Genomic DNA, 57,671 nt, shown 5'->3' with positions numbered 1-57,671 from the left:
ATACAATTGATAGCGTTAAATCTAAAGCTGATTTAGTGGGTTTAATGGCTAAAATTCAAAAACAAGGTGGTACTTTACCGTTTGGTTGGTTTGTAAATAACGATGCTAAAAATTCAAGCGAGTATGCATTGTATTTATCTCAGTCGGGTCTTGGTTTACCAGATCGTGATTATTACTCAAACGATGACGAAAAATTCACTAAAATTCGCGCTTCTTACGAGCAATACATCACTGATATTTTAGCTAAGTCAGGCGTTAAGAATGCAGCAGAAGCTGCTAAGAGTGTACTTGCATTTGAAAAAACACTAGCTGATGCACAGTGGAGCCGCGTGCAAAGCCGTGACGCAACTAAATCTTATAACAAGATGACAGTAGCAGACGCAAGCAAGTTGATGGGCGACCTTGATTTAGCTGCATTCTTTAAAGATGCAGGTGTGAGTGCAAGTGACATTATTGTACGTCAACCAAGCTACTTAGAAGCACTAGCTACTATTTACAAAGACACTGATTTAGCGACGTGGAAAAACTACTTAAAATTTCATTTTGTAAGTGGTTATGCAGAGCTACTTAGTGAAGATTTAGTTAACCTTAACTTTGACTTTTACAGCACAACACTTCGTGGCGTAGAAGAACAAGCACCTCTTTGGAAGCAAGCGGTTGATGCATCTAACAGTGTACTTGGTGAAATTTTAGGTAAGGTATACGTTAAAGATAACTTCCCGCCAGAAGCTAAAGCACGCATGGAAGAGTTAGTTGATAACGTAATTAAAGGTTATGGCGTTGCTATTGAAAATCTTGAGTGGATGAGCCCTGAAACAAAGCTTGCAGCGAAAGAAAAATTAGACAAATTTACGCCTAAAATTGGTTACCCAGACACGTGGAAAGATTACTCTGAGCTAGAGATTAACTCAGATGAGCTAGTAGGCAATTACATTCGTTATAGCGAATGGGCATACGCAGACATGATTGCTAAATTGGGTAAACCAGTTGATCGCTCTGAGTGGCATATGACTCCGCAAACGGTAAATGCGTATTACAATCCAGTAAACAATGAAATTGTATTCCCTGCTGCTATTTTACAACCGCCATTCTTTAATTTAGAAGCGGATGATGCTGTAAACTACGGCGCAATTGGTGCAGTAATTGGGCATGAGCTTGGCCACGGTTTTGACGACCAAGGTGCTAAATACGACGGTGACGGTAACTTACGTAACTGGTGGAGTGAGACTGACCTTAAGCAATTTGAAGAGCGTACAGCGGCTTTAGTTGCACAGTATAACGAATATAAACCATTTGAAGATGCAAGTGTTAATGGCGAGCTAACGCTTGGCGAGAACATTGGTGACTTAGGTGGCTTAACGGTTGCGCATAAAGCGTATATGCTATCTTTAGGTGATAAAAAATCACCAGTGATTGATGGTTACACAGGCGATCAACGTTTCTTTATGGGTTGGTCACAAATTTGGCGTCGTAACTATCGCGATGAAGAGTTACGTAATCGTTTATTAACAGACCCTCATTCACCAAGTCACTACCGTGTAATCGGTATCTTGTCGAACATGCCTGAGTTTTACGAAGCGTTTGACGTAAAAGAAGGTGATAAAATGTATATCAAACCAGAAGATCGCGTAAAAATCTGGTAATTACATTGTATGTAAATAATAAAAACCAGTAAGTTTTTAGCTTACTGGTTTTTTTGTATCTTGAATTTGTTCATCGACTAAGCACGCGTGCATCCATTTTTCGTTACTCAGTATGTTTTTATAAAGCGCGAGTTGGTTTTGTACGCGCTCTAAATTGTGCTCTGCATGAGCCACTTTAAAGTACACATCGTTATTTAAGTAATCAGTTAAAAAGCGCACACTTAACATGAGCGGCATTATTTTAGCGCCTAGCAGCAGGCTTTCTTGTTCTTTTGTACTCATGCTACTTTTTAATGGCGTTACATAGCCTTTAACAATGGCTGAAAATATATCTTTTCGAATAACAACGTTGCGTAAGTTTGTTGAATCCTCGGCTTCGGGGGAGCAGAAAGTGCGTACCATGTCACCAAAATCATAAAGCCGAAATCCCGCCATGCAGGTATCTAAATCAATCACTGCTTTTGCTTTGTGAGTTGCACTACAAAACAGCATATTATTTATTTTTGTATCGTTATGACACACTCTTAGTGGTATCTGCTTAGCTATACTACTAAGCTCAGTAATTAAATGCTGCTGCGATAAGCAATATTCTATTTCGTCAGCGCAGTGCTTTACTCTATTTACAGAGTTATTTGTGATTGCGGTATTTAATTGCTCAAAGCGCATCGCTAAGTTATGAAAATCAGGAATTACAGTATGTAGTTGTTGTGTATCAAAATCTTGTAATGCATGAGCAAATACGCCAAAGGCGTAAGCCGCTTGCTCGCTTTGCTGCGTGTTTTTAACAACGTCTTCGCTGTAGCTGTCACTAATATAATTAAGTACACGATAGTGTTCGTTATCTATTTCTATTAAGTATTCATTGTTTTGCGTAGCTATATGCTTAACTGTTGCAAGAGGGTAAGTGCTTTGTAGTTGTCTGGTATTTAAATGCTGCTCAATTAGCTTTGCATTACTTACTAACTGAGCAGGGTATTTAAATACCTCAGTATTAAGTTTTTGCACAATAAACTGTTTATCAATACACGTAAGTAGCCACGTACTATTTATATGGCCGCTACCAATCACACTAACTTGAGTTAACTCAGGATTTAATGCTAATTGTTCGCTTAGCTTATTTTGTATTGAGATGTTCATTGCGCTCACTCGTACCTAGTTTGTTATGCGTATCGGGCTACTATTTTCTGGATAATTTCAGCATTAGCTTCAGGGAAATCATAATTTTCTAATTCACTAATTGCTACCCATTCACTAGGTTGTCCTTCAGCGCCATGTGCTTCACCGCTAAAGTTACTCACTACGTGTACATCTAATTTAACGCACTTATCGCCGTAGTCATGTTCAATCACCATAAGTTGACTAGAGCTGTGAATTGTTAATCCAACTTCTTCAATAAGCTCGCGTTTAAGTGCAACAAAAACACTTTCACCTGCTTCTACTTTGCCACCAGGAAATTCCCATAAACCGCCTTGATGTTGTTCATCTGCACGTTTACAAATGAATATAGCGTTATTTTTCTTAATAACACCAACAGCTACATGTACAATTTCTATAGTCATTACTTTAAAACTCCATAAAAAAAGCGACGCTAGCGCCGCTTTTTAATAAGCTAATAACAATATTGGGCTATTTTAATTTACCGCAACATTGTTTGAATTTTTGACCTGATTTACAAGGGCAAGGGTCATTACGACCTACTTTTGGTTCTGTACGAGCCATTACAGTCGCTGTTTCTGGTGCTGGCGCTTCGCCACCTACTTGCTCAGCTTCTTCATGTTGGTATTCGCGAGGAGCATTTTCACTTTTACGGTGTTGCTCTTCTACTTTTTCAACATCTTCTTCTGCGCGTACTTGTACTTTACTTAGGATGCTTACAACATCTACTTTCAAGTTTTCAAGCATTTCAGAAAACAACTCAAACGATTCACGCTTGTACTCTTGCTTAGGATTCTTTTGCGCGTAACCACGTAAATGAATACCTTGGCGTAAGTGATCCATCGCAGCAAGGTGATCTTTCCAATGTTGATCAAGACTTTGTAGCATAATCGCTTTTTCAAACTGACGTAAAACAGAATCGCCTACTTGCTCTTCTTTTTGCTTGTATGACTGCTCAACAGCTTCTTCAATACGCTCACGAAGCTTTTCTTCATATAGCTTATTGTCATCAGCTAACCACTGAGTGATTGGTAACTCAATTAAGAAATCTTGTTTTAAACGCTCTTCAAGGCCAGGAATATCCCACATTTCAGCAAGGCTTTGCGGTGCAATGTACTGATCAATTACACCAGCAAGAACATCACCACGAATTGCTGTGATAGTTTCTGAAATATCGCCTTCTTCAAGTAGCTCATTACGTTGAGAGTAAACAACGCGGCGTTGATCGTTTGCTACATCATCGTACTCAAGTAATTGCTTACGAACATCAAAGTTACGTGCTTCTACTTTACGCTGTGCATTTTCAATCGCACGGTTAACCCATGGATGTTCAATTGCTTCACCGCGTTGCATACCTAGTTTACGCATCATGTTAGTCATGCGTTCACCAGCGAAGATACGCATTAGTGCATCGTCCATCGATAGGTAGAAACGGCTAGAGCCGGCGTCACCTTGACGACCAGAACGACCACGTAATTGGTTATCTATACGACGAGATTCGTGACGTTCAGTACCAATGATATGTAAACCGCCGGCATCAATTACTGCATCATGGCGAATTTTCCAAGCCGCTTTAATATCAGCAATTTGCTCAGCAGTTGGGTTCTCAAGTTTTTCAACTTCACTGTTCCAGTTGCCGCCTAACACGATATCGGTACCACGACCGGCCATGTTGGTTGCAATTGTTACTGTACCTGGCAGGCCCGCGTCTGAAACGATGTCAGCTTCTTGCGCATGAAATTTAGCATTAAGTACGTTGTGCTTAATTTTTTCTTTGCGTAAAAACTGTGATAAATACTCAGAACTTTCAATTGAAATAGTACCTACAAGTACCGGTTGTCCGCGGTCTTGGCAGTCTTTAATGTCAATTAAAATTGCTTCGTATTTTTCTTCTTGCGTTAGATAAACTAAGTCGGCGCGATCATCACGAACCATTGGCTTATTAGTTGGCATAACAACAGTATCTAGGCCGTAGATAGATTGAAACTCAAAAGCTTCAGTATCGGCAGTACCTGTCATACCTGCTAATGTTTCGTATAAACGGAAGTAGTTTTGGAACGTAATAGATGCAAGTGTTTGGTTTTCGTTCTGAATATTTACACCTTCTTTAGCTTCAACAGCTTGGTGTAAACCTTCTGACCAACGACGACCTTCCATTGAACGACCAGTATGCTCATCGATAATGATTACTTCGTTTTCTTTTACTACGTAATCAACATCTTTTTGGTATAGCTTGTGGGCACGAAGGGCCGCATAAACGTGACTTAGTAGCGTAATGCTTGCTGCTGAGTAAAGCGAATCGCCTTCTTCAATTAAGCCGCGTTCAGTAAGTAGCTCTTCTACTTTAATTTGACCACGTTCTGTTAAATGAACTTGCTTAGACTTTTCATCAATAGTGTAATCGCCGTCGCCTTCAACACCTTCTTCGTCTTCTTTTTCTTGAAGTTCAAGTAAAGGAACGATGGTATTTATTTCAGTGTATAGCTCAGAGCTGTCCTCAGCTGGGCCTGAAATAATAAGCGGAGTACGCGCTTCATCAATTAAGATTGAATCCACTTCATCGACTACGGCATAAAATAATGGACGCTGAACACGTTCATCAATGCTAAAAGCCATATTATCGCGAAGGTAGTCAAAACCAAATTCGTTATTTGTACCGTACGTAATGTCAGCAGTATAAGCTAGCTTCTTCTGCTGTGGCATCATACCCGGTACGTTACAGCCTACAGTAAGGCCTAAAAATTCAAATAACGCACGGTTGGTTTCAGCATCACGTTTAGCAAGGTAGTCATTCACAGTAATTACGTGAACACCTTTGCCTGTTAAGCCGTTTAAATAAGCTGGTAGGGTAGCTGTTAGTGTTTTACCTTCACCGGTACGCATTTCTGCAATGCGACCTTGATGTAAAACCATACCACCTAATAACTGCACGTCGAAATGACGCATGCCATTTACACGCTTTGACGCTTCACGTACCACAGCAAAAGCTTCAGGTAGGATATCGTCAAGGCCTTGTCCGTTATCGTAACGTTCTCTAAACTCAGCTGTTTTAGCTCTTAAATCTTCATCAGAAAGCGCTTCAAGTTGCGTTTCTAGCGCATTGATTAGCGCGACCGTCTTTCTTAAGTTTTTAATAGTGCGGTCATTGCGACTACCAAAAAGCTTGGTAAATAAATTAGATATCATGATAAAACCGTTACAATGTATTCTTTGTCAGCCGAGTATCGGCTAACCCATTTTTAACAATTGGTAATTAATATGTGCTTTTAAATAACACTTAGAACATATTAATTAGCAATATTGTATTAAACCGCTCAAAAAGCACTGTTTATTACGTGCGCTACTATACCAGACTCTGCCAAACAACAAACTATCTCAATAAAAAGATCTGTGTATAAAATCGAAAAATTTGATCTGGTTCGTAAAAATAACTTTGTATTACTCAATTACAGTAAAAATAGTAGCGAACTGTAAAGATATGGTGCTAAATAAATTAAAAACAAGGGTTATAGCTGCGCTTAAGTTTGACGCTTAAACACAGCTATTAAATGAGTGTTTTATAATTTAAATTGGTTAACCGTTTTGTTAAGTGCTGCAGCTAAATCACTTAAGTCACGAGCTTCGTCAGCGAGGGTGTGCGCATGGTCAGCGGTACTGTTCACTAAGTTATTAATTGCCGAAAGGCTCGTATTAATATCTTCAGCAACGACTGTTTGCTCCTCAGTTGACGTGGCTATTTGATGACTTTGGTCTTGTACTTTAGTGACCGACTGCGCAATATTGTGAAGTGAGCTAAGTACTTCTTTAGTTTGCAGTACTGAGCCCTCGGTTTGATCTTGTCCTTGTTGCATCATCACTGAGGCCTGTTGAGCTATTTGCTGCAAGCGCGAAATCATATTACGAATATCGTCTGTTGATTCTTGTGTGCGACTTGCTAGTGAGCGTACTTCATCAGCAACAACGGCAAAGCCTCGACCGTGTTCACCGGCACGAGCTGCCTCTATAGCCGCATTCAGTGCAAGTAAGTTGGTTTGATCGGCAATTGAATTAATTACGTCGACTAGCGCACCAATGTTATTACTTTCTTGTTCAAGGCCTGCTACCACTTTAGATGCTTCGCCAATATGCAACGCCAGCTCAGTCATTACTTTTTGCGCCTGTGTAGAACGGCTTGCACCTTCAGCTGTAATTGCCTGAACTTCTTCAGCTGCGTTATTTGTATGTTGTGCATTACGTGATATTTCAAGCACAGTAGTCGCCATTTCAGTTACCGCAGCGCTGACGCTATCAACTTGCTGCTTCTCTTGCTGAATTTCAGAATTAGTTTGCTCAGAAACATGTCTTAGCTGAGCTGCTGCATTACTTAGCTGTTCTGCTTGCGCTGCGGTTTCTAGCATCATGGCGCGTAACTTATCAATAAAAGTGTTCATATGATTGGCCAGCTGTCCCACTTCATCTTGACTATTAATATCAATTTTTTGAGTAAGGTCGCCTTCGCCCGATGCTATATCACGCATAATGTGCGTAAGTGTTGTGATGGGTTTTGAAATCATATGGGTAGCCCATAAAATCATGGCTAATATAATAATTAAGATAATAACTACTGCAGTTGTTGTTGCGGTTACTGCGGCATTTACGGGCTCTTCAATCATGCTAGTAGGAATAAGTAGACCTACATACCAATCTATATAAGGCTGCTCTAGCTGCAGACGATGGTAAACCACATAAAACTGCTCACCTTTAAAAGTAACCATTTGGCTGCCTTTAAGGTTATTTCGCATTTGTGTATTTAATTCTTTAAAGCCTGCTGTATCTGTAAACTGTTGCTCAAGCGCATCGAGTCCTTCTTTACCGTTTGCACCTTCATCTGTAATTGAAAGTTTGTGTCCTGTGGCTTTTGAAAAGTGAACTACTTTTTGATTTCCATCGAGTAAAAATCCATAACCTTGGCCGTTAAAGCGAATATTTTCGACCATGTCGTTAATTTTGTTTAGTTGTAAATCAACACCGCCCATACCAATGAGTTTACGCTGTGCGTTATAAACAGGTTGTTGTACTACTGCGGATGCTACGCCTGTGGTTAAATCAACAGAGATTGGACCTACGTAAAGTTTGTTAACTTGCATGGCTTCTTGCCACCAACCACGCTTGTAGGCGTAATAAGGCTGGCCGTTGTAGTGACTTGTACGTTCATTTTCTTTAAAGTATTCACCGGTGGTTGCTGAGGCAAAAAAGGCCGATAAAATGTTTTCGTCATTTGAGCTTAAACGGACAAAGTCTTGGTTTACTTCGTTGTAGCCAGGGGCGCTTTCAAGTGCTTGATCGCGAGTATCCCAATTTTCAAAAAAGTTGATTAAATGTGGGTTATTAACAAAGGTTGATACCATTTTTCCGTACATCGCAAAGTAACTTTGCATTGAAAGTTGCTCGGTCTGTAGATAACTTTGCGCTTCATTTTCTATGTTTTCTCTAGAGAGGTTGGCAATGTGTTTAACAAAAAATGTTGAGGCAATAATTAGTAAAACGGTAATTGTTCCACCAATCAATAATAATATTTTCTTCCGTAATGATAAATTATTTAGCATGAGTACGCATATTTTTATTATTTATGAAATTATATCTAATCATATCTTACTTAAAATCTCTATAAAGTTAGATAGAAAGAACTAATTATGCGTTTAAAATAAAGGCTTATACAAAAATGACAAATAAAAGTAATAAATTAGTAGTATTAGGTGCAGGTTGGTTAGGACATGCGTTATGCGTAAGTGCGCAAAAAGCTGATTGGCAAGTACAAGGAACGCATAGAACAGATATACACGAGTTTGACTTTGAGCGTCAGTTTACACTTGAAGATGGGCAATTAAGACATCAAGTTGATTTACAAAATGCTTATTGGGTATGTGCTATTCCACCACGTAGCAGGCACAGTGAAAGTAATTATCCTGAAACACTCACCGCAGCGCTTAAGCTTTCAAAGGAGTTAAACGCAAAGGGCTTTTTATTATGCTCGTCAACCGGGGTATACGATCAAGAGCCTGGTGTATATAGCGAAAGTTGCGATATTTCATGCACAAACGAGCGCCAAATAAAGCTCTATGAGGCAGAAGAGCAAGTACTTGAGCAAGACGGGAAAGTGCTGCGTTTAGCTGGATTACTAGGGCCTAATAGAGAACCTGGTCGTTTTGTGGCAGGCAAAGAGCTTAATACATCAAGTGAGCAAGTAGTAAATATGGTGCACCAACAAGATGTAATTAATGCTATCTTTGCGGTGATAGAGCACTGGCAAGTAGGGCAAAATATTTATAATGTTGTTAATCCTGCGCACCCGACAAAAGCTGAATACTACGCAGTGAAGTGTGCAGAACATGGTGGCGAGTTACCACGCTTTACCAGTGATGATAAAGCTGAGCGCAAAGTTATTGGCTCAGCTATTGAAGCGCTAGGCTTTACTTACCAATATGGTATTTAATATGCTGAAGGCAGGGGACTGCTCTCTATGAAGTCGCATAGCTTACCTTCACTTAGTAATGTATTAGCAGCTTCGATATCGGGAGCAAAGTAGCGGTCTTTATCATAATAACTCACATGCTCGCGTAATAACGCTTTAGCGCTTTGCACTTTATTTGATGGTTCAAGCGGCTTTCTAAATTCTAGCCCTTGAACCGATGCTAACCATTCTATTGCCAAAACACCTTGGGTATTATTGGCCATTTCATCTAAGCGCCTTGCTGCAAAGGTTGCCATAGATACATGATCTTCTTGATTTGCAGATGTAGGCAAGCTATCGACCGAAGCCGGATGTGCTAATGATTTGTTTTCTGACGCAAGCGCAGCAGCGGTTACTTGAGCAATCATAAAACCTGAATTTACCCCGCCGTTTTCAACCAAAAATGGCGGTAACTTAGATAGGTTTGAGTCAATAAGTAATGCAATTCGTCTTTCTGCTAAAGCACCAATTTCGGCAATCGCAATAGCGAGGTTATCGGCAGCCATTGCAACGGGTTCTGCATGAAAATTCCCTCCAGAAATGATGTCGCCTACATCGGCAAAAACTAGCGGATTATCGGTTACACCGTTTGACTCGCATAGCAACACTTCTGCGGCTTGGCGTATCTGAGTTAGGCAAGCACCTAGCACTTGAGGTTGGCAGCGAAGGCAGTATGGATCTTGTACTTTTTCACAATTGACGTGGGAATCACTAATTTGAGAGTGCGTATCGAGTAGCTCTCTAAATACTTGAGCGGTGTCTATTTGTCCGCGCTGACCACGAATATCATGAATACGTGCATCAAATGGCGCGCGACTGCCCATTGCAGCTTCTATGCTTATCGAGCCGATAACGCAGCTTTGTGCATATAAGTTCTCGCTTCTAAATAGGCCTTGTAGTGCAAACGCAGTTGACGCTTGTGTGCCATTTAATAATGCTAAGCCTTCTTTAGCTGCAAGGGTAAGAGGTTCAAGCCCCGCTATTTTTAACCCTTGTGCTGCACTAATTATTTTTCCTTTATGTCGCATTTGACCTTCAGCTAATAAAGGTAGGCACATATGCGCAAGAGGGGCTAAATCCCCCGATGCCCCCACGGAGCCCTTTTTAGGCACGCACGGATATACTTCGCTACTAAGCAGCTGCATAAAAAATTGGATTACTTGCAGGCGAATACCCGAGTAGCCGCGCGAAAGCGAGTTTACTTTTAAGGTGATCATTAACCTTACTGTGCTGTCATCCATGTATTCGCCAATGCCCGCAGCGTGTGAAAGCACAATGGAGCGCTGTAATAATTCAAGTTCGTCGTCGGCTATTTTGGTATTAGCTAATAACCCAAAGCCGGTGTTAATCCCGTATACAGTGCGGTGCTCATTAATAACGTTTTGAACGGTTTGTGCGCTGGCAGCTATTTGTGATTCAGCATGCTGTACAAGGCTTAACTTTACTGGTGAATTATTAATTTTTCTTAGCGTGTTTAAATTAAGTGAGCCTGGAGTGAGAGTAAGTTCGAACATGATTATTCCTTGTCTAACATTGGTAGGTCTAAATTTTGTTCTTTAGCGCAGTTCTTTGCTATGTCGTATCCAGCATCAGCATGGCGCATTACACCCGTTGCAGGGTCGTTCCAAAGTACGCGAGCAATACACTCTTTAGCTTCATTTGTACCATCGGCAACAATAACCACACCAGAGTGCTGACTAAAGCCCATACCTACACCGCCGCCATGATGAAGGGACACCCAAGTAGCGCCACTTGCTGTATTAAGCAGTGCATTGAGTAATGGCCAATCCGATACCGCATCAGAGCCATCTTTCATACTTTCTGTTTCGCGGTTAGGGCTGGCAACTGAGCCAGAGTCGAGGTGATCGCGACCAATAACGATAGGGGCTTTAAGTTCGCCATTTTTAACCATTTCGTTAAAGGCCAATGCAAGGCGTGCTCTATCTTTTAAACCTACCCAACAAATACGTGCAGGTAGCCCTTGAAATTGAATGCGTTCACGCGCCATATCAAGCCAGTTATGCAAATGTGCATCATCAGGAATAAGCTCTTTTACTTTTGCATCGGTTTTATAAATATCTTCTGGATCGCCCGATAATGCTACCCATCTAAATGGTCCAATACCTTCACAAAATAAAGGGCGAATATAGGCGGGTACAAATCCAGGAAAATCAAACGCGTTGGTAACACCTTCATCAAACGCCATTTGACGAATATTATTTCCGTAATCAGTAGTGGCGGCACCCGCTTTTTGCAGCGCCAGCATGGCTCTAACTTGGACTGCCATTGATTGTTTAGCAGCTTTTACTACCGCTTTTGGATCTTGCTCACGCATTTTTGCTGCGTGCTCCATTGTCCAGTTTTGTGGTAAGTAACCATTTAATGGATCGTGAGCTGATGTTTGATCTGTGACTACATCAGGTGTAATACCTGTTTTAACCAGTGTACTAAATACATCGGCAGCGTTACCAAGTAAGCCAACTGATAGGGCTTCACCTTTTATGCACGCGTCGGTTATTAATTGCAGTGCGTGTTCAAGGTTCGTTGCTTTTACATCAACGTAACCTGTTTTTATACGAAAATCGATACGGCTTTCATCACATTCAACAACTAGCGCACTAAACCCTGCCATTGTAGCGGCAAGTGGTTGCGCACCGCCCATACCACCAAGGCCACCCGTTAATACCCACTTGCCTTTAGCACTGCCTGAAAAATGTTGCTTTGCCATGGCTATAAAGGTCTCGTAAGTGCCTTGTACAATGCCTTGCGAGCCAATATAAATCCAAGAACCCGCTGTCATTTGTCCGTACATCATCAAGCCTTTTTTATCGAGCTCGTTAAAGTGCTCCCAATTCGCCCAGTTTGGAACAAGGTTTGAGTTGGCAATAAGTACACGAGGGGCATTACTGTGGGTTTTAAATACACCAACGGGTTTTCCTGATTGTACAAGCAGAGTTTCGTCGTTTTCGAGTCTATCGAGGGTTTCTATAATTTTGTCATAACTTGGCCAATCACGAGCTGCTCGGCCAATACCACCATATACAACAAGTGCATGAGGATGTTCTGCAACTTCAGGGTCTAGATTATTCATTAGCATGCGCTTAGCAGCTTCAGTTTGCCAGCTTTTAGCACTTATTTTATCGCCATGAGGTGCACGTATTACGCGACTTGTGTCGAGTCGGTTGTTCATGTTTTGCTCCTGTTGTATATACAAGGTGATTTGTTATAAAAAAAGCGCAGTAAGCGCTATTGTTTGTTATTTTTTAAATGTTAAGTGTCCACCTAAGCGATATTTACTGCCTGGTGATACAAGGCGCGCAAAGCTTACAATGCCGTTAATAGACCATGTGCGTCGAATAACTTGTAAGCATGGCTCTTCGTTATATAAATTTAACCATTGGCACATTTCGCTGTTTGGCATAATAGCCTCTACGGTATGCCTCGCTTGGGTAAGTGGTGCAACACTAGATAGATACTCATGAGGTGTAAGCGTGCTAAAGTCTTGTTGTAAGTAACCAGCCGCAAGCGCAGGGTTTACAAAACGCTCTTCTAGCTGCAAGGGGCTGTCGTTTTCGTTATGAACGAGTACACTTCGATATACAACACTGTCAATCTCAACACCAAGCGCAATGGCAATAGGTGCGACTGCATTTATTGATTCAAGTATAAGTACACTACAGGTGTAGTTGCCGTTACGTTCTTTTACTTCATCAGCAATGTTTTTTATTTCGAGTAACGATGACTGCGATTTAAATGTGGCTACAAATGTACCTAACCCTTGGCTGCGGGTTAAAATACCTGCCTCGGTTAACTCGCTTAGTGCTCGGCGGGCTGTCATTCTGCTGACACTAAATTGACTACTTAGTTCGTTTTCAGAGGGAACACGTTGGTTTTCTTGCCACGTACCGCTGCGAATTTTATCAACAATGAATTGTTTTATTTGCGCAAATTTAGGTGTCGTCATTAAATTTATGGTTACATTAAAAATAAACTATATAAATAAGATGACACAATTGCCTTGTATATACAAGGTGGGTTGTTAGACTATATTTTCATCACTCTCGGCGTAAAAAGGGCTGTAAAATGCAAAGCACAACAAAAAATTATGAGTTAGAAGAAATCGACTTACTTTTAACTGATGCCAATATTGCCACTATGGATAGCAATATAAATGCCCCTTATGGCGCAATCGAAAATGCTGCTATAGCTATTAAAAATGGTAAAATTGCGTGGATTGGAGAGCAAGCAACGTTGCCCAGTTTTGATGTGTTTGCAACGCCGACATTGAGTATAAAAGGGCAGTGGTTAACGCCGGGCTTAATAGATTGTCATACGCATCTAGTGTTTGCAGGTTCAAGGTCGCAAGAGTTTGAGCAGCGCTTGCAGGGTGTAAGTTATGAGCAAATTGCGGCACAAGGCGGTGGCATAGCAAGTACGGTTAAAGCGACGAGAGCAGCCGACTGTGAGCAATTATTTGTTGATGCAAAAGATCGCTTAAATACGTTGTTAAAAGAAGGTGTAACCACTGTTGAAATAAAGTCAGGCTATGGGCTAGATACTGAAAACGAGATAAAAATATTAGAAGTAGCTCGTTTATTAGGTGAGCATCATCCTATTGATATTAAAACTACTTTTTTAGGGGCGCATGCTCTACCGCCTGAATACAAAGGCCGTGCTGATGAATATATTGATTTGGTATGTACTGACATGCTTGATCAGGTAGTGGCTAATAATCTTGCTGATGCAGTCGATGTATTTTGTGAAAATGTAGGCTTTAGTTATTCGCAAACCAAACGTGTTTTTGAGGCGGCTAAAAAGCATAACCTCCCAGTAAAATGCCATGCTGAGCAGTTATCTAATCAACATGGTGCTGAGCTGGTGGCGCAGTTCAATGGCCTTTCGGCAGATCATATTGAGCATCTCGATGAAGAGGGTGTAAAAGCCATGGCAAACGCTGGGACGGTCGCGGTGTTATTGCCCGGTGCATTTTATTTTTTAAGAGAAACTAAATTCCCACCTATTGAGTTACTTAATCAATATAAAGTACCTATAGCTATTGCGAGTGATTTTAATCCTGGCACTTCACCGCTGTGCTCAGTGCACTTGATGATGAATATGGCATGCACATTGTTTAGATTAACACCCGAGCAAGCATTGGCAGGTGTTACTCGCAATGCTGCTAAAGCACTAGGGTTAGACGACCGTGGTATTTTAAAGGTTGGTGCAAGAGCTGATATTGCGCATTGGCAAATAAGTCATCCATCACAATTAAGTTACCAATTTGGCGTAAATAAACTGTTAAATTTATGGATTTTGGGTAGAATTAACTAATTTGTATTATTTTTACCCACATATAACCTGGTTTAAACTTTTTTAGCGAATACGGATGCCGTTAATTTGAACATACTAACCGACAGTAATTTCCCAATTTTTTTTAGTGGTGCACTATTGATGGCGATGATTGCCACTTTATTTGCCGTTAAAAATGCCAGTATTAAATTTAGCTATTTATGCACAGCAGCTGTTGGTTTGGCTATTTTGAGTACGGGCGCAGCTTGGCTTGCCATTTTACTTGCCTTTGGATTTTGTTTTCATTTATGGCAAGCCTTCGAGCGAAATAATTGGAGCATGATTATTACCAGCTCAATGGCTGGTCTTTTATTTGTTGTTCTATTTTCAGCTCATTTATTATTGGAAGTTCCGTTATTTTGGGTTGTGTTAGCGATATTATTATTAGCTATTGTTGGTTTTTTAAATGATGAAAGCGCTGAAATAGAAGTAGTGATAGAGCCAGAACCTACAGGTGATGCATTTATTGAAGAGTCTCCGCTTTCGGTTTTTGCAGATAGAAAACAGTTACGTCAAGGTTACTATGCATGGTGCGACAATAAGCAAGTAAGTGCAGCGTTAATCGTTATTCGTCTTGAAGGATTTGAACAAGTTAACCAGCACATTGGACGTGACTTTGGCGATATACTGTTAGCACAATCGGCTAATCGAATAAAAGAACTGCTTTCAAGTGACGAAATAGTGACTTTAGTTGGGCAAGAAAAGCTAGCCCACTTAGGGGGCCTTAACTTTGCATTTATTTGTAGTTTTGCGAATCAAAAACATTTGCATGAGTTGGTTATTGAACAAATACTGGGTGCAACGCTTAAGCCATTTAATGTTGCTAACTGCACTGTAGAGGTAAAAGCGAGGGCGAGCTATGTTGATTGTAATGAGCAAGACAATAACTTTGATAATTTAATATCGTACGCATACCTAGCACTCGATAGCCATCCAAATCGCAAGGTTGTGCCTTATCATCAACAAATGATGATTGAACTGCGAGAGCAACAAGCGCGACTAAAAGAATTGGCAAATATTGATTTTTCGAGCGAATTAGAACTCTATTTTCAACCTATAATTTGTAACGAAAACGGTCAAATTGAGTTTTTAGAATTACTACTGCGTTGGCAGCACCCTAAGCAAGGAATTTTATCTGCTAATCGTTTTATTGACGACATAAGAATAGCAGGGCTTGGTTACCCGCTTGCTAAATTTGTAATGGAGAGAGCCGCTGAGCTTGCAATGGCGCTTAGAGTAGAAGGTATTTCTATACCGCTTAGCATTAACGTATTTGGCCCTGAAATGCTAAATGAAGAGTTTGTTGAATTTGTTGATGTTGTTATAAATGAACATCACTTAGAGGCGGGAGACTTAATTGTTGAATGCCCTTTACATATTTTTGCTGGTTTAGATGACAAAGGCCGAGGCATGATCGCAAGACTTAATAACATAGGCTTAAAAGTATGTGTGGATGGACTTGGTGATAATCCAGTACTACTTTCTAAGTTACCAAGTTTAGCGGTTGAGTATATTAAGGTTTCACCTTCACTTACCGCTGACTTTAGTAATCAAAACAATATACGCAGTTTAGTTGGTGGAATGGTTGATATGCATAGCCAACAAAAAACAAAAGTAATTTTTGAAGGAGTAGAAACACTTGAACAACTTAAGTTTGTAAAAAGCTTAAAAGGTTATGCTGCACAAGGTTATTACTTTGGTCATCCGCTAAGTAGTATCGGTTTAATGAGCTGGCTAAAAGAGTGGCGATCGGTTCAACAACGTTAAGTGTTTTCTTTGGCTTGTAGGTAGCTATTTACAAGTGCACTAATCACTTGCCCTACATGGGCAGATCCGGCCTCAACTCCGTTAGGGTGCTGGCTAGGCGCTGCTTCACATAAGTGTAAGTACTTAGAGTAGCGATGGCTTGCAGCTAAATGCACAAAGTGCTCAGTGTCACTCACACTAAATCCGCAATATGTATACGCACTAACTGGCATATAAGTAATACTATCTAAATCAACTTCAACACCCAGCGGTAAATCATTAAAATTACTTAGTGCACTTTCAATTGCCTGCGTTAGTGTAATTTTTCGCTTAACTTGTATAGATTGATAGCTATCAAATTTAAAGTTAGCTTCACTCATTGCATCTATAATTGCTTGATTGTTTTTTAATTCATGTAAGCCAATAACATGGTAATTACTTAGATGTTGCTCGTTATACGCGTAGCGAAAGCCATTACCACTATGGCGACCTTCACATTCTCTAAAATCGGCATGAGGGTCAAAATTGATAGTATTAACAGGCGTGTTTTTTGACTTACTTAGCGCGCGAATAATACCTAAGCAATTATTGTGACCTCCGCCAATGACGATTGGCTCAAGCCCTGCTTTAAAAATAAGGCTTAATACTGACTCTACGCGTTCATCAAGTTGTTGGCATAAATCTCGTAATTGAGTTAACTGCTGGGCTTGCTGATTATTAAGTTGGTTGCTTTGCGCCATTAAATCATCAGTATTTACTTCACCCAATAAAAGTACTTTTTGAGTGGCAATAAATTGATTATGAGGTTGGTTTAAAAAACGTTTTAAAAAAGCAGGCCATGCTTCGTTTGCACCGCCATTTCCTAAATTGGCTTTTGGGCCAATATCTTCGCAAATACCAAGAAGTACGTAGCGAATGCCAAATTGAGCTGCGTCAATAAGTGCTTGTTGCAGGTTTACTTGAGTGTCTAGCAAGGCCATTGATTGCCATGCTTTTTTTTCATTTACGCGGTTAGAGCAAAGTGCTCTAACCGCGCTTTCATCATATACTTTTAAATGGGAGGTCACGTTATACTTCTACAACTTCCAATTCTAATTCTTCTGCAGATAAAACAATGCCAGTACTATCGGCATAAATAAAGTCATCATCAAAAAATGATACACCGGCAAAGTTAACGCCTATAGCATCCTCGCCAGCACCTTCACTGTCAGCTGCAACAGGGATAGAAGCAATTGCTTGAATGCCTAAATCAAGTTCTTCAAGCTCATCAACGTGGCGTACTGCGCCGTAAACAACAATACCATTCCAGTTATTTTCAAGTGCAAGTTCGGCCAATTCAATATCAATAAGTGCACGGCGAGTTGAGCCACCACCGTCAATAAGAAGCACTAAGTCTGTACCGTCTTGAGAAAGTAATTCGCGGATCAGTTCATTATTTTCAAAACATTTAACCGTTTTAATGCGGCCACCAAAGCTGTGTCGACCACCAAAGTTGATGAACATTGGCTCTAGCACGTCAACCACGTCAGCAAAGTGGTCGCATAAATCAGAAGTGCTGTAATCCATTATTTTATCCTCAAAAGGTACATTAATTTATATCTCAGTATACCCTCCTTATAAGCAATAACAACGACTTAATCGCAGTAAATTTAGGCAAAACAAGCGCTAAATCATTAATCGCAATAATAGTGTATTAAAAGCGTCACTCAATTGTTATTTACAACACATAAGCTAAATCGGTGTTCATATGTTATGCAATGAGGGATGGTGATGAATAATAATATGCTTAAAAAGGTAACTCAGATAGATGAGCAATTATTTTTAACTTTGTTTAATTGCAATTCACCGAGGTGGTTTAAAACAATGGCCTTTGGTTTGTCTAAAAGCGGTGATGGTGAGCTTTATATATTAATATGCTTAGCAGTGTGGTGGCTTAGTAATAATGAACAGCATCAATTATTGCCTGTTACTATATTAATTGGTTTTGCTATAGAAAGACCTATTTACCTACTAGCTAAAAATAGATTTGCTCGGATCCGTCCATGCGACTGCTTAGTAACAAATGCCTATATAGTACCAAGCGATAAATTTAGTTTACCATCGGGTCACAGTGCAGCTGCCTTTTTAGTGGCAATTATATTAAGCCATTTTTTTCCAGAATATGCGTTACTACTATTTAGTTGGGCTACCGGCGTTGCTATGTCTCGTGTGGTATTGGGTGTGCACTTTCCTGCTGATATTATAATAGGCGCAACGATTGGTAGTTTTTGTGGTTTATTTGCGTTAGCACTTGTGGTGCCTGCATGAAAATATTGTATGGAGTACAAGGTACCGGTAATGGTCATATAACGCGCGCTCGGGTTATGGCAAGCTGCTTTAATAAGCTCGGTATTGATGTTGATTATGTGTTTTCAGGGCGCGCAAATAAAGATTACTTTGATATGCACGAATTCTCAGATTATAAAGCGTATCGTGGTTTATCGTTTAGCACTGAAAATGGGCAAGTTAAAAATTTAAAAACACTTAAAAACATGCGAATTTGTAAGTTGGTGAGTGATATAAAATCGCTTGAGATAAAACAGTACGATTTTGTACTTAATGACTTTGAGCCAGTCACAGCATGGGCTGCAAAACGGGCAGGTATACCCGTTATTGGCATTAGTCACCAAGCAGCATTTTTGTCAGATAACGTACCTATGTTTGGTCGTGGCGTCCTGAGAAAATCACTTATCAAGCATTATGCACCAGCGACTACCTACTTAGGCGTGCACTGGCAACCATTTGCAAATAATATAATACCGCCTTTTATTGCTCATCATAATCACGACAACCCTGTAGCAGTAATGAACAAGGTATTGGTATATTTACCTTTCGAAAACTTAGATAGCGTTGTTGATTATTTAAAAGACTTTCCCGAAAAAGAATTTTATTGCTATCACCCAAATGCCAGCAATCAGTCTTTTGGACATATACATTTACGAGCCCCTTCACGTTCTGGCTTTTTAAACGACTTAGCAAACACAAGTGGTGTTATTGGTAACGCGGGATTTGAGCTTGCCAGTGAAGCGCTTAAGTTAGGTAAAAAGTTACTATTAAAGCCTTTAGATGGTCAGTTTGAGCAAGCAGCAAATGCACAAACTTTATTTGCCATGGGCATGGCGCATGTTATGAACTATTTAAACCCACAAGCCCTTGATGATTGGAATAGCGCGCCGCAAAACAAGCAAATAAATTACCCCAGCGATCCCGCGCCTTTAATTGATTGGTTGGTTAAACAACAATGGAATAACACACAATCGTTACATAAAGGTTTGTGGGATAGTGTCGCCTTATAGCCATCACATTTAAACTGTTTAGAATTACCAATAATAAAAAGTTAAATTAATTAGTCGCTTTTGATCTATTAGCTATAATACAAATGCATATTTAAAAAAGGCGTTAGCGATGAATTTTTTACAAAACTTAACAATTAAACGACGTTTACAACTAAACGCAGTCGTTGTTGGTTTAGCAATGGTGGTCCTTTTATGCGTGATTATTTTTGAATCACGTACAACCTTGAGCTTAAACAAGACTATTCAATTAGCAGAAGAGCTCAACGTACATGCATTAGCATTGCGTAAACATGAAAAAAACTTTTTGTTTTATAAACAAGAAGACGCGTTAACTGCATTTGAAACGGATTTTGAGCAGTTAAGTGATATAGTAAAAAAGTTACAACAGTTAATGGCTAACCAAGGTATTGCACAGGAGCAGGTCCAGCGCTTTGAGCAACTAATAAATAGCTATAATAATGATTTTGATACTGTTGTTAAGCTTCAAAAAGAGATTGGTTTAACCCCGACCGACGGGTTATATGGCAAGCTTAGAAGCTCGGTTCATGAAGTTGAGCAACTATTAAAAGAGCAGCAAAATTACCAACTGCTGTCGTCAATGCTGCAACTAAGACGCTCAGAAAAAGATTTCATGCTGAGATTTGATATTAAGTACCTAGGGCGTTTTAATGAGGGAATTAATACATTTAAGCAGCAGATAGCTGCAGCACAGCTGCCAAGCGACTATAAAGCACAAATTAATCCTTTGATTGATATATACCAAAGCGAATTTCAAACACTTGTGCAGGCGCAAACTAAGCTAGGGCTAGATCTTGAGTCAGGCGCACTTGGAGTAATGCGTGACAGTGTAGATAAAAGCGACGCCATTGTTTCTAAAATCGTTAAAGACACTAAGTTACAAGTAGAGCAAAGTGTAGAGCAGGCTCAATTTTTAGCTATTTTGGTATTTGTGATTGCAGGTGTGATTGTATTAGCGCTCGTTTATTTTACAAGCCACTCCATTATTGTACCTATTGAGCGGGTTTATCACACCATTAACGATATTCGTCGTAATAATGATTTGAGCGTGATGATAGAGCAAACTGGTAAAGACGAAATTACCACCATGACGGTCGACTTTAATAGCTTAATAGGCGATTTTAAGAACTTAATTAACGAAGTTAATGGTGCTTTAAACACGCTTAATGTAGCAACAGAGCATTTATCACAAAGTACCGCAGCAACAAGCTCTGGTATGCAAGAGCAACTACATGAAGCCGACATGGTTGCAACGGCAGCCACCGAAATGCAGGCGACGATTCAGGATATTTCACATAATACTGAAGCGGCTGCGAAAAAAGCAGAGTCAACAAATTTAAGTGCACAACAAGGGCGTAGTGAAGTAGATTCTACCGTTAAGCACATTAGGGCCCTATCTGATTCGCTGGGGAATGCATCAAATGTAGTGTCGCAACTTGAAAAAGATGGTGAAACAATTGGTTCAGTGCTTGATGTAATTCGAGGGATTGCAGATCAAACAAATTTACTTGCACTTAATGCGGCAATAGAAGCGGCCCGTGCTGGTGAGTATGGTCGTGGTTTTGCTGTTGTTGCAGATGAGGTTCGTTCATTAGCAAAGCGTACTCAAGAGTCTACAAGTGAGATTGAAGGTATTATAAGTACCTTACAGCAGCGTACTCAAGAAGTGGTGAGTATTATGCACAAATGTCGCTCTCAAGGTGATGAAAGTGCCTCGCAAGCAATTAAAGCAGGTGAGCTATTAGGCGCAATTACTGAAGATGTACAAACAATAATGGAAATGAGCTCTCAAATAGCAGTTGCTATTGATGAGCAAAGCCAAGTGGCATCAGAGGTTAATAAAAATGTAGTAAGAATTCGCGATATTGCACAAGACGCAACTGAACATGCTGCTAACAATGCGCAAACAAGTGAAGAGGTCTCTGAGCAGGCTCGCGTTCTGTTCACTGCAATTGATAAATTTAAGGTTTAATAACGCTTAATAGAACGGGCCTATAAAGTTTAAGGAACAAATTTTATAGGCACGCTATCTTTACTTTTTTCGTGTTCAGTTACCCGCGCTAAATATTCACTCCACAATGTATCTTGTTGCTGTTGTAGTTTTTCAAAGTAGCGCCAGCTAAATAGTCCGCTGTTATGGCCATCGTCAAAATCTAAACGAAGTGCGTAATGCCCAACAGGTACAATACTTTTTATTCCTACAGCTTGCTTATTAAGTACTAGCTTCATTGGGCCAGAGCCATGGCCCTGCACTTCAGCTGAAGGGGAGTGTACACGTAAAAACTCACAGCTAAATACAGCTTTACTGTCATCATCAAAGTAAACATCTAGATTTTTACTTACACTGTGGTAATGCACTTTTGTTACGTGTTTCATTTAATATATCCCATTAAAAAGCCCCCAATCTGGAGGCTTTTAGTATAACGTTTATATTCGTTTTATAGAATAAAGCGGCTTAAGTCTTCATCTTCAACAAGTGCACCTAAGTGTTTTTCAACATAAGCGGCGTCGATTACTAATGACGAGCCTGCTTTTTCAGAAGCGTCGTATGAAATTTCTTCCATCAATCTTTCCATTACAGTGTGTAGACGACGAGCACCGATGTTTTCGGTTTTCTCGTTAACTTGCCAAGCTGCTTTGGCAATACGCTCAATTGCATCGTCGCTAAACTCAATCGATACCTGCTCAGTTTTAAGCAGCTCTCGTTGTTGCTCGGTAAGCGATGCATGAGGCTCTGTAAGGATGCGTTTAAAGTCATCTGCAGTAAGTGCTTCAAGTTCTACTCGAATCGGTAAGCGGCCCTGTAGCTCTGGGATCATATCTGATGGCTTTGCCATCTGAAACGCACCAGAGGCAATAAACAGCATATGGTCAGTTTTAACCATTCCGTGCTTAGTATTTACAGTGGAGCCTTCAATTAGCGGTAGTAAGTCGCGCTGAACACCTTCTCGGCTCACATCAGGGCCTGAAGAATCACCACGTTTACAAATTTTGTCTATTTCATCTATAAACACAATACCGTTTTGCTCTACTGCAAAAATAGCTTGTTCTTTTAGCTCTTCAGGGTTTACTAATTTAGCGGCTTCTTCTTCCGTTAATAGTTTGAAGGCCTCTTTAATTTTTAACTTACGTTTAGTGCGTTTATCGCCGCCCATGTTTTGAAACATGCTTTGTAACTGGTTGGTCATATCTTCCATACCAGGAGGCGCCATAATTTCTACGTTTGATTGAGCTTGCGCTAATTCAATCTCGATTTCTTTATCATCTAATTGACCTTCACGTAATTTTTTACGAAATGTTTGGCGAGTAGATGAAGTATCGTCGCGTTGGCTTTCGCCATATTGATCTTTAACCGGTGGTAAAAGTGCATCTAAAATACGCTCTTCTGCTGCTTCTTCGGCGCGATGTTTAAACTTTTTAGTTTGCTGTTCGCGAGTCATTTTAATTGAAACATCAACGAGGTCACGTATGATCGTATCTACTTCTTTACCAACATAACCAACTTCAGTAAATTTAGTCGCTTCTACTTTAATGAATGGTGCGTTAGCAAGTTTTGCTAAACGGCGGGCAATTTCTGTTTTACCTACGCCTGTTGGACCAATCATTAATATATTTTTTGGGGTTACTTCACTGCGTAAATCTTCATTTAATTGCATGCGGCGCCAGCGATTACGAAGCGCAATAGCGACTGCTTTTTTAGCTTTAGCCTGACCTATAATGTGCTGATCTAGCTCGTGAACAATTTCTCTTGGGGTCATATCAGACATAATAGTTCCTATTATAATTCTTCGATTGTTTGGAAGTTATTAGTAAATACGCAGATGTTGCCTGCAATAGTTAAGCTTTTCTCTACTATTTCACGAGCGCTTAAATCTGTATTTTCTAAAAGGGCGGTTGCAGCTGATTGCGCAAAGTTACCACCACTACCAATTGCAATTAAATCGTTTTCTGGCTGAACTACATCGCCATTACCGGTAATAATTAAAGAGGCTGTTTCGTCTGCTACAGCGAGCAGCGCTTCGAGTTTTCGAAGTGCACGGTCACTTCGCCAATCTTTAGCCATTTCTACTGCGGCTTTAGTTAGGTTACCTTGGTGCATTTCTAATTTGCTTTCAAAACGTTCGAAAAGAGTGAAGGCATCAGCAGTACCGCCGGCAAAACCAGCGATTACTTTGCCATTATAAAGACGTCGAACTTTGCGGGCGTTGCCCTTCATTACGGTGTTACCAAGTGAAACTTGGCCATCGCCGCCAATTACAACTTTGTCGCCGCGGCGAACACTTACGATAGTAGTCATGTTATTCCTCATCATCGAGCTGCAGAGGCAACTCGTAAAAAACGATTATGATGAGGTTATATGGGTGAATGGTTTATTTTCAAGTCCAGCCCCAAATTCCGCAGCCGACTATTTTTACACGTTTAAGTTTGTTTTTATCGCTTTCGGCTTGGCGTTTGGTTTTATAAGGGCCTAAACGTACTTTATACCAAGTGCCATTGCTGCCTTCAGCCTGTTTGATCTCAGAAATGAGCCCTGCAAATGCGATTTTAGCTTTTAATGATTCAGCTTGTGCATGAGTTCTGAACGAACCGCATTGCATAACATAAGGACCTTTTTGCTCAAGTTCTTTTACTTCAACTTGAATCTCGTGGTTTCTAATTTCTTTAATAAATTCCGGTGTACGTGGAATAACAACTTCTACTTTTGCGGGTGCAGTTGGGTTAGCTTGTTTTTCGACAAGCTTTGGATCGGCATTACTTTTTATAAACCATAGTGTGTAGGCAAAACCACCTACAAGTAAGATGGCTATAACGGCTAAAAGAATAGGAAATGGTTTTTTAGCGGGTGCGTTTTTTTTACTGTTTCTGCCTGCAGGCTTTTTATTAATATAATCGTGCTGTGCCATGGTGTTATTTTGGCCTTAACCTAAATCATGTCTATAGGGTCTACGTCTAAGCTCCAGCGTACTTTTTGTGCAAGTTTACTGGTACTTAAATAATCAACCATTTGCGCAAGGTACTGATGTAATATGCGACGATCTTGCGCTTGAATATGCAATTGAAAACGATACATACCTGCGACTCTTTCAAGTGGGGCAGGGATCGGACCGAGCAATTGTATACCAGATACCCCATTCACAGGAACCAAATCCGTCAAAAAATCGACGACTAGTTTAATACTATGTCCTTGTGCACGCACAATGGCCATATTTGTAATGGGCGGTAAGTCAGCATCATCGCGCTCACTAAGAGCAAAGCGGGCAAAGTCTTGGTAACCATTATTAACTAAGTCTTGCAAAAGAGGGTGTTCTGGAAAGTGTGTTTGTAATAACACTTGACCAGGCTCACCTGAACGTCCAGCACGCCCCGCTACTTGGGTGACTAATTGCGCTAAATGCTCTGTCGCTCTAAAGTCGCATGAGTATAAGCCGCTATCTACATCTAAAATTATAACAAGGCTTACATCTGCAAAGTGATGGCCTTTGGCAAGCATTTGTGTGCCCACTAAAATGCGTGCGCCGCCTAGGTTTATTTCATCAAGTGCTTTTTCAAGGCTACCTTTACGGCGAGTTGAATCGCGGTCTATACGAGTAACAGGTGTATCAGGGAATTCGGTCGATAAAAACTCTTCAATTTGCTCTGTGCCTTTACCGTTAGGAAATATTTGCGTACTTCCACAGTCAGGGCATTGGTGAGGGACAGGGTACTGGTCGCCACAGTGATGACAGATCATTTGCCCAATCGCTTTATGAAATGTAGCGCTGGTACTGCATCGTTTACACTCGCTCAACCAACCGCACTCATGGCAAATAAGGGTGGGTGAGAAACCTCGGCGATTTAAAAATACCATAACCTGTTTACCGCGATTTAAGTGCTGACGCATAGTAGCAAGACTTGCATGTGCAATACCTGCTTGGTCGGGCTGACCTTTCATATCGAGTAACTTAAACTGATTGTCAGTCGCTGTTTGCGCGCGCTCGGTTAAACTTAATAGCTGGTATTTGTTATTAATTGCTTTGTGAAGTGTTTCAAGCGCGGGTGTGGCGCTGCCTAATATAAGCGGAATTTTATGCTGAAAAGCTCTGTAAGCGGCTAAATCACGAGCATGGTAACGAAGGGTATCTTGTTGTTTAAATGATGAATCGTGTTCTTCATCAACAACAATCATACCGAGTTTTAAAAATGGCAGAAAAATACTCGAACGCGTGCCAATAACTATCGCGCAACTGCCTTTTTCGCAAAAACGCCATGTTTGTAAACGTTCGTTGTCGGTAAGTGCTGAGTGCCAAAGCATAATGGGTGTATCAGGAAAGCGGCGGCGAAAACGGTTTACGGTTTGTGGTGTTAGGCCGATTTCGGGCACGAGTACGAGGGCTTGCTCGCCACGTTTGAGTACTTCTTCTAGGCACTGTAAATACACTTCGGTTTTACCGCTGCCCGTTACGCCTTCTAATAAGAAGCTGCTAAAGCCAGTACTTTGATTTATAGCTGTGCAAGCAACCGCTTGTTCTTTATTAAGTACTGGTTTACTACCGACGGTTGGAGCAACACTTTGCCATTGGTTATCGTGCTCAATAGTTTGTGTTATGAGTTCTTTATCTATTAAGCTATCTATTGTTTTTTTACTAAAGCCCAGTGCTTTTAACTCAGTTAATGATGACTTACCTGATTGCGATAACTGCTTTAATAGGTTGAGCTGTGTTTTAGCTTTTAATGACGGTACTTTTGCACCTTTTTCTGTCAGGGCAACCATATTAATACTGGTTTTATCAGGCGATTCACCTTGGCGAAGTGCACCAGGTAGCGCTATATGAATAGTTTCGCCTAATGGATAGCAATAATAGCGGGCAGTAAAGCTAAGGAGTTCTAAATGCTGGGCACTTAAAATAGGGGCGTCGTCTATTACCTCTATAATATTTTTAATTTTATTTAAAGGGACGTCGGTACTGCTTTTAATACCCAAAACAACCGCTACTTTTTTTTGATTACCAAAAGGTACCAAAACTCGCATGCCAGGTAGTAAGGGAATTGATAAGCCACTGAGCTGTTCTTCTATTTTATAATCAAAGGTGCGTGGAAGCGGGACTTTAATAGCAACTTCAACAAAACTCATAACAACTCAACCCGTAAAATTAATGCTGTAATGTACTAAAAATAACGCTAAAAACCTACTAGCAATAGTGCTTGAGAAAGAGATTGTTCACTTTTTTGGCAAAAATATAAATAAATACTTGTGTGGGGGGAGGTTGTTGGATAAAATCCGCCACCAACAAATTTGTTTTAACGACGTATGGTGCCAAACTCCGGGTTTGGAGAGCGATGCGGCCTTAACTAGAGGTTCCTATGAAAGAAGGTATTCACCCTAAGTACGAAGTAATTTCTGCAACATGTTCATGTGGAAATAAATTCGAAACTAGCTCAACTCTTTGTAAAGACATTCACTTAGACGTATGTTCTGCGTGTCACCCGTTTTACACTGGTAAGCAAAAAGTTTTAGACACTGGCGGACGTGTTGATCGCTTCAACAAGCGCTTCGGTGCACTTGCCAGCAAGAAGTAATTATTGCTGTTTAGTTAAAAAAAGCACCTTAGGGTGCTTTTTTTGTGCCTAAAATTTGTTATTTATTATCTTAAGCCAACCTACATAAATCTTTGAGCAATTTAACGAATTAAATTGCACTATAACGTCGTTAAAATTTTTTTATTTAGAACAACTAGATACAAAAATTTTTGCCTAGTTCTAGCGTAATTTTCTTAACGTTAAATAGACCCCATATATAAGCAGATTGGTATTATTTCGTTGATTTTAACTATCCCCTCCTTTTGCATAACTATTTCCTATTCTTATTCTGAGTATGCATAATCCTTTACAGACAAATCGATAGATATTCTCTATATTTTAAATAGTACAATTTTTAACTAGGTTGATAAAAGTAGCTAACGTGGGCTTATCTGTTTTTAAAGTAGGGTAGTAGGCTGTTATTCTAAGTTTATGCTGATACTTTAAGTATACATTTTATAAGATTTTGATAGGCATAAAAGCACCTTAAAACTTACTTTTTAGGTGAATTTTTATTTATTAAATGTTGATATAATCCTGCAAAGTTACTGAAAAACCTCTTAAAATTAAAGGATATAGCATATAACAGGATAGACCTGATATTGCTTGGAATTTAAAAATAATAAGGGTATCGTACCCAAGACTCCATCTCTCACTTTAACTTAAATTGCAGGATACCATCGCGTTATGTCTGACTTTCGTGAACAAGCACTACATTACCACTCACATCCCGTACCAGGTAAAATTAGCATTGAGCTTACAAAACCAGCTGAAACGGCTCATGATCTTGCACTTGCGTATAGCCCAGGTGTTGCCGAACCTGTACGTGAAATAGCTGCAGATCCTGCAAATGCTTATAAATATACTGGTAAAGGTAACATGGTTGCGGTTATTACTAATGGTACTGCAATTCTAGGCCTTGGTAATTTAGGTCCTTTAGCGTCTAAGCCTGTAATGGAAGGTAAAGCGCTATTGTTTAAACGTTTTGCAGGGCTTGATTCTATCGATATTGAAGTTAAGCACAAAACAACAGAAGACTTTATTAATACGGTTGCCAACATTGCCGACACATTCGGTGGTATTAACCTTGAAGATATTAAAGCACCAGAGTGTTTTGAAATAGAAAAAGCATTAATAGAGCGTTGTAGTATTCCTGTTTTTCATGATGATCAACACGGTACTGCCATTGTTACGGCTGCTGGTATGTTAAATGCGCTAGAAGTACAAGGTAAGTCAATTGAAGATGCAATTATTGTATGTTTAGGTGCAGGCGCTGCCGCTGTTGCGTGTATGGAGCTGTTAATTAAGTGTGGTGCACTGCGTGAACACATTTATATGCTTGACCGCAAAGGTGTTATTCATACCCGCCGCGATGACTTAAATGAATACAAACAGCTTTTTGCTAACAATACCGATAAGCGTACATTGCAAGATGTAATTGCAGATGCTGATGTGTTTGTGGGTGTTTCTGGCCCTAACTTATTAGCGGCTGAAGATTTAAAGCTAATGGCTGCAAAACCAGTTGTGTTTGCATGTTCAAATCCAGATCCTGAGATTGATCCTGCACTTGCGCACGGCGCACGCAACGATTTAATCATGGCAACAGGGCGCTCTGATTACCCTAACCAAGTTAATAATGTTTTATGTTTCCCGTTTATTTTCCGTGGTGCGCTTGATGTACGTGCAAGTGCTATTAACGATGAAATGAAAATTGCTGCAGTAGATGCTATTCGAAGTATTGCCAAAGAGCCAGTACCTGCAGAAGTTTTAAAAGCCGCTGGAGTAGATAAACTAGAATTTGGTGCGCAGTATATTATTCCAAAACCAATGGATCCACGTTTACTGCCGCGTATAGCAAGAGCTGTTGCACTTGCTGCTATTGAGTCAGGTGTTGCACAAATTGAGCTACCTGAAAACTATATGCAGTAAATCTATACAGTAGAGCTATGCAATAAAATTTAGACATAAAAAAACCTCAGTAATTACTGAGGTTTTTTTGTCTTTGTAATATTTATTCTTCGTTTAAAACGGGTACTTCTAGACCCATTTCTTGCATTATTTTTTTAACTTCTTCTGGCACTTTTTCGGCGTTATCTTTACGTAAGTCATCGTCATTTGGTAAAGGTTGGCCAGTAAAAGCATGCAAAAATGCCTCACATAGCAATTCACTATTTGTAGCATGGCGAAGGTTATTGATTTGACGACGTGTACGTTCGTCAGTTAATACCTTTAATACATTTAGCGGGATCGAAACGGTGATCTTTTTAACTTGCTCTGATTTTTTACCGTGTTCTGCGTATGGGTGAATATACTCACCATTCCATTTAGCCATAAGATGTATCGTTGCCTCAGATTATTAATTTCTCACACGGTATAAAAAGCGTGTAAATATGCGTGAAATTCTATCGATTTAAAAAAGATAGTCAAATAATAGATACAGATCTATCTTAATAAGCCTATTGTAGGTGTAAAGATAAGCACACTTTTGTGAGCTAAAATGTGTTATTCGCAGAGGCCTCTTCTACTTTTAGCCATCTAGAGCTTTAAAATACTTTGACTTATCAAAACGGATAACTTACTCTTTTAGACGTCTAAACATCCAAATTAATCAGGTGACGAATATGAGCGAAAAAAACAAAGCGACCATTGCTGTACGTAACGGCGTTGATGCTGATAAACATCATGGTGCGGTGGTACCGCCAATTTATTTATCGACTACTTATTCGTTTGCCGACTTTGATACTAAGCGTGAGTATGATTATGGTCGTAGCGGTAATCCTAATCGTGATATTTTAGCTGAGACGCTTGCTAAGCTTGAAGGTGGCGCTCGTGGCATAATTACAGCTACAGGCATGGCTGCCGTGCATTTAGCTACTCAGCTACTTAATAGTGACGATACGTTAGTAATTCCACATGATTGTTATGGTGGCAGCTATCGTTTATTTACATCTTTACAAAAACGCGGACTACTAAAGCTCGAAATATTAGATTTAACAAAAGAAGAAAGCCTTCAACAAATTTTAGTAATTAAACCTAAGCTTATTTGGATAGAAACCCCAAGTAACCCAGTACTTCGTTTAACAGATATTAAAGCGGTTACCGATGTTGCAAAGCAATGCGGTGCATTGGTGGCTGCAGATAACACGTTTTTGTCGCCTGCTTTACAAAACCCTATTAAGTTTGGTGTAGATATTGTGGTGCATTCAACCACTAAATACATTAACGGACACTCAGATGTAGTAGGCGGCGCTGTTATTGCCGCAACACAAGAGTTAGGCGATGAGCTTGCTTGGTGGGCTAATAACATTGGAATTACGGGTGCGCCTTTTGATAGCTATTTAACGCTTCGTGGTTTACGTACTTTAAATGTGCGCCTAAGGCAGCATCAAGAAAATGCACTGGCAATAGCTAAGTATCTTGAAAGCTCTGAATATGTAAGCCAAGTTTACTACCCAGGTCTTGAGTCACATCCTCAACATGAACTGGCTAAAGCACAGCAACTTGGTTTTGGTGGCATGGTTAGTTTTGATATTAAAGGCGATATAAATGACGCTGCGGCATTTTTAACTAGTCTTAAAACGTTTAGTTTAGCTGAGTCACTAGGTGGCGTAGAGAGCTTAATTTGTCACCCTGCAACTATGACGCACGCAGGTATGGAGGCAACAGCACGTTTAGAAGCGGGTGTGGGCGATACGCTTATTCGTATTTCGGTAGGTATTGAAGATATACACGATTTAGTCGCTGATTTTGAGCGAGTGTTTGAACTTGTAAAACCAGGGCAAAATAAAAATGTTGGCCGTGTAGGCAAAGGTGCAGGCACTTCTGGTGGGAACGTTAAATTAAGTGCAGCCCGTCCGGCGCTTTGGTGATTAATATGGTCAATTGTGTACATAAATTTGGTGGTTCAAGTTTAAGCTCAAGTGAGCGATACCAAAGCGTAGCAAAAATAATAATTACACATACTCAACCGGGTGATTGTGTGGTGGTATCGGCTGCGGGTAAGACAACCGATACGCTAGTATTACTTTGGCAAAGCTATCAAAAACAAGATACTCAAGCAGTAGCTGATATTTTACTGCAGTTAAATAACCATCAAAGTGATTTAATAAAGCAGCTATTAGAAGCCGATTTCAAACGAAGTGCACTTAAAACACTAAGTATCGAACTTAGCTATATTGCAGAACTTGCTCAAGCTGAGCAGCTAAAAGAGGCTGCATTACTTGCACATGGCGAACTGTGGTCAGCACGTTTACTCGCTACTTATTTACAGCAGCTAAATATTGAGGCATGCGCTCAAGATGCACGTACTCTTTTTACCTTAAATGATGGCGAATTAATGCATGCGCAAAATGCGCAGCAATGTGGGCAGTTAATTTTGCCTAATAAAATAAATGTTGTTACTGGGTTTATTGCCGCAGATATCAAAGGCGAGACTGTAACACTTGGCCGAAATGGCAGTGACTACAGTGCAACACTACTTGCAAATTATTGCAATGCTAAGCAAGTATGTATTTGGACTGATACACAGGGGGTGTATAGCACTGATCCTCGCAAGGTACAAAAAGCGATTAAATACGGCAAAATTTGCCGTGGGCAGGCTAATTTATTAGCTCGTTTGGGTAACCCTGTATTACATGCAAAAACACTATCGCCTCTTAAAAACACAGATATTAAGCTAGCTGTTCGCAGTAGTTTTGACGTACAAGCAAGTCCAACAGATATAGTAAAAGAAGGTTCAGCGAAGAAAAAGCGCTTTATAACTACGTTGCAAAATGTTGACCTATTAATGGTTGAAGGATTAAGTGAAGGTGAGGTTGCAAGTGTTAGTCAGCTTATTCAGCATAGCCTTCATCACTTTAACCATAATGGTGAAGTGTATTTAGTAGTACCTGCAGCACAAACTTATCTGGTTATTAATTATTTTGCGGGTAGGGCAAATATTAGCGAGTCAAATTTAAACGGTTGTGCAATTGTAGCGCCTGAGCAAGACGTTAATACATTAAGCTTACAAGCATTAGATTTATTAAAACTCCACAGCATAAAACCTCGTTTTGTCCATCAAGATACTGGCTATGCTTTATTGCTTACCGATCAATTTATAGATAGTGATATACAAAGTGACTTACACGATAAGCTAATTAATAAAGGCCAAGAAATCGCAATTATAGTTGCGGGGCTTGGTAACGTTGGCGACGTTTTCATTAAACAGTTATCGGCACAATTTGAGCGTTTATCGGATGACTTTAGTATTAAATTAGTCGGTCTAATTCGCTCTAAAAAAATGCTGTTTAATGCAAGTGGTATTAATACACAGCAATGGAAAACTCAATGGCAGCATGAGGCAAATAGCTATCAATCTGCAGATTTACTGAATGCTATAAATGAGCTCGATTACGAGCATAAAATTGTAATTGATATTACCGCAAGTGAACAATTTAGCTTGTTATATCCAGACTTTGTAGATAGAAACTGTCATTTAATTAGTGCTAATAAATACGCTGGAACAGCACCGACTACTTGGTATAAAGCACTTCGTAGTAATATTACAGAACGTAATTTACATTGGCGATATAACACCAGTGTAGGCGCTGGCTTACCTATTAACTTTGCTTTGGCTGATTTGCAAAATAGTGGCGATAAAATAACACGTATAGAAGGTGTTTTCTCAGGCACGCTTTCGTGGCTATGCAGTAAATATGATGGAACAAGGCCATTTTCTGAGTTGCTACTGGAAGCTCAGAAAATGGGATTCACAGAGCCAGACCCTCGCGAAGATTTATCTGGGCGAGATATGCAGCGTAAGCTACTTATTTTAGCCCGAGAGCTAGGTGTTGAGCTTGAACTTGACGATATTAGCTTATCAGCATTGATGCCAGATGAGCTTGCGCTGGGAAGTTGGGATGACTTTTTAAATAAAAAAGCACAGCTAGACGCGTTCATCGAAGAGCATGCAGTGACAGCAAAGTCTAAAAATTCAGTACTTAGATATACGGGCTTGTTAGAAATCACACAAGGTGAAGTAATTGCTAAAGTGGGAATAGCGTATGTGCCTAATGGCGATGCGTTAGCAAACCTTACACCTGGCGATAATATTTTTGTAATTAATAGCAAATGGTATAGCGATAATGCATTAGTGATTCAGGGGCCAGGAGCGGGTAGGGAAGTGACCGCTGCGGGTGTGCACTCTGATTTATATTGGCTTGTTCAAAACTTAAAATAAAACTTTGGTTTAAACAAAAACGGCAGCTTAAATAAGCTGCCGTTTTTGTATTACATACATATTATTAAAATAGCTCTTCTTCTGTTTTAGTGTCTTCTTCAAATATATCGTTAGGCTGAGATAGCACATACTTTGTAGGTGCAGTACCTTTTTCAAAATATTCAAATCGACTCGTGTAGTCATTTTTATGGCTTAATAAACCAGTAGCTAAATCAATACGAATAGAAACAAGTCCCTCAGGCGGCTCAATTGGGGCTTCAGGCTTGCCTTCAAGTGCCGCTTTCATAAATTCAACCCAAGCTGGCTGCGCGGTTTTAGCGCCAGATTCCGCACCTGATATTTGGCTGCTATCTAGGTTGTTATTATACGTAGAGCGACCAAGAGCGTTGCCCGGGTTATCAAAACCAACCCAAACTGAGGTCATCACATTACTATTAAAACCGCTAAACCAGGTATCTACTGAGTCATTAGTTGTGCCTGTTTTACCTGAAATGTCGCGACGATCTAGCGCTTGTGCTCGCCAACCGGTTCCACTCCAACCTGTTTTATGAGCCCAGCTACCACCCCCCCAAATTGCACTATTCATAGCATCAGCAATTAAAAATGCATTTTGCTTAGAAATAATTCTCGGCGCACATTTTTTCGTTTGCTCCATTTCATCATCACTATTATGCATTGAGAGTGCATTGTGTGTTGGCAAAGGCTCTTCGTCACAGGCAAGAGCAGGGTTTGCTTTAAACAATACATTGCCGTAAGCGTCTTGAATTTCTGAGATAAAGTAAGGTTCAATTAAATGACCGCCATTGGCAAATGTGCTCATGCCTCTTGCAAGTTCAAGCGGGGTAATAGAAGCACTACCAAGTGCTAATGATTCACTACGGTTAATGTCAGCGTCTTTAAAACCAAATTTTAGTAAGTGATCAGCTGTACGTTGCAATCCAACACCACGTAGTAAGCGCACCGAAATAACGTTTTTAGACTGTGCTAAAGCACGGCGAATTCGAATAGGACCGTTGTAAACAGCAGGGCTGTTTTTAGGACGCCATGCTACGCCTTGGCTCTTATCCCATTGGTTTATAGGTGCATCATTTAATATAGACGCAAGCGTGTAACCTTTTTCAAGTGCTGCTGAATATATAAAAGGTTTTATATTAGAACCTACTTGACGCTTAGCTTGTATCGCTCGATTGTATTGACTTTGCTCAAAGCTGTAACCCCCTACAATAGCTTTTATTCTACCGTCTTGTGGATCGAGGGATACAATAGCGCTTGATGCTTCTGGTATTTGGCTTAATAAGTAGCTGTTATCTTCGTTTTGACGTACCCATATTTGCATACCTGGCGTTAAAATATCAGTAGCTGCTTTTGGAGCAAAGCTTTGGCGGTAGCGAGTAATATACTTACGCGCCCATTTTAAACTATCCCAACTGAGAGTTGTTTGCTCACCGTTTTTAAGTAGTACTGTAGCTGTTTTATTATTAACACTGAGTACTGCTGCAACTTTTAAAGTGCCTAACTCATTTACGCTCTGTAATTTATTGAGTATTTGTTGCTCAGTTAAAGCTGGTTGTGTTTCAGGATTCCATAAAACATCAGTTGGACCTCTAAAACCATGACGCATATCGTAACTGTGTAAGTTATTTACAAGTGCGTTTTGCGCTGCTTTTTGAACCTTTGACTCTACTGAGGTAAAAATTTTAAAACCAGAGTTGTAGGCTTTATCTACCCCATAGCGCGAAACCATTTCAGCGCGCACCATTTCAGAGATATACGGTGCGTATAAGTTTATTTCTGCACCGTGAAAATAAGCGGTGATAGGTTGGCTAGTTGCTTCGTTATATTCTTCTTGAGTAATATAATTTTCAGTTAATAAACGGCCTAAAACTACATTTCGGCGTGCTTTTGCACGCGTTGGGTTACGAATTGGGTTTAAAGCAGAAGGTGCTTTAGGTAAACCTGCAATCATCGCCATTTGTGCAAGTGTTAAATCTTTTAGCTCTTTACCGTAATAAACTTGCGCTGCTGCACCAATACCGAAAGCACGATTACCTAATTCTATTTTATTAAGGTAAAGCTCTAAAATTTCGTCTTTTGTTAACACTCCTTCAATATGAAGCGCTATAAATATTTCTTTAACTTTACGGATATACGCTTTTTCGCGTGTTAAAAAGAAATTACGAGCAAGCTGCATAGTAATAGTACTTGCACCTTGTTTTTTCTCGCCAGTAGATATAAGAACAACAGCCGAACGTACTATACCAATAGGGTCTATGCCTATATGATCGTAAAATCGATTATCTTCTGTCGCTAAAAATGCATTAATGAGTGTTTGAGGAATTTCATCAATAGTCACTGGAATACGACGTTTTTCACCAAATTGATTGATTAAAAGCCCATCTTTAGTGAATACTTGCATAGGAGTTTGTAATTGCACGTCTTTTAAAACTTGCACACTGGGGATATCAGGTTTAACGTAGTAATAAAGACTGATCAAAGTAATCAGACCAATTAACACACAAATGATAAAAAATTGTAAAGTTCGTTTTAATAAAATCACTTATATTTCCCTAAATGGACTCCCAATTGCGAGTTTTGACTGCTAGTATATATTGATTAAAAAATGAATAATATTTTTTCATATAAAAATTATAACTTGTTTATTATTAAAACAAAGGCCAAGTTGAAACATGCTAAGTCAACTATTTCAAAAACCGTCCCAAATGATGGTAGGAATTGATATTGGATCGCACTCTATTAAGGCTGTGCTTTTACGTGAAATTGAAACTGGATTTCGACTCGAAGCACTTGCAATTGAGCCGATGCCAAAAGGCGCTATGAGTGAGCGCACAATTCAAGATATTGAAGCGATTGGTAACGTAATTACAAAATTAAGAAAAAAATTACCAAAGTCGTTAAAATCTGCAGCAGTGGCTGTTTCTGGCCAAACAGTCATTACAAAAGTGATCTTCATGGATGTATCGTTAACTGATGCTGAACTTGAGTCGCAAATTGAAATTGAAGCCGATAGTTTAATTCCATATCCTCTTGATGAAGTGAGCCTCGACTTTGAGAAGCTTTCGACGAATGAGGCCGATCCTAGTAAAATGAATGTTTTGCTTTCAGCTGCTCGTACTGAGAGTGTAGAAGCGCGAGTTGGCGCTTTAGAAGCTGCAAATTTAGAAGCTAAAATAGTTGATGTAGAAAGCTATGCATTAAGTCGTGCAATGGATGTGTATTACCAACAATTACCTAGCGACGCATTTAATAAATGTGTGGCTGTGGTTGATATTGGTGCGGTTTTAATGCTCGTGAGCGTTGTTCAAGCTGGGGAAACAATTTATACACGTGACCAAGTTTTTGGTGGCGACCAATATACAAATAGTATTGTTGCTTATTATAATAAAGGATTTGATGAAGCTGAAATTGGTAAAACATCAGGTGATTTACCGCCAAACTACACATTTGAAGTATTAGCCCCCTTTCAAACTTCGTTACTTCAACAAGTGCGACGCGCGGTGCAAATGTTTTTAACAACCAGTGGCAAAGAGCAAATCGACTATATTGTATTAACAGGTGGTACATCGATGATTAAAGGTATTGACCGATTACTCATTGAAGAACTAGGTATTCACTCTGTCGTTGCTGAGCCTTTTGAAAATATGGAAATTTCTCCAAAAGTAGATCGTAATGTAATGCAGCGTCACAAAACGCAGTTTGCAATTGCGACAGGGTTGGCATTAAGGAGCTTTTCAACATGCCACATATAAATCTACTTCCTTGGCGTGAATCGCAGCGCGAAGAATCGAAAAAGAAATTTGTAACTATACTTATTGGTGTCGTTATACTTTGTTTTGCGAGTATGTACTTATTAAGCTCTTTTTATAGTGCATTAAAAGACGGTCAAAACTTAAAGAATAACTATTTAAGCTCAGAAATTAGCATGCTAGATAAAAAAATAAGTGAAATTAGAAGTTTAGATAAAAGAAAAGAAAACTTACAACAGCGTATGAGGCTCATTGAAGAATTACAAAGCAGCCGTAATTTGGGTACGCAAATAATGGATGAAGTTGCCAAAATAGTACCGGGTGGGGTTTATTTAACAAAACTCGAGCGCAGAGGCAGCCAAATACATGTATTGGGACGTAGTGAATCTAATAACCGTTTATCAACAATGCTGCGCCAAGTACAAAGCTCATATTTACTAGAGAATCCTTCAATGCAAGGCATTGTTGCAGGCGATCAATCTTCGCGTTTACTTAGTGATTTTAATATGGAATTTTATGTAAAACCATTTGATAAAATTGGTGAGGTTAGCGATGAGCCTTGATTTTAAAGCACTGAGTGAAATTGATTGGAATGAAATAGAGCTCGATAACATTGGCGATTGGCCTATTGCAGTTAAAGCAATTTGCTGTACGTTTGTTGCCGGACTTGTATTGTTTTTTAGTTATAGCCTATTAGTTTCTGATGAAATTGATAGTTACCACAGTGCAGTTGCGAAAGAGGTCGAGTTACGCACAACTTATCGCACTAAATACGCAGTCGCGAGTAAGCTTGAGATCTACCGTCAACAAATGATTGAAATGGAAGATAAGTTTTCACAATTATTAAAACGTTTACCTACCTCTAACGAAACCCCTGGTTTACTTGATGATTTGTCGTATGTTGGCACAACAAGTGGTCTGACTTTTTTAAAAATAGGTTGGTTACCAGAAGTCGAGAAAGAATTTTATACTGAATTACCGATTAAAATAGAAGTGATAGGGACCTACCATGAATTTGGTGAGTTTGTGGGTAAAGTAGCTCAGTTACCACGAATTGTAAGCTTACATGACTTTTCTATCTTATCATCGGGCGATAAACAGTTAACATTTAGTGTTGTTGCAAAAACATATCGCTATGAAGAAGGGGTTAAAAAATGAAGCTCCTTCGCGTAGTACCTGTAGTAATGGTGTTTGTTTTGAGTGGTTGTAATGATGATACGTCTGAGCAAAAAGAATTTATTGATCAAGTAAAAGCAAGCACAACACCAAAGGTTGAATCAATTCCTGAGCTGACAAAGTTTGAAATATTTGAGTACAGTGCTGGTCAGCTACGTAGCCCGTTTGTAGCGCCTCAGCCTGAGATAATCCAAAATAAATTAACGCAAGTAAAAAACTGTTTGCACCCAGATCAAGAGCGTCGCCGCGAACCGTTAGAAAAATACCCGCTAGATAACTTAGCAATGAAAGGCACAATTGGTTCTAGTGGACAAATATGGGCATTAATAACAGCAGCTGACGCTACTTTGCATCGTGTAACGGTAGGGAATTACCTTGGTAGTTATGATGGCAAAGTAAAAACAGTAAGTAACGACTATATAGAGTTAGTGGAATTAATCCCTGATGGGTCTGGCTGTTGGAAAGAGCGCTTGACTAAATTAGAAATGTTAGAGGCGGCAACAGATGGCGCAAATTAATAATAAAAAAGGTAAAAATAGCATGCATAAGGATGTACTTTGGCTTCATCGTATTTCACGAACATTACTGGCTGCTGTTGCTTTAGTCACTGTAAATTCAGCCGTTGCAGGGCCGTTACTTTATGATGTTCGTTATAATCCATTACTTAAAGGCGAAACTGAGTTACAGCTTGTTTTTGATGAAGAGTTAACGCTTGAACCAAAAGTTCAGGTGTTTAATAGCCCAGCCCGAATCGAAATGTTTTTTGATACCGCAGAGTTAGAGGTTGGTTTAAACGATGTTGAAGTTAATCAAGCTGGAATTAGCAGTGTTACTAATGTTTTAACTAACAGTGGTTTAAAGGTAACGGTAAACTTAGATAGATTAAAAATTTATGAAACTGAAGTTCATAACAACTTAGTATCAATACGCGTGTCTGATAATCCTCTTACAGAATCTGAAAATGAAGATGTAGCGATGGACTCAGGTGACGTAAGTGGAAATTACATCAACCGTATCCAATCAATTGATTTTAGACGTGGTGAAAAGGGCGAAGCGAAAGTACTCGTATTTTTACAAGACACTCAAGCTGCAATTGAAGTCCATGAAAGTGGCGGTAAAATTTACGCTGACTTTCATCACACCGATATTTTAGATGACCTACTTTATGAATTAGATGTATTAGATTTTGGTACTGTTGTAAGTAATATCGAGACTTTTAAAGAAGACGGATTAAGTCGTGTCGTTATTGAGCCAAACGCTCAGTTTACATTTACGTACCAGCAAATAGATAATATTTTAACGCTGACGGTAGAAAAAGATGAAACGCAAAACGCCTATTTAGATGGTGGCGTTGAGTATCAAGGTCGCCCTATGACCTTAAATTTTCAAGATATCTCTGTGCGAGCAGCACTACAAATTATTGCGGGTTATAACGATTTTAACTTAGTAACCAGTGATTCAGTGACAGGTAATATAACACTGCGCTTAGATGGCGTACCGTGGGATCAAGCGCTTGACGTAGTATTGCGTATTAAAGGGCTAGACAAACGCATGGATGGCTCTATTTTAATGGTAGCGCCTGCAGAGGAGCTTGCGGCACGTGAAGCTAAAGATTTAAAAGCTAAACAGCAAGTTGAAGACTTAGAACCACTCTATAGTGAATACATTCGATTAAACTATGCTAAAGCCGAAAATTTTGCTGACTTATTAAAAACAGATACGAACAGCATTATAACTGCCCGCGGTAGTGTATCGGTTGATCAGCGTACAAATACTTTATTGGTAAAAGATACTGTAAAGAGTATAGAAAACATTCGCCGGATGATAGAAACACTCGATATTCCGGTACAGCAGGTTGTAATCGAATCTCGAATGGTAACTGTGCGCGATAACGTTACTGAAGACTTAGGCGTACGCTGGGGCTTTAGTGATCAAGGCAGTAGTGTTGGTATTTCTGGCTCCCTTGAAGGCGCTGAAGGTATTTATAATGCGACATCAACTTCAAATGCGCCAAGTATTTCAGATCGATTAAATGTAAATTTACCAATTTCTAATCCTGCGGCCAGTATTGGTTTGCACATAGCAAAATTGGCTAACGGTACATTAATTGATTTAGAGCTAAGTGCTCTTGAAGAAGAGAATAAAGGCGAAATTATTGCTAGCCCGCGTATCATAGCGGCTAATCAGCAAAAAGCGCGAATAGAGCAAGGTACTGAAATCCCTTACACTGAGTCAGCTTCAAGTGGTGCTACTACTGTAAGCTTTAAAAAAGCGGTACTAAGCTTAGAAGTGACACCTCATATCACACCTGATAATAAAGTAATTCTAGACTTAATTATTACTCAAGATACTCGTGGTGATACTGTACAAACGGGAACAGGTGAAGCAGTGTCTATTGATACCCAAGAGATTCAAACTCAAGTGTTAGTTGAGAATGGACAAACCGTAGTACTCGGTGGTATTTTCCAGCAGCAGATCATTAATACTACGAGTAAAGTGCCAATTTTAGGTGACATTCCTTACGTAGGAAGACTATTTAAAACCACAAGTGAGTTTAATGAAAAGCGTGAATTACTTATTTTTGTGACACCAAAAATACAAATTGATTAAAATACAGTGGTTTTATGTTAACCAACGGGTGATTATTTAGATTAATTGCTCGTTATATGGCTTTTTATGCTAATTGACTTGAAATACCCCCGCAATTACTGAGATAATCCCCTCCTTAATTTTGGGGCCAGGTCGTTAGGCGGGGTTTTATTTCAAATTTTAGAGTTTGTTTGTACTAAAAGATATGGCTGAGAAACGTAATATATTTCTAGTTGGCCCCATGGGGGCTGGCAAAAGCACGATTGGTCGTCACATCGCTGACCAATTACACCTTGAATTTGTTGATTCTGATCAAGAAATCGAACGCCGCACAGGTGCAGATATTGCATGGGTATTCGATCTTGAAGGTGAAGAAGGCTTTAGACTTCGAGAAGAGTCTGTTATTGGCGATTTAACCGAGATGCAAGGTATTGTACTTGCTACCGGTGGTGGTTCAGTAATGAGCAAAGAAGTTCGAAACAAGCTTTCGGCTCGAGGTATCGTTGTATACCTAGAGACACCTATAGAGAAGCAAGTTGCACGCACGCAACGCGACAAGCGTCGCCCATTACTGCAAACTGAAGAAGCACCTCGTAACGTACTAGAGCGCTTAGCAGAAGAACGCGAGCCACTATACAAAGAAGTTGCTGATTTTGTTGTACGTACCGATGAGCAAAGCGCTAAAGTTGTTGCTAACCAAATCATCGAGAAATTAGATTTTTAAAAACCAATAATAAAGGAATAGCCAAGCATGCTTAAATTAACTGTTAATTTGGACGAGCGAAGTTATCCTATTTATATTGGGCAATCTGCACTTCAAGATAATGGCCGCCTGGTTCACCACATTGGTGATTGTCGGCCTATCATCATTACTAATGACACAATAGCGCCTTTATATTTGCAAAGGTTACTTGATTCATTAGCTGATCTAAATCCGCTATCTTTTATTATTCCTGACGGTGAGCAATATAAATCACTGGAATGGTTTGAAAAAATATCAGCATTTTTACTACAAAATAACTGTGGCCGAGATACGTGTTTAATTGCGTTAGGTGGCGGTGTTGTAGGTGACCTAACTGGTTTTGTAGCGGCTTGTTATCAGCGCGGCGTACCGTTTATTCAAATACCAACGACAGTGCTTTCACAGGTTGATTCATCGGTAGGTGGAAAAACGGCAGTAAATCATCCGTTAGGTAAAAATATGATAGGGGCATTTTATCAGCCTCAAGCGGTTTTTATTGATACGCAAACATTACACACTCTACCTGCACGAGAGTTTGCAGCAGGTATGGCTGAGGTAATTAAGTATGGTCTGATTTACGATACCGAATTATTTGCCTATTTAGAGCGAAATGTGACTAATTTACAGCAACTAGATGAAGCATGCTTACAGCATATCATTTTTAGATGTTGTGAAATAAAAGCGCTTATAGTTGCTCAAGATGAAAAAGAACATGGCTTACGAGCTTTGTTAAACTTAGGCCATACATTTGCCCATGCAATTGAGGCACAGATGGGTTATGGCGTTTGGTTACACGGCGAAGCTGTTGCAACAGGAATGGTATTAGCAGCTAAACTTGCCAAGACACGCCAAGATTTAAGCGCAGATGAAGTTGATCGAATTATTAAGCTGCTTGAGCTATATAATTTACCAACAGAAATTCCAAAGCAAATGACTAGCGAGCAGTTTTTAACGCATATGCGTAAAGACAAAAAGAATAAAAAAGGCACTATCCGCTTTATTCTACCTACCCAATTTGGCCAGTGTGCATTAGTTGATAATGTATCTGATGATCAAGTTAGAGACTTAATCGAGCAGTAAATGCAGTCACAAATTTTACCAAGCCGTGCGGCTTTGGTGGATAGAATCGCACTGCAATTTGAGTACGGGCAAAATTTAATTGTTTTACTTGGCACTTCTGGGCTAGGTAAAAGTTATATGCTCGAAACCTTCATTACAGATAAATACAACGACTTTAATAAAGCCTTCGTGCAAGTAAGTGCGCAAATGACTGATGCTCAGCTAATGAGTGAGTTATTAGAGCAAAGCTTTAACTCTCCCCTGATTGATCATAACTTAAGTTTACCTGAAAACTATTACCAATTACTGCAGCAGCAACCATGCGGGCCATGTTTATGGGTACTTGATGGCGGTAGGCAATTATCTGATGAGATGTTAATTGAGCTTGAGTTACTTTCTAAAAACAGCCCAAATACGCTATATATTATAATAGCTTCACAGTCTAAACTGGCTTTAAATAACGCTGTTGAAATTTATCTGGAGCCGCTAACGCTTCGAGAAAGCAAGATGTTATTGCAGTGGTACTTTACAGACTTACCCTATGATGAAGACCCTGTATTTAGTACTTTTTTAGCTGAGGCTCACGGTAATCCCAGCTTATTGCTTGCTTGGCAACCTAGTGAGCACATAGCCGATATTATTGTTAAAGACAAAGTGTCTTGGCGATTACACTTATTGATTTTGATGTTGCTGATTATGCTTTTAATTATTGGTCTGCTTTATAAGTCGGATATGACGCAGTGGTGGCAACAGTATTATCAGCAAGAAGAAACACAAGTAGTAAATACAGCAATATCTATAGAGCAAGTAAGTGAGCCGGCTATAAAGAAAAATGACTCAATAATTAACTTAAATGAACTTGAAGTAGTTGAGCCAGATATTAAGGCAGAGCGTGTACACATTAATGATGTGCCTGCCATAATGCAAAGCCTTACCGAACCTGGCAACACAGTTAACGTATTAGACAATGATGTTGATGATAGTACTAATAATAAAAGCAGTGTATCAAGTGACGTTAAATCTGAAGCTCTAAAAGTAAATACAGCAGAGCAAACCCAGAGTAGCCAAGATAATATATGGTACATGCAGCAAATAGATACAAATAGTGTTATTCAATTATTAGCCGTAACTCAGCAGGAAGTTAGCGATAATTTTATTGCTCAATTCAATCTACAGCAGCAAACTCATACTTACCAAACAAAGCGAAATAATAAAATATGGTGGGTTGTTACATTTGGCAGTTTTGAAAGTATAAACGAAGCAAAATCAGCAATGGATACTTTATCTGCTGAGGTTAGAAAAAATAAACCTTTCTATAAAAAAATTAGTAAAATAAAGCAAGAAATAGCACTCGTTGATCAGTAAAACACACTGCTTTAGTGTAAAATCGCGCAACACCAGATTGAAGTAAAGAGCCAATGCAGCAAAAGAGTAGAGCCTTCCTTAAATGGGCCGGCGGAAAATACAGCCTAGTTGAAAATATTAATGCGCGATTAAACCAAGCTAGCAAGAATGCTGATACGTTGGTTGAACCTTTTGTTGGTGCAGGCTCTGTGTTTTTAAATAGTGACTTTAAACACTATATTCTCAACGATATAAATGCAGACTTAATTAACTTATACAAAGAGCTAAAAAGCTCTCCAGATGAGCTGATTAGTGACGCTAAAAAGTTATTTGTAGATTTGAATAATCACGCAGATGCTTATTACGAATATCGTGTGCAGTTTAATCAAAGTCGTGATGTATATGAACGTTCAATATTGTTTTTATACATGAACCGCCATGGTTACAACGGACTCTGTAGGTATAATTTAAAAGGTATTTTTAATGTGCCTTTTGGTAAATATAAAAAGCCTTACTTTCCTGAAAAAGAAATGTATTTTTTTGCTGAAAAAGCACAAAAAGCAACCTTTACCTGTTTAGATTACGATGACGTTTTTAAGTTAGTGCCTAACAATGCAGTTATTTATTGCGACCCACCTTATGTACCATTAAGTAAAACCGCTTCTTTTACGTCTTACGCTAAAGGGGGGTTTAATTTAGATGATCAGGCTAATTTGGCTAATCTGGCTGAGAAGGCTGCCTTTGAAAATGATACACCAGTGCTTATCTCTAATCACGATACCGTATGGACTCGAAAAATTTATAGCCAAGCATCACTTGACCAAATTCAAGTAAAGCGCACTATTAGCCCCAAAGGTGGCTCTAGAAATAAAGTTGACGAGTTGATGGCTATGTATTTAGCACCCAAGCAACCACTGCGTAAATTGCGATAACAAAAGCAATAAATAGTACAATCGCAATTAGGATGATAGAGATAGGAGAGTGTTGTTTAAAATCGACTTGGCGTTTATTTTCAGATTGAACACCAAAAAATGCTGCTAGTACACTTTGCAACGCACTAAAAAATTGCAGCATTATTTAAAATAAAGGTTTTAAAGATGGAGTGTTTTTAGAATCATCAGAGCTAGTAAGTAGCTCTAGTAAATCGAGGTAATGAAACTGAGCACTACGGCTATCGCCAGTTAACCACGAAAACCACGATGACTCTTCTTCAGCTTTAATACACGTGATTGTAGTTAATGTGTTTTGAGCACTTACCACTTGTGTATTATGACAATTACCCACTGAGCTTAATTCTTGCTCAGAGCTTGAACCAAAGCTAAGCGCCCCGATAAGCAGTAATGCCGACGCAATTAATATCCCAGTTTTAAAAGCACGCATGATGAAATCCAATAATTTGTTACTTTTTTAATCATAGCAAATATTGATTAAAAATCAAACTTAAAGTTACCTGAAATAGGGGCTATTACGCCATATTACTTGGGTAACATCTTCAATTAAGTTACATTAACGCAATACACTATTTATTGATGGAGTTAATCATGTTTAACCCAGAGCAAAAATATTTAATAGCCCCTTCTATTTTGTCTGCTGATTTTGCAAAACTAGGCGAAGATGTTGATAAAGTACTCGAAGCGGGCGCTGACGTGGTTCACTTTGATGTAATGGATAATCACTATGTACCTAATCTCACAATTGGTCCTATGGTGTGTAAAGCACTAAGAGATTACGGCATTACAGCACCTATCGACGTACACTTAATGGTTAAGCCTGTAGATAGTCTTATTCCATTGTTTGCAGAGGCTGGCGCATCAATTATTACTTTTCATCCAGAAGCCAGTGAGCACGTCGATCGTACAATACAGTTAATAAAAGATCACGGCTGTAAAGCAGGCTTAGTGTTTAACCCTGCTACAAGCTTAAGTTATTTAGATCATGTTATTGATAAGCTAGATACCATTTTACTTATGTCGGTTAACCCAGGTTTTGGCGGGCAAAGCTTTATCCCTCATACGCTTGAAAAATTACGCCAAGCTAAGCAACGCATTATTGAATCGGGTCGAGATATTCGCTTAGAGGTTGATGGCGGCATTAAAGTCGATAACATTGCAGCAGCAGCACAAGCAGGCGCTGATATGTTTGTTGCAGGCTCAGCTATTTTTAACCAACCAGATTACAAAGTTGTGATTGATCAAATGCGTGAGCAGCTTGGAAGTGTTAAGTAATGAAATACGATATAGCCTTATTTGATTTAGATGGTACCTTAGTTGATAGCGTTTACGACTTGTATATTTCTATTAACCTAACCTTGAGTGACCTCGCTTTTCCTATTGTTAGCCAACGCTTGGTCGAAAGCTGGGTCGGTAATGGGGTTGAAGTCCTCGTTAAACGCGCTTTGAGTGGTGATATGCAAGTGAGTGAGCATCTAGATGAGTCACTTAGTAGTAAAGCAATATTACAGTTTTATAAGCACTATGAACAACAAGTTGGTGAGTATAGTGTTTTGTACCAACATGTAGAAACCGGGCTTGCAGCACTTCGTGGTATGTCTAAAGCACTAATCACTAATAAGTCTCGAATATTTACAGAAAAACTACTTGATAAACTGGCACTAACGAGTCATTTTGATGTGATTGTATGCGGTGACGATATGGCAAAAAAACCATCGCCAGATCCATTGTTATTTGCCTGTAAAAAACTAAAGGTTGAACCTAGTAAAGCGATAATGATAGGTGATTCTAAAAGCGATATACTTGCAGCTAAAGCCGCTAATATAGACGTAATCGCACTTAGTTACGGCTATAACCAAGGTGAAAATCTCAAGGATTATAATCCACAGTACCTATGCGATCACTTCTTAGATATAATACCTGTTCTAACGCAGCGTTAAATATTATTAATTAAGCAAAATAAAGGAAAATCATGAGTAAACCAGTAGTTTTAAGCGGCATTCAGCCAACCGGTGGTATGACAATAGGCAACTATGTTGGCGCTATTAACCAGTGGCTAAAGTTACAGGAAGACCACGAAAGTTTCTTTATGTTAGTAGACTTACACGCTATTACGGTTCGCCAAGAGCCTGAATTACTGCGCTCTCGAGTGTTGGATGGTATTGCTCTTTACGCGGCATGTGGCATTGATCCTGAAAAATCTGCGTTATTTGTACAATCACAAGTACCTGAACACGCACAGTTAGCGTGGGTATTAAATTGTTACGCGCAAATGGGTGAGCTTAATCGAATGACTCAGTTTAAAGACAAGTCATCTAAGCATGCAAATAACGTAAACGTGGGCTTATTTTCATATCCGGTATTGCAAGCTGCGGATATTTTATTATACCAAGCTGATCAAGTACCCGTTGGTGAAGATCAAAAGCAACACTTAGAGCTTACTCGCGATATAGCAACACGCTTTAATAATTTATACGGCGACGTATTTAAATTACCAGAGCCGTACATTCCTGAGTTTGGTGCACGCGTAATGAGCTTGCAAGACCCACTTAAAAAGATGTCTAAGTCTGACGAAAACCCAAATGGTTACATCATGTTATTAGATGAGCCTAAACAAATTGTGAAAAAGCTTAAAAAAGCAGTAACAGATTCAGATGAACAAGCACGTATATATTTTGATCGCACAGAAAAGCCTGGCGTATCAAACTTGCTTACTTTATTGAGTGTTGCAACTAAGCGCTCAATAGAAGACCTAGTTCCTGAGTATGAAGATAAAATGTATGGCCATTTAAAGAAAGATACAGCAGATGCAGTTGTAAACATGATTGAGCCAATTCAAGCTCGCTTTAAAGAGATCAGAGAAGATCAAAACCTACTTAATAGCATAATGAAATCAGGTGCTGAAAAAGCAAGTGTACGTGCTGAGAAAACATTGAAATCGGTATACGATGCGCTTGGTTTTATTCCTCGCGGGTAAGTTTATTAAAATAAAAAAATGCCGCTTGTTAGCGGCATTTTTTATATAGCACATATCAACATGATAGACCCAAATAGAAACAGTAGCGATATCGCTAGTTTATCTGTTTTATCCATTATTCAGCCCCTCTTACTGTTATATCTGCCGTGCTATCAATATCAACTAGAGAAACTTTATAGCCCTTATTTTCAAGTAAGGTAAGTAAACTATCTTGTCCTGCGAGGTGGGCAACTCCAACAAGTACAAACTCATTTTTGTCGTTGTTAAACATGGCTTCTACTTTTGGTAACCAATCATTATTTCTATCTGTAATGATTTGTTTATAGCTATTCGGATCATTTTGCTGCATATCTTCAAGTGCCACTTTATTCAGTGTGTCTGTATCACCTTTGCGCCAGGCAGCTAAAAGTCCTTTAAACATATCGCCATAGTTGTGAAGCTCGGCTAAGTTACGTTTAATGAAATCGTTCTCGTTGCCTTGACCCATTGTTTTAAAAAACTCTAACTGAAATTCCATTGTTTCTAAGTAATCTTTTGTTTTGTTATCTTCAGTCGCTTTTTTAGTAAAGTAAGCATCAACCCCTTCACCCATTAAATTTTGCTTTTGAAGCTCCATCGACATTAAAACAATACTAACCATAGCAGGGCGAAAACCATCTAACTTAGCTAGGTTAGCGCCAAACTCGCTAAGCTTATTTTCAAGTAAAGCCTTAATCTCGGGTTCTAGCTTTTGACTTAACGTTTCGTTATTTGTATACGATAGCGCACCTAACATTTGCATTTGTGCATTGGTGTCGGCTGGGTCAGGTAACGGTGCTTCTAAAATAATTGTATCTGCTTGTTCATAAGCATGGTTAAACTCAGCGGGTAGTGGCATTTCAGCTTTAGGTAGTATGTGAACTGTACCGCCAATAAATAGTGAGTCATTGCCATTACTTACTTGCCATACAGAGCTTTGAGCCTGTGCTGTATTTGCTAAAAGGCTGCAACTAAGTAATACGCTGGCAGATACTAATTTTTTTGTGAATTTTTTCATGATAATTCCTTAATATAACTTTTAATTTTATTGTTTTTAGTTCGATAACACATTGCTGAAATATGTAGTGATTGACGATGTTACCTTTGAAAGATTTTTATCAATTTGCGAGTTTATTTTGCTCATTGAAGAGTCAAGCTCAGCTGATATTTTTTCATCTATTGAAGAAAGTAACGTTTGCTTATCAACATTACTTTTTAAAGACTCAGAAGCGTCTATTTTGTTTGTTTTTTGTAGTTTTTGATTAACAGGGCTAATTGCCTTTATGCTTTCACCAATCATGCATTTCTCAAAATTATTTTGAACGGTGTTTTGTTTAGTGTCAGCTGCAATAACTGAAGTAGTATTAAAAGCAGTTGCTAGTAGTAAAGCCGGTAGTACTTTTTTCATTGTGCTGTTCATAATTAAACCTTTTGTATTTTTTGCTGCAGCCAATTTAGAATCACAAATGATTTTTTACTAAGCTGCTTGTTGATGACGGTTTAAAGAATATCGCTGAATTTATTAAGAGTCGCTTATCTAGTTATGAGCAATTAATAGATAAGGTTTTAAAGCTAAATAATTGTTTAAATTTAGTATGTTAGCTTTAAACCTTATAATGCTAATATAAGGTTTAAAATGCTTTTTCTATAAAATAAAGTGTAGATGTGATACGGTTTATAAAAATAAAAATACGTAAAGACTATGAATTATCAAATCGGACCTTGGCAATTTATTAGTAATCGCTGTGTGATTACTTCAAACCATTTAGAAAGGGAATTAGATCCACTTTTAGTAAAGTTATTACTCCACTTTATAGATAAGCCTCAACAAATCGTTTCCCGCCAAGAGCTTATTGAGAGTGTGTGGCAACAAAGCTTTGTTGACGATAATGCGATTAACCGTGCAATCTCAGAGTTAAGAAAGCAGCTTGCCCACCCAATTGAAAAAGCGCCGCTTTTAAAAACGCATTACCGTAAAGGATATAGCCTAACAGTAATACCTGAGCGTTTAACGCAAGCAAACGTTTTGAAAGAGCCTGCAAACATTTTGTCTGACTCACCGGGTATTTCTGCCAAAAATGAAGAGATAGCTACTGCAACTACTTCTCAACCAGTTCAAAGAACGAATAGTAAAAAGTTTTTGATTTATTCTTTATTCGCCATTATTTGCCTGTGCTTTTTAGTATGGTTTGGGTTGTTTTTTATTAATGCACCTTCTAGCGAAAAGATTAAACAGATCACGGTTAATAAGGTAGCAAGCACGTGGAATATAGGCAGTGAGGTTCATCCTGAGATGTCCTCAGATAAACAATATTTAGCTTATACAAATGTTGAACCTGAAAATGACGTAATGCATGCATTTGTAAAACGACTATCTGATCAAAGGGAAGTTGAAATTACCTATCCTGGCTTTCAAGTATCCATTTTATCGTGGCAGTTAAATCAGCACTCTGTGTTGTTACAAGCGACTAACTTAAAGCAGCAAAAGTGTGAAATGGTTCTCGTTGATTTAAGCCAGTTTCCTGTTATAGGAAAGGCTACATTAATTAAAAAGTGTGACCTTAGATACACAGGTTATGCGCAAGTAGACGAAAGTGGTGAGCATATTTATTACACCGAATATAAAAATGAGCATGAGGGTTCAGGTTTATATAAATATGATTTAGAACTTAAAAAAGAATTCATAGTGATCCCACCACCAGGCGTCATGTATGGCGTAATCATGCCTCGTTTATCTCATTCTGGTAGTAAAATAGCATATGTACTTAGTCAAAAGGGTAAGCCTTTTTCTGTATTTAGCTACAACTTTGAGACCCATGAAACCAAGCGGTTATTTAAAGCAAAGAAAAGCATAATTAGCTTCGCGTTTGACTGGCTTGCAGACGATAAAGGCGTGATTGTTTTTGAAGGCTCTGAACTTTCAACCATTGTGGTTGAGGAAAATAATATTATTAAACGCACATTAACGGTTACCCCAGCAATTTCACCTTATTATATTGCAGTTCACTCTGATAACAGCCTATTTTACTCGGAAAATATGACACAGGCATACTCGCTTATTAAAGCTACAGACCCTTTTGGTGATAATCCTGAGTATGAAGCACTTTATAAAAGTGATAAAGACGAGTACAACATTGCTGAAATAATTAATAAGGAAGGGACAGCACATGTTTTTGTATCAGAGCGTTCTGGCAGCAGTCAATTGTGGCTCTCTCAAAATGGTCTTACAAAGCAACTTAGCTTTTTTAATTACGATGATGGCTCATCAACTTTTGTATTAGGAGGACTAAGAGCTTCTCCTAATAAGCAACGCATGATATTCATGAAAAATAAAGGTTTTTCACTTTATGACGTAAACGCTCAAAAATTTTATCCATTTGAAGAATTTAATAAGCATAAAATAGTAAGCTATATTTGGTCAAAAAATAACGACAGCATTATTTATGTTAAGCGACTTGGTTCAAAAAATATATTGGCAGAATTTAATTTAGTAACACGTGATACACGTGTAATAGAAGGTATAAAAGCTAATAAACTCATTTCAGATAGTAAAGGTAACGGGTACGTAACCAATGATAATCAGTTAATTCGCCTTTCAGATAGGCAAAGCTGGGAATTACCTAAAAACGCCAAAAAGTCAGTTGCGTATGGAGTTAGCAAAGACTATTTCTATTATTCAGATTCTATTTCTAGAGTCGCTAGACTAAATTTACACGATCAAACTATACAAGATATACACGTGGACTTTCGACCTATTGGTTTTGAAGTGAGTTCAGATAACGAAATTTTATTCACGGGTGCTAAATATAAAGACATGCAAATAATACAGATAAGTTGGAATGACTAGGGCGTGTCTATCTTTCTAGATTAAGCTTGTAGCAGTGTGTTGTTTTTCTTTAATAGCATTTTCGATTGTTATACCAATTCGCTTAATTAAGTGATCTATTTTGAGGATGGAAAAACGTGTTGGTAGCTAGGCAAAAAATTCGCTATTTAGTTGTTCTCGGCAATTGCTCCTGCATTGCTCTACCTTCTACCTTCTGCATCCATGCAGTCGTAAATGAGAATTTTTTAACACAGGTAGCGACACGTTTAGCCCCGCAAAATGATTAAGTATTATTGCGGATTGGTATTATGTTGATAAAAGAAAAGTTAGAGCAAAAAAATAGCGAGAAGTGAATCTTCTCGCCATTTTTAATCAAGTGTAATCTCGACAGTTAAATAACCTTAATACCGATTGATTTGTAACAACCGAACCTCTATTTATTTAATAGAGGTTTTAAGTAATGCCCAGTATGTGAACGCTCACATTCGGCTACTTCTTCTGGTGTACCGGCAATGAGTATTTCACCACCGCCAGCTCCGCCTTCAGGTCCTAAATCGATAACCCAATCTGCTGTTTTAATTACATCGAGGTTGTGCTCAATAACAACAATTGTATTGCCGTGATCGCGCAGACGATGAAGTACAACAAGCAGCTGTTCAATGTCAGCAAAGTGTAAGCCTGTTGTTGGCTCATCTAATATGTAGAGCGTTTTACCAGTATCACGCTTTGATAGCTCGCGTGCTAATTTTACACGTTGCGCCTCACCACCAGAGAGAGTAGTAGCGGCTTGACCTAAACGAACATACGACAAACCAACGTCCATCAGCGTTTTAAGCTTACGCGCAATAGCCGGTATTTTATCAAAGTAATCATGAGCGTCTTCAACAGTCATCTCAAGCACTTGGTGTATGTTTTTACCTTTGTATTGTACTTCGAGGGTTTCGCGGTTATAGCGTTTACTCTTACATACATCACACGGTACATACACATCAGGTAAAAAGTGCATTTCAACTTTAATTAAGCCGTCACCTTGGCAAGCTTCACAGCGTCCGCCTTTAACGTTAAAGCTAAAGCGACCTACTTTGTAGCCACGTGAGCGCGCTTCTTGTGTACCTGCAAATAACTCACGAATGCCGGTAAATATACCTGTGTAGGTTGCCGGATTTGAACGCGGAGTACGACCAATTGGGCTTTGATCAATATCGATCACTTTATCAAAATGATCTAAACCACTAATTGATTTATACGGTGCCGCTTCGGCAGTTGTTGCGCCATTTAGCTCTGTATGAGCAAGTTTAAATAAAGTGTCGTTTATTAACGTTGATTTACCCGAGCCCGATACACCTGTCACACAGGTCATTAAACCAAATGGGATTTTTAAATCCACATTTTTAAGGTTATTACCCGTTGCGCCAAATAGCTCTAGCCATTTGTCGTTCGTTGGGTGACGTTCTTTTGGTATTTCTATTCTACGTACGCCAGATAAAAACTGGCCCGTAACAGACTCTTTGCTTGCTAAAATATCGTCGCGTGTTCCTTGAGCAATAATATGCCCACCATGAACACCCGCGCCTGGGCCAATATCAATAATATGGTCAGCGGCACGAATAGCATCTTCATCGTGTTCTACCACAATAACGGTGTTACCTAAGTCGCGTAAATGTACCAATGTTTGTAATAAACGGTCGTTATCGCGTTGATGTAATCCAATAGATGGCTCATCTAGTACGTACATTACACCTACAAGGCCAGCACCAATTTGGCTCGCTAAGCGAATACGCTGAGCCTCACCACCTGATAGTGTGTCGGCGCTGCGTTCAAGTGATAAGTAATTTAGGCCAACGTTAATTAAAAACGATAAACGGTCGCGAATTTCTTTTAGTATTTTTTCAGCTATTTGGCCTTTTTGTCCGGTTAGCGTTAACCCTTCAAAAAACTCCATAGCTTCACCAATGCTCATGCACGTGATTGCAGGTAAGTTGGTTTTTCCAATAAATACATTTCGAGATTCTTCGCGTAAACGCGAGCCATTACAGCTAGGACATGCTTGGCTTGTTTGGTATTTAGCAAGTTCTTCGCGTACAGAGTTTGACTCAGTTTCGCGGTAGCGGCGATTCATGTTATTTAAAACGCCTTCAAACTCATGATTACGCGTAATTAAATCGCCACGGTCGTTACGGTAATTAAACGCAATTTTAGTGCTACCAGAGCCATCTAAAATAATTTTTTTCGAGTCGCTGTCTAAATCTTGATAAGGCACATCTAAATCAAAACTATAATGCTCAGCAACGGCTTGTAGCATTTGATAGTAATAAAAGCTGCGTTTATCCCAGCCTTTAATTGCACCGCCAGCAAGGCTTAACTCTGGGTTATGCACTACGCGATTAGGATCAAAATATTGACGTATACCTAAACCATCACAGGTTTGGCACGCACCAGCAGGGTTATTAAACGAAAACAAACGCGGTTCTAGCTCAGTCATTGCATAGCCACAAGTAGGGCAGGCAAAGTTTGCTGAGAATAGAATTTCTTCAGCGCTGCTATCATCCATGTATGCTACATGTGCAACGCCATTAGACATTTCAAGCGCGGTTTCAAATGACTCTGCTAAGCGTTGTTGTAAGCCATCTTTTACTTTAAATCTGTCTACAACAACTTCTATTGTATGTTTTTTATGAAGCTCAAGTGTTGGTGGATCAGACAAGTCACATACTTCACCGTCTATACGGGCGCGAATATAACCTTGGCTTGATAGCTGCTCTAATAACTTAACATGCTCACCTTTACGCTCTTTTACTATTGGCGCAAGCAGCATTAATTTACTGCCTTCAGGCAGTGCCAAAACAGTATCTACCATTTGACTAACGGTTTGCGCAGCAAGTGGTAAATCATGTGTAGGGCATCGTGGTTCGCCAACGCGGGCAAACATAAGTCGTAAATAATCGTAAATTTCGGTAATAGTACCCACAGTTGATCGTGGATTATGAGACGTTGATTTTTGCTCAATAGAAATTGCAGGAGAGAGGCCTTCGATGTGATCTACATCTGGCTTTTCCATAAGCGATAAAAATTGTCTTGCATACGCAGAGAGTGATTCAACATACCGGCGTTGTCCTTCTGCATAAAGTGTATCAAATGCAAGTGATGACTTCCCCGAACCAGATAGACCAGTAATAACTATTAATTTATCACGTGGGATGGTTAGGCTGATGTCTTTTAAATTATGCGTACGGGCGCCTCGGACTTCAATGTTTTCCATGCTATCTCGTTTATTACCAAAATTATTTACTCAGTATCGCATAATACGAAGCAATATTAATCCTTGATCAATGAAAAATCCTTACTTATAGGCGATTAATTATTGCCAAGCTTATGGTAGAATCCCAACCTCAATTTTTCATAGAGTAAGATCACGCAGATAATGACCGCATCTTCACTTAATTCACGAGAAAAACGCGCCGCAGTATCGCTGGCGAGTGTGTTTGCATTTAGAATGCTCGGCTTGTTTATGCTGATGCCTGTATTGGCTATTTATGGACAATCGCTTGAAGGTTTTTCGCCTATTTGGATTGGTTTTGCCATTGGTGCGTATGGTTTAACGCAAGCCGTATTGCAAATACCTATGGGTCGATTATCCGATAAAATTGGTCGTAAAAAGGTTATTGTTGGTGGTTTAGTCGTGTTTGCTATTGGCTCTGTAGTTGCTGCATTAGCTGACTCTATTCAAATGGTTACCGTAGGCCGCGCTCTACAAGGTATGGGCGCAATAGCCAGTGCACTACTCGCGTTTGCTTCAGATTTAAGCCGAGATGAGCAACGACCAAAGGTAATGGCCGTTATTGGTATGAGCATAGGAATGAGCTTTGCCTTTGCTATGCTACTTGGGCCAATTGTTGCAGCTTCGTGGGGTATTGCGGGTGTATTTTGGTTGACTGCTATTTTAGCTGTTTTTGGTATATTTATAGTGACTATGCTAGTGCCAAATGCGGTAAATAAAGCGCCCAAAGGCGATACATTAGCAAGCTTTAGCGACATTAAAAAACTAATTAAGCACCCTCAGTTAGCACGATTAAATGCAGGTGTATTGCTATTACACTTAACGCTAACCACAATATTTGTCGTACTGCCGAGTCAATTAATTAAAGATGGCTTAGTTGCCGACCATCACTGGTATTTATATATTCCAGTGCTATTTTTAGCATTTTTATTAATGGTACCAATAATGATTGTAGCCATTAAAAAAGAGAAAGAAAAACAAGCATTTATTGGCTCAGTAGCCTTGTTAACTATTAGTATGCTAGCAATGTCGGTATGGGTTAATAGTGTAGTAGGCATTGCTGTGTGTATGCTGCTTTATTTTGTGGCGTTTAACTTTTTAGAAGCCACTATGCCTGCGCTTGTATCGCGAATAGCACCTGCAAGCCAAAAAGGTTCAGCAATGGGTGGCTACTCATCTAGTCAGTTTTTAGGCGCCTTTTTAGGCGGTATGTTAGGTGGTTATGTAGCACAAACTACAACGACGCAAGCTGTGTTTGCGGCAGCGGCACTTGTTGGGTTAATATGGCTTATTATTGCGTGGAAAATGCAAGTCCCACCCAAAAGTAAAGTTATTAGTTTAATGACCAAATTAGATTCTGAAGAGCATGCTCAAACACTTGCTTCTCAGTTAGTTGCTTTACCAGGCGTAATAGAAGCAACTGTGGTTCGCGATGAAAGTCGCAGCTATTTAAAGATTAATGATAAAGAATTTGACCTAGACCAAGCACGTAAAGTAGCTGGTTTAATCTAACATTTATAGGAGATGGTTCCATGGCACGCGGTGTGAACAAAGTAATTTTGGTTGGTAATTTAGGGCAAGATCCTGAAGTTCGTTATATGCCTAACGGCAATGGTGTAGCAAATATTACCTTAGCAACTTCGGATAGCTATAAAGATAAAAACACTGGCCAAATGGTTGATAAAACTGAGTGGCATCGTGTTGTGTTCTTTGGCAAATTAGCTGAAATTGTTGGTGAATATTGTCGTAAAGGTTCACAAATTTATGTTGAAGGTAAACTTCAAACACGTAAGTGGACCGATCAACAAGGCCAAGAAAAATACACTACAGAAATAGTTGTAGATGGATTTACTGGTCAAATGCAAATGTTAGGCGCACGTGGTGGCGATCAGCAAAGTGGTGGTTACCAAGGTAATCAGCCGCAAGGTGGACAACAAGGTGGTGGTTACCAAGGTAATCAGCCGCAAGGTGGTCAACAAAGCGGTGGTTACGGTCAAAATAACCAAGGCCAAGCTGCACAGCAAAGTGGCTATAATCCGCAGCAACAAGCCGCACCAGCAGCACAACCAAAACCGGCTCCAGCACCACAGCAGCAAAGTAATCAATATCAGCCGCAAGGTGGTTATGCACCACAGCAAAAAAGTGCACCACAACAGCAAGGTGGTTTCGCTCCTAAACCACAAAGTGCTCCGCAAGGTGGCGCATCAAACCCAATGGAACCAACCATTGATTTTGACGACGATATCCCGTTCTGACCTAAGACAAAATACAAAATGTTGAAAAAGTATTTTAAAGCCGCTTAATAGCGGCTTTTTTATACGAGTTGTGTAGTGAGGGCAACCCAGAACTATCAATGAATATCGTCATTAAGCAATAAAATGAAATAGTATTAGTAAACATGTTAAATTATGGTGGTATTTACATTTTATTTAATTG

At 39.3% G+C, this 57,671-nt stretch carries 47 protein-coding genes (1 of these 47 running past the window's edge); 26 read left to right on the top strand and 21 right to left on the bottom strand.

Features of this window, described 5'->3' with window-relative positions:
* Window positions 1–1,643, top strand: the 3' portion of a protein-coding gene (locus I6E85_RS03225; RefSeq protein ID WP_197236589.1) for a M13 family metallopeptidase. It extends 433 nt beyond the left edge of the window; only the last 1,643 of its 2,076 coding nucleotides appear in the window; its start codon lies beyond the left edge, outside the window; it ends in the stop codon at window positions 1,641–1,643.
* Window positions 1,644–1,679: 36 nt separating this feature from the next.
* Here I6E85_RS03225 and I6E85_RS03220 read toward each other — a convergent pair whose 3' ends face one another.
* The 4 genes from I6E85_RS03220 to I6E85_RS03205 all read right to left on the bottom strand — a co-directional run bounded on the left by I6E85_RS03220 (window position 1,680) and on the right by I6E85_RS03205 (window position 8,383).
* Window positions 1,680–2,780, bottom strand: coding sequence for a phosphotransferase enzyme family protein (locus tag I6E85_RS03220; protein ID WP_197236588.1), 1,101 nt, complete (start codon window positions 2,778–2,780; stop codon window positions 1,680–1,682).
* Window positions 2,781–2,803: 23 nt separating this feature from the next.
* Entirely contained in the window at window positions 2,804–3,202 is a 399-nt protein-coding gene (gene mutT / locus I6E85_RS03215; RefSeq protein WP_024600414.1) for an 8-oxo-dGTP diphosphatase MutT, read from the bottom strand.
* 67 nt (window positions 3,203–3,269) lie between these two features.
* Window positions 3,270–5,984, bottom strand: a complete 2,715-nt coding sequence (gene secA / locus I6E85_RS03210; protein ID WP_024600415.1) for a preprotein translocase subunit SecA — start codon at window positions 5,982–5,984, stop codon at window positions 3,270–3,272.
* A 371-nt stretch (window positions 5,985–6,355) separates the two neighbouring features.
* Window positions 6,356–8,383, bottom strand: a complete 2,028-nt coding sequence (locus tag I6E85_RS03205; RefSeq protein WP_024589902.1) for a methyl-accepting chemotaxis protein — start codon at window positions 8,381–8,383, stop codon at window positions 6,356–6,358.
* A gap of 116 nt (window positions 8,384–8,499) precedes the next feature.
* Here I6E85_RS03205 and I6E85_RS03200 point away from each other — a divergent pair, with 116 nt between their 5' ends.
* The gene (locus tag I6E85_RS03200) at window positions 8,500–9,270 is read left to right on the top strand and encodes an NADP-binding protein (protein ID WP_008137681.1); all 771 of its coding nucleotides are present in this window, start codon (window positions 8,500–8,502) and stop codon (window positions 9,268–9,270) included.
* Here the strand turns inward: I6E85_RS03200 and hutH are convergent.
* The 3 genes from hutH to hutC form a co-directional block, all read right to left on the bottom strand.
* Window positions 9,267–10,802 (bottom strand): histidine ammonia-lyase, encoded by a 1,536-nt coding sequence (hutH, locus tag I6E85_RS03195; protein ID WP_024589901.1) that lies wholly within the window; start codon window positions 10,800–10,802, stop codon window positions 9,267–9,269. The two genes, I6E85_RS03200 and hutH, sit on opposite strands and share 4 nt — an antisense overlap.
* 2 nt (window positions 10,803–10,804) lie before the next feature.
* On the bottom strand, window positions 10,805–12,478 hold the full coding sequence (hutU, locus tag I6E85_RS03190; RefSeq protein WP_197236587.1) for a urocanate hydratase: 1,674 nt from the start codon (window positions 12,476–12,478) through the stop codon (window positions 10,805–10,807).
* A 66-nt stretch (window positions 12,479–12,544) separates the two neighbouring features.
* The gene (gene hutC / locus I6E85_RS03185) at window positions 12,545–13,252 is read right to left on the bottom strand and encodes a histidine utilization repressor (RefSeq protein ID WP_007582045.1); all 708 of its coding nucleotides are present in this window, start codon (window positions 13,250–13,252) and stop codon (window positions 12,545–12,547) included.
* A gap of 119 nt (window positions 13,253–13,371) precedes the next feature.
* Between hutC and hutI the strand changes: the two genes are divergently transcribed.
* Complete coding sequence (hutI, locus tag I6E85_RS03180; RefSeq protein WP_024589899.1) at window positions 13,372–14,619, top strand: imidazolonepropionase; 1,248 nt, start codon at window positions 13,372–13,374, stop codon at window positions 14,617–14,619.
* 120 nt (window positions 14,620–14,739) lie between these two features.
* Window positions 14,740–16,404, top strand: a complete 1,665-nt coding sequence (locus I6E85_RS03175) for a GGDEF domain-containing phosphodiesterase (RefSeq protein ID WP_024589898.1) — start codon at window positions 14,740–14,742, stop codon at window positions 16,402–16,404.
* Here I6E85_RS03175 and I6E85_RS03170 read toward each other — a convergent pair.
* Both I6E85_RS03170 and rraA read right to left on the bottom strand, forming a co-directional pair.
* Window positions 16,401–17,450, bottom strand: coding sequence for a formimidoylglutamase (locus I6E85_RS03170; protein WP_024589897.1), 1,050 nt, complete (start codon window positions 17,448–17,450; stop codon window positions 16,401–16,403). The genes I6E85_RS03175 and I6E85_RS03170 overlap by 4 nt on opposite strands.
* A gap of 1 nt (window position 17,451) precedes the next feature.
* Window positions 17,452–17,949 (bottom strand): ribonuclease E activity regulator RraA, encoded by a 498-nt coding sequence (rraA, locus tag I6E85_RS03165; RefSeq protein WP_002959955.1) that lies wholly within the window; start codon window positions 17,947–17,949, stop codon window positions 17,452–17,454.
* Window positions 17,950–18,150: 201 nt separating this feature from the next.
* Between rraA and I6E85_RS03160 the strand changes: the two genes are divergently transcribed.
* The 3 genes from I6E85_RS03160 (at window position 18,151) to I6E85_RS03150 (ending at window position 21,708) form a co-directional block, all read left to right on the top strand.
* Entirely contained in the window at window positions 18,151–18,690 is a 540-nt protein-coding gene (locus tag I6E85_RS03160; protein ID WP_024608106.1) for a phosphatase PAP2 family protein, read from the top strand.
* Complete coding sequence (locus I6E85_RS03155; protein ID WP_002958362.1) at window positions 18,687–19,718, top strand: MJ1255/VC2487 family glycosyltransferase; 1,032 nt, start codon at window positions 18,687–18,689, stop codon at window positions 19,716–19,718. Before I6E85_RS03160 ends, I6E85_RS03155 begins: the two co-directional genes overlap by 4 nt.
* Before the next feature lie 109 nt (window positions 19,719–19,827).
* Window positions 19,828–21,708, top strand: a complete 1,881-nt coding sequence (locus tag I6E85_RS03150) for a methyl-accepting chemotaxis protein (RefSeq protein WP_024589895.1) — start codon at window positions 19,828–19,830, stop codon at window positions 21,706–21,708.
* Window positions 21,709–21,737: 29 nt separating this feature from the next.
* On the opposite strand, the gene I6E85_RS03145 is transcribed toward I6E85_RS03150, so the two are convergent.
* The 5 genes from I6E85_RS03145 to priA form a co-directional block, all read right to left on the bottom strand.
* Entirely contained in the window at window positions 21,738–22,112 is a 375-nt protein-coding gene (locus tag I6E85_RS03145; RefSeq protein WP_002958364.1) for a gamma-butyrobetaine hydroxylase-like domain-containing protein, read from the bottom strand.
* Between the two features lie 62 nt (window positions 22,113–22,174).
* Window positions 22,175–23,503 carry an HslU--HslV peptidase ATPase subunit gene (hslU, locus tag I6E85_RS03140; RefSeq protein ID WP_024589894.1) on the bottom strand — a complete coding sequence of 443 codons (1,329 nt, stop codon included), beginning with the start codon at window positions 23,501–23,503 and terminating at the stop codon, window positions 22,175–22,177.
* An 11-nt stretch (window positions 23,504–23,514) separates the two neighbouring features.
* The gene (gene hslV / locus I6E85_RS03135; RefSeq protein WP_002958366.1) at window positions 23,515–24,033 is read right to left on the bottom strand and encodes an ATP-dependent protease subunit HslV; all 519 of its coding nucleotides are present in this window, start codon (window positions 24,031–24,033) and stop codon (window positions 23,515–23,517) included.
* Window positions 24,034–24,112: 79 nt separating this feature from the next.
* Window positions 24,113–24,640 (bottom strand): SPOR domain-containing protein, encoded by a 528-nt coding sequence (locus I6E85_RS03130; RefSeq protein WP_007582031.1) that lies wholly within the window; start codon window positions 24,638–24,640, stop codon window positions 24,113–24,115.
* A gap of 20 nt (window positions 24,641–24,660) precedes the next feature.
* Window positions 24,661–26,847: a primosomal protein N' gene (gene priA, locus I6E85_RS03125; protein ID WP_007582030.1), complete on the bottom strand. Its 2,187-nt coding sequence runs from the start codon at window positions 26,845–26,847 to the stop codon at window positions 24,661–24,663.
* Window positions 26,848–27,077: 230 nt separating this feature from the next.
* Between priA and rpmE the strand changes: the two genes are divergently transcribed.
* Both rpmE and I6E85_RS03115 read left to right on the top strand, forming a co-directional pair.
* Window positions 27,078–27,293, top strand: coding sequence for a 50S ribosomal protein L31 (gene rpmE, locus I6E85_RS03120; RefSeq protein ID WP_007582029.1), 216 nt, complete (start codon window positions 27,078–27,080; stop codon window positions 27,291–27,293).
* 687 nt (window positions 27,294–27,980) lie between these two features.
* Window positions 27,981–29,222 (top strand): malic enzyme-like NAD(P)-binding protein, encoded by a 1,242-nt coding sequence (locus I6E85_RS03115; protein WP_007582028.1) that lies wholly within the window; start codon window positions 27,981–27,983, stop codon window positions 29,220–29,222.
* 82 nt (window positions 29,223–29,304) lie between these two features.
* Here the strand turns inward: I6E85_RS03115 and metJ are convergent, their stop codons facing one another.
* On the bottom strand, window positions 29,305–29,625 hold the full coding sequence (gene metJ, locus I6E85_RS03110; protein WP_007586263.1) for a met regulon transcriptional regulator MetJ: 321 nt from the start codon (window positions 29,623–29,625) through the stop codon (window positions 29,305–29,307).
* Between the two features lie 289 nt (window positions 29,626–29,914).
* Between metJ and metB the strand changes: the two genes are divergently transcribed.
* Together metB and metL are read left to right on the top strand one after the other, a co-directional pair.
* Window positions 29,915–31,162: a cystathionine gamma-synthase gene (metB, locus tag I6E85_RS03105; protein WP_010553801.1), complete on the top strand. Its 1,248-nt coding sequence runs from the start codon at window positions 29,915–29,917 to the stop codon at window positions 31,160–31,162.
* A gap of 5 nt (window positions 31,163–31,167) precedes the next feature.
* On the top strand, window positions 31,168–33,513 hold the full coding sequence (metL, locus tag I6E85_RS03100) for a bifunctional aspartate kinase/homoserine dehydrogenase II (protein ID WP_024589893.1): 2,346 nt from the start codon (window positions 31,168–31,170) through the stop codon (window positions 33,511–33,513).
* Window positions 33,514–33,577: 64 nt separating this feature from the next.
* Here metL and I6E85_RS03095 read toward each other — a convergent pair whose 3' ends face one another.
* On the bottom strand, window positions 33,578–36,070 hold the full coding sequence (locus I6E85_RS03095; protein WP_197236586.1) for a penicillin-binding protein 1A: 2,493 nt from the start codon (window positions 36,068–36,070) through the stop codon (window positions 33,578–33,580).
* A gap of 130 nt (window positions 36,071–36,200) precedes the next feature.
* Here I6E85_RS03095 and I6E85_RS03090 point away from each other — a divergent pair, with 130 nt between their 5' ends.
* The 9 genes from I6E85_RS03090 to I6E85_RS03050 all read left to right on the top strand — a co-directional run bounded on the left by I6E85_RS03090 (window position 36,201) and on the right by I6E85_RS03050 (window position 45,119).
* Window positions 36,201–37,280 (top strand): pilus assembly protein PilM, encoded by a 1,080-nt coding sequence (locus I6E85_RS03090; RefSeq protein WP_024589891.1) that lies wholly within the window; start codon window positions 36,201–36,203, stop codon window positions 37,278–37,280.
* The gene (locus I6E85_RS03085; protein ID WP_007586268.1) at window positions 37,268–37,840 is read left to right on the top strand and encodes a PilN domain-containing protein; all 573 of its coding nucleotides are present in this window, start codon (window positions 37,268–37,270) and stop codon (window positions 37,838–37,840) included. Before I6E85_RS03090 ends, I6E85_RS03085 begins: the two co-directional genes overlap by 13 nt.
* Window positions 37,830–38,435, top strand: a complete 606-nt coding sequence (locus I6E85_RS03080; RefSeq protein ID WP_007586270.1) for a type 4a pilus biogenesis protein PilO — start codon at window positions 37,830–37,832, stop codon at window positions 38,433–38,435. Before I6E85_RS03085 ends, I6E85_RS03080 begins: the two co-directional genes overlap by 11 nt.
* Window positions 38,432–38,971 (top strand): pilus assembly protein PilP, encoded by a 540-nt coding sequence (locus I6E85_RS03075; protein WP_007586272.1) that lies wholly within the window; start codon window positions 38,432–38,434, stop codon window positions 38,969–38,971. Before I6E85_RS03080 ends, I6E85_RS03075 begins: the two co-directional genes overlap by 4 nt.
* Entirely contained in the window at window positions 38,958–41,063 is a 2,106-nt protein-coding gene (locus I6E85_RS03070) for a type IV pilus secretin PilQ (protein ID WP_197102496.1), read from the top strand. The genes I6E85_RS03075 and I6E85_RS03070 overlap by 14 nt, the downstream gene beginning before the upstream one ends.
* Window positions 41,064–41,247: 184 nt before the next feature.
* Entirely contained in the window at window positions 41,248–41,766 is a 519-nt protein-coding gene (gene aroK, locus I6E85_RS03065) for a shikimate kinase AroK (RefSeq protein WP_004589350.1), read from the top strand.
* Window positions 41,767–41,793: 27 nt separating this feature from the next.
* Window positions 41,794–42,864 (top strand): 3-dehydroquinate synthase, encoded by a 1,071-nt coding sequence (aroB, locus tag I6E85_RS03060; protein ID WP_010553793.1) that lies wholly within the window; start codon window positions 41,794–41,796, stop codon window positions 42,862–42,864.
* A complete protein-coding gene (locus I6E85_RS03055; RefSeq protein WP_197236585.1) occupies window positions 42,865–44,208 on the top strand; it encodes an AAA family ATPase in 1,344 nt (447 codons plus the stop codon). It abuts the gene before it with no gap.
* Window positions 44,209–44,261: 53 nt separating this feature from the next.
* Complete coding sequence (locus I6E85_RS03050; RefSeq protein WP_197236584.1) at window positions 44,262–45,119, top strand: Dam family site-specific DNA-(adenine-N6)-methyltransferase; 858 nt, start codon at window positions 44,262–44,264, stop codon at window positions 45,117–45,119.
* Here I6E85_RS03050 and I6E85_RS03045 read toward each other — a convergent pair.
* Entirely contained in the window at window positions 45,076–45,261 is a 186-nt protein-coding gene (locus I6E85_RS03045) for a DUF2970 domain-containing protein (RefSeq protein WP_081709141.1), read from the bottom strand. The two genes, I6E85_RS03050 and I6E85_RS03045, sit on opposite strands and share 44 nt — an antisense overlap.
* A 3-nt stretch (window positions 45,262–45,264) precedes the next feature.
* Window positions 45,265–45,567: a hypothetical protein gene (locus tag I6E85_RS03040; protein ID WP_197236583.1), complete on the bottom strand. Its 303-nt coding sequence runs from the start codon at window positions 45,565–45,567 to the stop codon at window positions 45,265–45,267.
* Between the two features lie 161 nt (window positions 45,568–45,728).
* On the opposite strand from I6E85_RS03040, the gene rpe reads away from it, so the two are divergent.
* Genes rpe through trpS form a run of 3 tightly spaced genes read left to right on the top strand, consistent with a single transcriptional unit; the run spans window position 45,729 to window position 48,114 of the window.
* Entirely contained in the window at window positions 45,729–46,412 is a 684-nt protein-coding gene (gene rpe / locus I6E85_RS03035) for a ribulose-phosphate 3-epimerase (protein ID WP_007586288.1), read from the top strand.
* Window positions 46,412–47,077 carry a phosphoglycolate phosphatase gene (locus I6E85_RS03030; RefSeq protein WP_197236582.1) on the top strand — a complete coding sequence of 222 codons (666 nt, stop codon included), beginning with the start codon at window positions 46,412–46,414 and terminating at the stop codon, window positions 47,075–47,077. Before rpe ends, I6E85_RS03030 begins: the two co-directional genes overlap by 1 nt.
* Before the next feature lie 32 nt (window positions 47,078–47,109).
* On the top strand, window positions 47,110–48,114 hold the full coding sequence (gene trpS, locus I6E85_RS03025; RefSeq protein ID WP_024589884.1) for a tryptophan--tRNA ligase: 1,005 nt from the start codon (window positions 47,110–47,112) through the stop codon (window positions 48,112–48,114).
* A gap of 115 nt (window positions 48,115–48,229) precedes the next feature.
* Here the strand turns inward: trpS and I6E85_RS03020 are convergent, their stop codons facing one another.
* Window positions 48,230–49,150 (bottom strand): TraB/GumN family protein, encoded by a 921-nt coding sequence (locus tag I6E85_RS03020; RefSeq protein WP_007586291.1) that lies wholly within the window; start codon window positions 49,148–49,150, stop codon window positions 48,230–48,232.
* A 36-nt stretch (window positions 49,151–49,186) separates the two neighbouring features.
* Entirely contained in the window at window positions 49,187–49,552 is a 366-nt protein-coding gene (locus I6E85_RS03015) for a hypothetical protein (RefSeq protein ID WP_197236581.1), read from the bottom strand.
* 282 nt (window positions 49,553–49,834) lie between these two features.
* On the opposite strand from I6E85_RS03015, the gene I6E85_RS03010 reads away from it, so the two are divergent.
* The gene (locus I6E85_RS03010; RefSeq protein ID WP_197236580.1) at window positions 49,835–51,979 is read left to right on the top strand and encodes a transcriptional regulator; all 2,145 of its coding nucleotides are present in this window, start codon (window positions 49,835–49,837) and stop codon (window positions 51,977–51,979) included.
* A gap of 412 nt (window positions 51,980–52,391) precedes the next feature.
* Here the strand turns inward: I6E85_RS03010 and uvrA are convergent, their stop codons facing one another.
* Window positions 52,392–55,217, bottom strand: coding sequence for an excinuclease ABC subunit UvrA (gene uvrA, locus I6E85_RS03005; RefSeq protein WP_024589880.1), 2,826 nt, complete (start codon window positions 55,215–55,217; stop codon window positions 52,392–52,394).
* Between the two features lie 162 nt (window positions 55,218–55,379).
* On the opposite strand from uvrA, the gene I6E85_RS03000 reads away from it, so the two are divergent.
* The gene (locus tag I6E85_RS03000; protein WP_010553785.1) at window positions 55,380–56,747 is read left to right on the top strand and encodes an MFS transporter; all 1,368 of its coding nucleotides are present in this window, start codon (window positions 55,380–55,382) and stop codon (window positions 56,745–56,747) included.
* Between the two features lie 20 nt (window positions 56,748–56,767).
* Entirely contained in the window at window positions 56,768–57,490 is a 723-nt protein-coding gene (gene ssb, locus I6E85_RS02995) for a single-stranded DNA-binding protein (protein WP_007586300.1), read from the top strand.
* Window positions 57,491–57,671 lie beyond the last annotated feature (181 nt).

It is taken from the genome of Pseudoalteromonas sp. NZS71, assembly GCF_015864715.1.
Classification (GTDB): Bacteria; Pseudomonadota; Gammaproteobacteria; order Enterobacterales; family Alteromonadaceae; genus Pseudoalteromonas; species Pseudoalteromonas arctica.
This window is presented reverse-complemented; position numbering and strand designations above follow the sequence as displayed.

What these genes read in the sequence shown, in the direction of transcription:
- I6E85_RS03220 (WP_197236588.1), bottom strand. Translation starts at nt 2,780, where the DNA reads ATGAACATCTCAATACAAAATAAGCTAAGCGAACAATTAGCATTAAAT.
- mutT (WP_024600414.1), bottom strand. Translation starts at nt 3,202, where the DNA reads ATGACTATAGAAATTGTACATGTAGCTGTTGGTGTTATTAAGAAAAAT.
- secA (WP_024600415.1), bottom strand. Translation starts at nt 5,984, where the DNA reads ATGATATCTAATTTATTTACCAAGCTTTTTGGTAGTCGCAATGACCGC.
- I6E85_RS03205 (WP_024589902.1), bottom strand. Translation starts at nt 8,383, where the DNA reads ATGCTAAATAATTTATCATTACGGAAGAAAATATTATTATTGATTGGT.
- I6E85_RS03200 (WP_008137681.1), top strand. Translation starts at nt 8,500, where the DNA reads ATGACAAATAAAAGTAATAAATTAGTAGTATTAGGTGCAGGTTGGTTA.
- hutH (WP_024589901.1), bottom strand. Translation starts at nt 10,802, where the DNA reads ATGTTCGAACTTACTCTCACTCCAGGCTCACTTAATTTAAACACGCTA.
- hutU (WP_197236587.1), bottom strand. Translation starts at nt 12,478, where the DNA reads ATGAACAACCGACTCGACACAAGTCGCGTAATACGTGCACCTCATGGC.
- hutC (WP_007582045.1), bottom strand. Translation starts at nt 13,252, where the DNA reads ATGACGACACCTAAATTTGCGCAAATAAAACAATTCATTGTTGATAAA.
- hutI (WP_024589899.1), top strand. Translation starts at nt 13,372, where the DNA reads ATGCAAAGCACAACAAAAAATTATGAGTTAGAAGAAATCGACTTACTT.
- I6E85_RS03175 (WP_024589898.1), top strand. Translation starts at nt 14,740, where the DNA reads ATGGCGATGATTGCCACTTTATTTGCCGTTAAAAATGCCAGTATTAAA.
- rraA (WP_002959955.1), bottom strand. Translation starts at nt 17,949, where the DNA reads ATGGATTACAGCACTTCTGATTTATGCGACCACTTTGCTGACGTGGTT.
- I6E85_RS03155 (WP_002958362.1), top strand. Translation starts at nt 18,687, where the DNA reads ATGAAAATATTGTATGGAGTACAAGGTACCGGTAATGGTCATATAACG.
- I6E85_RS03150 (WP_024589895.1), top strand. Translation starts at nt 19,828, where the DNA reads ATGAATTTTTTACAAAACTTAACAATTAAACGACGTTTACAACTAAAC.
- I6E85_RS03145 (WP_002958364.1), bottom strand. Translation starts at nt 22,112, where the DNA reads ATGAAACACGTAACAAAAGTGCATTACCACAGTGTAAGTAAAAATCTA.
- hslU (WP_024589894.1), bottom strand. Translation starts at nt 23,503, where the DNA reads ATGTCTGATATGACCCCAAGAGAAATTGTTCACGAGCTAGATCAGCAC.
- hslV (WP_002958366.1), bottom strand. Translation starts at nt 24,033, where the DNA reads ATGACTACTATCGTAAGTGTTCGCCGCGGCGACAAAGTTGTAATTGGC.
- I6E85_RS03130 (WP_007582031.1), bottom strand. Translation starts at nt 24,640, where the DNA reads ATGGCACAGCACGATTATATTAATAAAAAGCCTGCAGGCAGAAACAGT.
- priA (WP_007582030.1), bottom strand. Translation starts at nt 26,847, where the DNA reads ATGAGTTTTGTTGAAGTTGCTATTAAAGTCCCGCTTCCACGCACCTTT.
- rpmE (WP_007582029.1), top strand. Translation starts at nt 27,078, where the DNA reads ATGAAAGAAGGTATTCACCCTAAGTACGAAGTAATTTCTGCAACATGT.
- I6E85_RS03115 (WP_007582028.1), top strand. Translation starts at nt 27,981, where the DNA reads ATGTCTGACTTTCGTGAACAAGCACTACATTACCACTCACATCCCGTA.
- metJ (WP_007586263.1), bottom strand. Translation starts at nt 29,625, where the DNA reads ATGGCTAAATGGAATGGTGAGTATATTCACCCATACGCAGAACACGGT.
- metB (WP_010553801.1), top strand. Translation starts at nt 29,915, where the DNA reads ATGAGCGAAAAAAACAAAGCGACCATTGCTGTACGTAACGGCGTTGAT.
- metL (WP_024589893.1), top strand. Translation starts at nt 31,168, where the DNA reads ATGGTCAATTGTGTACATAAATTTGGTGGTTCAAGTTTAAGCTCAAGT.
- I6E85_RS03090 (WP_024589891.1), top strand. Translation starts at nt 36,201, where the DNA reads ATGCTAAGTCAACTATTTCAAAAACCGTCCCAAATGATGGTAGGAATT.
- I6E85_RS03085 (WP_007586268.1), top strand. Translation starts at nt 37,268, where the DNA reads ATGCCACATATAAATCTACTTCCTTGGCGTGAATCGCAGCGCGAAGAA.
- I6E85_RS03080 (WP_007586270.1), top strand. Translation starts at nt 37,830, where the DNA reads ATGAGCCTTGATTTTAAAGCACTGAGTGAAATTGATTGGAATGAAATA.
- I6E85_RS03075 (WP_007586272.1), top strand. Translation starts at nt 38,432, where the DNA reads ATGAAGCTCCTTCGCGTAGTACCTGTAGTAATGGTGTTTGTTTTGAGT.
- I6E85_RS03070 (WP_197102496.1), top strand. Translation starts at nt 38,958, where the DNA reads ATGGCGCAAATTAATAATAAAAAAGGTAAAAATAGCATGCATAAGGAT.
- aroK (WP_004589350.1), top strand. Translation starts at nt 41,248, where the DNA reads ATGGCTGAGAAACGTAATATATTTCTAGTTGGCCCCATGGGGGCTGGC.
- aroB (WP_010553793.1), top strand. Translation starts at nt 41,794, where the DNA reads ATGCTTAAATTAACTGTTAATTTGGACGAGCGAAGTTATCCTATTTAT.
- I6E85_RS03055 (WP_197236585.1), top strand. Translation starts at nt 42,865, where the DNA reads ATGCAGTCACAAATTTTACCAAGCCGTGCGGCTTTGGTGGATAGAATC.
- I6E85_RS03050 (WP_197236584.1), top strand. Translation starts at nt 44,262, where the DNA reads ATGCAGCAAAAGAGTAGAGCCTTCCTTAAATGGGCCGGCGGAAAATAC.
- I6E85_RS03045 (WP_081709141.1), bottom strand. Translation starts at nt 45,261, where the DNA reads ATGCTGCAATTTTTTAGTGCGTTGCAAAGTGTACTAGCAGCATTTTTT.
- I6E85_RS03040 (WP_197236583.1), bottom strand. Translation starts at nt 45,567, where the DNA reads ATGCGTGCTTTTAAAACTGGGATATTAATTGCGTCGGCATTACTGCTT.
- rpe (WP_007586288.1), top strand. Translation starts at nt 45,729, where the DNA reads ATGTTTAACCCAGAGCAAAAATATTTAATAGCCCCTTCTATTTTGTCT.
- I6E85_RS03030 (WP_197236582.1), top strand. Translation starts at nt 46,412, where the DNA reads ATGAAATACGATATAGCCTTATTTGATTTAGATGGTACCTTAGTTGAT.
- trpS (WP_024589884.1), top strand. Translation starts at nt 47,110, where the DNA reads ATGAGTAAACCAGTAGTTTTAAGCGGCATTCAGCCAACCGGTGGTATG.
- I6E85_RS03020 (WP_007586291.1), bottom strand. Translation starts at nt 49,150, where the DNA reads ATGAAAAAATTCACAAAAAAATTAGTATCTGCCAGCGTATTACTTAGT.
- I6E85_RS03015 (WP_197236581.1), bottom strand. Translation starts at nt 49,552, where the DNA reads ATGAACAGCACAATGAAAAAAGTACTACCGGCTTTACTACTAGCAACT.
- I6E85_RS03010 (WP_197236580.1), top strand. Translation starts at nt 49,835, where the DNA reads ATGAATTATCAAATCGGACCTTGGCAATTTATTAGTAATCGCTGTGTG.
- uvrA (WP_024589880.1), bottom strand. Translation starts at nt 55,217, where the DNA reads ATGGAAAACATTGAAGTCCGAGGCGCCCGTACGCATAATTTAAAAGAC.
- I6E85_RS03000 (WP_010553785.1), top strand. Translation starts at nt 55,380, where the DNA reads ATGACCGCATCTTCACTTAATTCACGAGAAAAACGCGCCGCAGTATCG.
- ssb (WP_007586300.1), top strand. Translation starts at nt 56,768, where the DNA reads ATGGCACGCGGTGTGAACAAAGTAATTTTGGTTGGTAATTTAGGGCAA.